53 protein-coding genes, 1 pseudogene and 1 riboswitch (1 of these 55 cut by a window edge) are annotated in these 56,275 nt (G+C 72.7%); of the genes and pseudogenes, 23 read left to right on the plus strand and 31 right to left on the minus strand.

From position 1 onward, the window contains the following. On the plus strand, window positions 1–882 hold an 882-nt coding region (locus ACFVJX_RS25730), incomplete at its 5' end, for an amidohydrolase family protein (RefSeq protein ID WP_385745822.1). A 335-nt stretch (window positions 883–1,217) separates the two neighbouring features. Beyond that, window positions 1,218–2,252, plus strand: a complete 1,035-nt coding sequence (locus tag ACFVJX_RS25735) for an SCO1860 family LAETG-anchored protein (protein WP_384130912.1) — start codon at window positions 1,218–1,220, stop codon at window positions 2,250–2,252. Window positions 2,253–2,523: 271 nt separating this feature from the next. Here the strand turns inward: ACFVJX_RS25735 and cobC are convergent. The 5 genes and pseudogenes from cobC to cobM all read right to left on the minus strand — a co-directional run. Next, window positions 2,524–3,627 (minus strand): annotated as a pseudogene (gene cobC / locus ACFVJX_RS25740) (Rv2231c family pyridoxal phosphate-dependent protein CobC); the annotation flags it as partial. Then, window positions 3,596–4,513 (minus strand): sirohydrochlorin chelatase, encoded by a 918-nt coding sequence (locus ACFVJX_RS25745; RefSeq protein ID WP_384130909.1) that lies wholly within the window; start codon window positions 4,511–4,513, stop codon window positions 3,596–3,598. The gene ACFVJX_RS25745 and the pseudogene cobC, both read right to left, overlap by 32 nt. Window positions 4,514–4,583: 70 nt before the next feature. Further along, entirely contained in the window at window positions 4,584–6,308 is a 1,725-nt protein-coding gene (cobJ, locus tag ACFVJX_RS25750) for a precorrin-3B C(17)-methyltransferase (protein WP_384130907.1), read from the minus strand. Further along, entirely contained in the window at window positions 6,305–7,561 is a 1,257-nt protein-coding gene (gene cbiE, locus ACFVJX_RS25755) for a precorrin-6y C5,15-methyltransferase (decarboxylating) subunit CbiE (RefSeq protein ID WP_384130905.1), read from the minus strand. Before cbiE ends, cobJ begins: the two co-directional genes overlap by 4 nt. Continuing rightward, window positions 7,558–8,406 carry a precorrin-4 C(11)-methyltransferase gene (gene cobM / locus ACFVJX_RS25760; protein ID WP_384130903.1) on the minus strand — a complete coding sequence of 283 codons (849 nt, stop codon included), beginning with the start codon at window positions 8,404–8,406 and terminating at the stop codon, window positions 7,558–7,560. Before cobM ends, cbiE begins: the two co-directional genes overlap by 4 nt. Window positions 8,407–8,496: 90 nt before the next feature. Here cobM and ACFVJX_RS25765 point away from each other — a divergent pair, with 90 nt between their 5' ends. After that, window positions 8,497–9,219: a ZIP family metal transporter gene (locus ACFVJX_RS25765; RefSeq protein WP_384130900.1), complete on the plus strand. Its 723-nt coding sequence runs from the start codon at window positions 8,497–8,499 to the stop codon at window positions 9,217–9,219. Window positions 9,220–9,224: 5 nt separating this feature from the next. On the opposite strand, the gene cobI is transcribed toward ACFVJX_RS25765, so the two are convergent. The 9 genes from cobI to ACFVJX_RS25810 form a co-directional block, all read right to left on the minus strand. Next, window positions 9,225–9,953: a precorrin-2 C(20)-methyltransferase gene (gene cobI, locus ACFVJX_RS25770; RefSeq protein WP_384130897.1), complete on the minus strand. Its 729-nt coding sequence runs from the start codon at window positions 9,951–9,953 to the stop codon at window positions 9,225–9,227. After that, window positions 9,950–11,305, minus strand: coding sequence for a cobyrinate a,c-diamide synthase (locus ACFVJX_RS25775; RefSeq protein ID WP_384130894.1), 1,356 nt, complete (start codon window positions 11,303–11,305; stop codon window positions 9,950–9,952). Before ACFVJX_RS25775 ends, cobI begins: the two co-directional genes overlap by 4 nt. Next, window positions 11,299–11,898: a cob(I)yrinic acid a,c-diamide adenosyltransferase gene (gene cobO / locus ACFVJX_RS25780; protein ID WP_384130891.1), complete on the minus strand. Its 600-nt coding sequence runs from the start codon at window positions 11,896–11,898 to the stop codon at window positions 11,299–11,301. Before cobO ends, ACFVJX_RS25775 begins: the two co-directional genes overlap by 7 nt. Then, window positions 11,898–13,934, minus strand: a complete 2,037-nt coding sequence (locus tag ACFVJX_RS25785; RefSeq protein ID WP_384130888.1) for a putative cobaltochelatase — start codon at window positions 13,932–13,934, stop codon at window positions 11,898–11,900. Before ACFVJX_RS25785 ends, cobO begins: the two co-directional genes overlap by 1 nt. A gap of 163 nt (window positions 13,935–14,097) precedes the next feature. Further along, on the minus strand, window positions 14,098–17,772 hold the full coding sequence (gene cobN / locus ACFVJX_RS25790; RefSeq protein ID WP_384130885.1) for a cobaltochelatase subunit CobN: 3,675 nt from the start codon (window positions 17,770–17,772) through the stop codon (window positions 14,098–14,100). Then, window positions 17,769–19,310, minus strand: a complete 1,542-nt coding sequence (locus tag ACFVJX_RS25795) for a cobyric acid synthase (RefSeq protein ID WP_384130882.1) — start codon at window positions 19,308–19,310, stop codon at window positions 17,769–17,771. Before ACFVJX_RS25795 ends, cobN begins: the two co-directional genes overlap by 4 nt. After that, window positions 19,307–20,305 (minus strand): cobalamin biosynthesis protein, encoded by a 999-nt coding sequence (locus ACFVJX_RS25800; protein ID WP_384130879.1) that lies wholly within the window; start codon window positions 20,303–20,305, stop codon window positions 19,307–19,309. Before ACFVJX_RS25800 ends, ACFVJX_RS25795 begins: the two co-directional genes overlap by 4 nt. A 144-nt stretch (window positions 20,306–20,449) precedes the next feature. Next, window positions 20,450–20,582, minus strand: a riboswitch (cobalamin riboswitch). A gap of 160 nt (window positions 20,583–20,742) precedes the next feature. After that, entirely contained in the window at window positions 20,743–20,976 is a 234-nt protein-coding gene (locus ACFVJX_RS25805) for a hypothetical protein (RefSeq protein ID WP_384130876.1), read from the minus strand. Between the two features lie 13 nt (window positions 20,977–20,989). Continuing rightward, the gene (locus ACFVJX_RS25810) at window positions 20,990–22,255 is read right to left on the minus strand and encodes an anion permease (protein WP_384130873.1); all 1,266 of its coding nucleotides are present in this window, start codon (window positions 22,253–22,255) and stop codon (window positions 20,990–20,992) included. Between the two features lie 236 nt (window positions 22,256–22,491). On the opposite strand from ACFVJX_RS25810, the gene ACFVJX_RS25815 reads away from it, so the two are divergent. The 3 genes from ACFVJX_RS25815 to ACFVJX_RS25825 all read left to right on the plus strand — a co-directional run bounded on the left by ACFVJX_RS25815 (window position 22,492) and on the right by ACFVJX_RS25825 (window position 25,924). Next, window positions 22,492–23,232 carry a class II aldolase/adducin family protein gene (locus ACFVJX_RS25815; protein ID WP_384130870.1) on the plus strand — a complete coding sequence of 247 codons (741 nt, stop codon included), beginning with the start codon at window positions 22,492–22,494 and terminating at the stop codon, window positions 23,230–23,232. Window positions 23,233–23,310: 78 nt separating this feature from the next. Beyond that, window positions 23,311–24,438, plus strand: a complete 1,128-nt coding sequence (locus ACFVJX_RS25820) for an alpha/beta hydrolase (RefSeq protein WP_384130867.1) — start codon at window positions 23,311–23,313, stop codon at window positions 24,436–24,438. Window positions 24,439–24,622: 184 nt separating this feature from the next. Beyond that, the gene (locus tag ACFVJX_RS25825) at window positions 24,623–25,924 is read left to right on the plus strand and encodes a hypothetical protein (RefSeq protein ID WP_384130997.1); all 1,302 of its coding nucleotides are present in this window, start codon (window positions 24,623–24,625) and stop codon (window positions 25,922–25,924) included. A 53-nt stretch (window positions 25,925–25,977) separates the two neighbouring features. On the opposite strand, the gene ACFVJX_RS25830 is transcribed toward ACFVJX_RS25825, so the two are convergent. Further along, the gene (locus ACFVJX_RS25830) at window positions 25,978–26,391 is read right to left on the minus strand and encodes a VOC family protein (protein ID WP_384130864.1); all 414 of its coding nucleotides are present in this window, start codon (window positions 26,389–26,391) and stop codon (window positions 25,978–25,980) included. A 125-nt stretch (window positions 26,392–26,516) separates the two neighbouring features. Next, window positions 26,517–27,407, minus strand: a complete 891-nt coding sequence (locus ACFVJX_RS25835) for a neutral zinc metallopeptidase (protein WP_384130861.1) — start codon at window positions 27,405–27,407, stop codon at window positions 26,517–26,519. 279 nt (window positions 27,408–27,686) lie between these two features. Here ACFVJX_RS25835 and ACFVJX_RS25840 point away from each other — a divergent pair, with 279 nt between their 5' ends. The 3 genes from ACFVJX_RS25840 to ACFVJX_RS25850 all read left to right on the plus strand — a co-directional run bounded on the left by ACFVJX_RS25840 (window position 27,687) and on the right by ACFVJX_RS25850 (window position 30,825). Further along, window positions 27,687–29,285 carry an ABC-F family ATP-binding cassette domain-containing protein gene (locus ACFVJX_RS25840; RefSeq protein WP_384130859.1) on the plus strand — a complete coding sequence of 533 codons (1,599 nt, stop codon included), beginning with the start codon at window positions 27,687–27,689 and terminating at the stop codon, window positions 29,283–29,285. 374 nt (window positions 29,286–29,659) lie between these two features. Next, window positions 29,660–29,881: a helix-turn-helix domain-containing protein gene (locus ACFVJX_RS25845; protein WP_007263382.1), complete on the plus strand. Its 222-nt coding sequence runs from the start codon at window positions 29,660–29,662 to the stop codon at window positions 29,879–29,881. Between the two features lie 152 nt (window positions 29,882–30,033). After that, on the plus strand, window positions 30,034–30,825 hold the full coding sequence (locus tag ACFVJX_RS25850; RefSeq protein ID WP_384130856.1) for an enoyl-CoA hydratase/isomerase family protein: 792 nt from the start codon (window positions 30,034–30,036) through the stop codon (window positions 30,823–30,825). Between the two features lie 53 nt (window positions 30,826–30,878). Here the strand turns inward: ACFVJX_RS25850 and ACFVJX_RS25855 are convergent, their stop codons facing one another. Then, entirely contained in the window at window positions 30,879–31,622 is a 744-nt protein-coding gene (locus ACFVJX_RS25855) for a hypothetical protein (RefSeq protein ID WP_384130852.1), read from the minus strand. 93 nt (window positions 31,623–31,715) lie between these two features. Here ACFVJX_RS25855 and ACFVJX_RS25860 point away from each other — a divergent pair, with 93 nt between their 5' ends. From ACFVJX_RS25860 to amaP, 5 genes are read left to right on the plus strand one after another with little or no spacing between them, the layout of a single operon-like run. Further along, window positions 31,716–32,210, plus strand: a complete 495-nt coding sequence (locus ACFVJX_RS25860; protein ID WP_384130850.1) for an Asp23/Gls24 family envelope stress response protein — start codon at window positions 31,716–31,718, stop codon at window positions 32,208–32,210. 32 nt (window positions 32,211–32,242) lie between these two features. Continuing rightward, entirely contained in the window at window positions 32,243–32,434 is a 192-nt protein-coding gene (locus ACFVJX_RS25865; protein WP_136330255.1) for a hypothetical protein, read from the plus strand. After that, the gene (locus ACFVJX_RS25870) at window positions 32,431–32,793 is read left to right on the plus strand and encodes an Asp23/Gls24 family envelope stress response protein (RefSeq protein ID WP_384130848.1); all 363 of its coding nucleotides are present in this window, start codon (window positions 32,431–32,433) and stop codon (window positions 32,791–32,793) included. The genes ACFVJX_RS25865 and ACFVJX_RS25870 overlap by 4 nt, the downstream gene beginning before the upstream one ends. Further along, window positions 32,790–33,476, plus strand: a complete 687-nt coding sequence (locus tag ACFVJX_RS25875; protein WP_384130846.1) for a DUF6286 domain-containing protein — start codon at window positions 32,790–32,792, stop codon at window positions 33,474–33,476. The genes ACFVJX_RS25870 and ACFVJX_RS25875 overlap by 4 nt, the downstream gene beginning before the upstream one ends. Beyond that, entirely contained in the window at window positions 33,473–34,060 is a 588-nt protein-coding gene (gene amaP / locus ACFVJX_RS25880; RefSeq protein WP_384130843.1) for an alkaline shock response membrane anchor protein AmaP, read from the plus strand. The genes ACFVJX_RS25875 and amaP overlap by 4 nt, the downstream gene beginning before the upstream one ends. Before the next feature lie 118 nt (window positions 34,061–34,178). Here amaP and ACFVJX_RS25885 read toward each other — a convergent pair whose 3' ends face one another. The 6 genes from ACFVJX_RS25885 to ACFVJX_RS25910 form a co-directional block, all read right to left on the minus strand. Then, window positions 34,179–34,934, minus strand: a complete 756-nt coding sequence (locus tag ACFVJX_RS25885; protein ID WP_384134837.1) for an SDR family oxidoreductase — start codon at window positions 34,932–34,934, stop codon at window positions 34,179–34,181. Window positions 34,935–34,938: 4 nt separating this feature from the next. Beyond that, the gene (locus tag ACFVJX_RS25890; protein ID WP_384134840.1) at window positions 34,939–36,750 is read right to left on the minus strand and encodes a glycoside hydrolase family 15 protein; all 1,812 of its coding nucleotides are present in this window, start codon (window positions 36,748–36,750) and stop codon (window positions 34,939–34,941) included. Between the two features lie 94 nt (window positions 36,751–36,844). Continuing rightward, window positions 36,845–37,657, minus strand: coding sequence for an SURF1 family protein (locus ACFVJX_RS25895; protein WP_384134935.1), 813 nt, complete (start codon window positions 37,655–37,657; stop codon window positions 36,845–36,847). A 71-nt stretch (window positions 37,658–37,728) separates the two neighbouring features. Beyond that, window positions 37,729–37,962, minus strand: a complete 234-nt coding sequence (locus tag ACFVJX_RS25900; protein ID WP_078852816.1) for a hypothetical protein — start codon at window positions 37,960–37,962, stop codon at window positions 37,729–37,731. 63 nt (window positions 37,963–38,025) lie between these two features. Then, the gene (locus ACFVJX_RS25905) at window positions 38,026–39,033 is read right to left on the minus strand and encodes a DEDDh family exonuclease (RefSeq protein ID WP_384134842.1); all 1,008 of its coding nucleotides are present in this window, start codon (window positions 39,031–39,033) and stop codon (window positions 38,026–38,028) included. 41 nt (window positions 39,034–39,074) lie between these two features. Further along, complete coding sequence (locus ACFVJX_RS25910; RefSeq protein ID WP_384134845.1) at window positions 39,075–39,719, minus strand: TetR/AcrR family transcriptional regulator; 645 nt, start codon at window positions 39,717–39,719, stop codon at window positions 39,075–39,077. Window positions 39,720–39,841: 122 nt separating this feature from the next. On the opposite strand from ACFVJX_RS25910, the gene ACFVJX_RS25915 reads away from it, so the two are divergent. Genes ACFVJX_RS25915 through ACFVJX_RS25935 form a run of 5 tightly spaced genes read left to right on the plus strand, consistent with a single transcriptional unit; the run spans window position 39,842 to window position 44,773 of the window. Then, on the plus strand, window positions 39,842–40,642 hold the full coding sequence (locus tag ACFVJX_RS25915; protein ID WP_384134848.1) for an acetoacetate decarboxylase family protein: 801 nt from the start codon (window positions 39,842–39,844) through the stop codon (window positions 40,640–40,642). After that, the gene (locus tag ACFVJX_RS25920) at window positions 40,639–41,523 is read left to right on the plus strand and encodes an SDR family NAD(P)-dependent oxidoreductase (RefSeq protein WP_384134851.1); all 885 of its coding nucleotides are present in this window, start codon (window positions 40,639–40,641) and stop codon (window positions 41,521–41,523) included. Before ACFVJX_RS25915 ends, ACFVJX_RS25920 begins: the two co-directional genes overlap by 4 nt. Before the next feature lie 10 nt (window positions 41,524–41,533). Continuing rightward, the gene (locus tag ACFVJX_RS25925; protein ID WP_384134854.1) at window positions 41,534–42,811 is read left to right on the plus strand and encodes an amidohydrolase family protein; all 1,278 of its coding nucleotides are present in this window, start codon (window positions 41,534–41,536) and stop codon (window positions 42,809–42,811) included. Continuing rightward, complete coding sequence (locus ACFVJX_RS25930) at window positions 42,808–44,034, plus strand: amidohydrolase family protein (RefSeq protein WP_384134857.1); 1,227 nt, start codon at window positions 42,808–42,810, stop codon at window positions 44,032–44,034. The genes ACFVJX_RS25925 and ACFVJX_RS25930 overlap by 4 nt, the downstream gene beginning before the upstream one ends. A 25-nt stretch (window positions 44,035–44,059) precedes the next feature. Next, complete coding sequence (locus tag ACFVJX_RS25935; RefSeq protein ID WP_384134860.1) at window positions 44,060–44,773, plus strand: VIT family protein; 714 nt, start codon at window positions 44,060–44,062, stop codon at window positions 44,771–44,773. Between the two features lie 73 nt (window positions 44,774–44,846). Here the strand turns inward: ACFVJX_RS25935 and ACFVJX_RS25940 are convergent, their stop codons facing one another. The 8 genes from ACFVJX_RS25940 to ACFVJX_RS25975 form a co-directional block, all read right to left on the minus strand. Then, window positions 44,847–45,668, minus strand: coding sequence for a DUF1684 domain-containing protein (locus tag ACFVJX_RS25940; protein ID WP_384134863.1), 822 nt, complete (start codon window positions 45,666–45,668; stop codon window positions 44,847–44,849). Window positions 45,669–45,725: 57 nt separating this feature from the next. Continuing rightward, the gene (locus tag ACFVJX_RS25945; protein ID WP_384134866.1) at window positions 45,726–46,355 is read right to left on the minus strand and encodes a GNAT family N-acetyltransferase; all 630 of its coding nucleotides are present in this window, start codon (window positions 46,353–46,355) and stop codon (window positions 45,726–45,728) included. Then, complete coding sequence (locus tag ACFVJX_RS25950; RefSeq protein WP_384134868.1) at window positions 46,352–47,392, minus strand: PLP-dependent cysteine synthase family protein; 1,041 nt, start codon at window positions 47,390–47,392, stop codon at window positions 46,352–46,354. Before ACFVJX_RS25950 ends, ACFVJX_RS25945 begins: the two co-directional genes overlap by 4 nt. Beyond that, window positions 47,371–49,128, minus strand: coding sequence for a dipeptide ABC transporter ATP-binding protein (locus tag ACFVJX_RS25955; protein WP_384134871.1), 1,758 nt, complete (start codon window positions 49,126–49,128; stop codon window positions 47,371–47,373). Before ACFVJX_RS25955 ends, ACFVJX_RS25950 begins: the two co-directional genes overlap by 22 nt. After that, complete coding sequence (locus tag ACFVJX_RS25960; protein WP_384134874.1) at window positions 49,125–50,048, minus strand: ABC transporter permease; 924 nt, start codon at window positions 50,046–50,048, stop codon at window positions 49,125–49,127. The genes ACFVJX_RS25955 and ACFVJX_RS25960 overlap by 4 nt, the downstream gene beginning before the upstream one ends. Beyond that, on the minus strand, window positions 50,045–50,995 hold the full coding sequence (locus ACFVJX_RS25965; RefSeq protein WP_384134877.1) for an ABC transporter permease: 951 nt from the start codon (window positions 50,993–50,995) through the stop codon (window positions 50,045–50,047). Before ACFVJX_RS25965 ends, ACFVJX_RS25960 begins: the two co-directional genes overlap by 4 nt. After that, window positions 50,992–52,608: an ABC transporter substrate-binding protein gene (locus ACFVJX_RS25970; RefSeq protein ID WP_384134879.1), complete on the minus strand. Its 1,617-nt coding sequence runs from the start codon at window positions 52,606–52,608 to the stop codon at window positions 50,992–50,994. The genes ACFVJX_RS25965 and ACFVJX_RS25970 overlap by 4 nt, the downstream gene beginning before the upstream one ends. A 115-nt stretch (window positions 52,609–52,723) precedes the next feature. Continuing rightward, entirely contained in the window at window positions 52,724–52,891 is a 168-nt protein-coding gene (locus ACFVJX_RS25975; protein WP_384134882.1) for a putative leader peptide, read from the minus strand. Between the two features lie 189 nt (window positions 52,892–53,080). Between ACFVJX_RS25975 and ACFVJX_RS25980 the strand changes: the two genes are divergently transcribed. The 4 genes from ACFVJX_RS25980 to ACFVJX_RS25995 all read left to right on the plus strand — a co-directional run. Next, window positions 53,081–53,221: a putative leader peptide gene (locus ACFVJX_RS25980; RefSeq protein WP_384134885.1), complete on the plus strand. Its 141-nt coding sequence runs from the start codon at window positions 53,081–53,083 to the stop codon at window positions 53,219–53,221. A gap of 92 nt (window positions 53,222–53,313) precedes the next feature. Further along, window positions 53,314–54,729, plus strand: a complete 1,416-nt coding sequence (locus tag ACFVJX_RS25985) for an MFS transporter (RefSeq protein WP_384134888.1) — start codon at window positions 53,314–53,316, stop codon at window positions 54,727–54,729. Further along, entirely contained in the window at window positions 54,726–55,838 is a 1,113-nt protein-coding gene (locus ACFVJX_RS25990; RefSeq protein WP_384134891.1) for an LLM class flavin-dependent oxidoreductase, read from the plus strand. Before ACFVJX_RS25985 ends, ACFVJX_RS25990 begins: the two co-directional genes overlap by 4 nt. A 10-nt stretch (window positions 55,839–55,848) precedes the next feature. Beyond that, window positions 55,849–56,275, plus strand: partial view of an NtaA/DmoA family FMN-dependent monooxygenase gene (locus ACFVJX_RS25995; protein ID WP_384134894.1) — the start only. 929 nt of this gene lie beyond the right edge of the window; 427 of the gene's 1,356 nt are visible here — the first part of the coding sequence; its start codon is at window positions 55,849–55,851; the stop codon falls past the right edge of the window.

Consider the following 56,275-nt stretch of genomic DNA (forward strand, 5'->3'; position numbering starts at 1 on the left):
GCGACCACCGAGAGGCAGGCCGTCCAGGACCGGGAGGCCGGCGCGCTGCTCCTGCGGGACGCGGGATCACCCGCCGACACCCGGTGGATCGACGACCGCGAGGATCTGCCGAAGATCATCAGGGCCGGCCGGCACATCGCCAGGACCCGGCGCTACACGAGGAACTACGCGTACGAGATCGAGCCGGACGAACTGGTGGCGTACGTGGCGCAGGAGGCGCGCCGCGGCGACGGCTGGGTGAAGCTCGTCGGCGACTGGATCGACCGTGAGGTGGGCGACCTGAGCGCGTGCTGGCCACGCGAGGAGGTGGGTGCGGCCATCGCCGAGGCGCACCGGCTGGGTGCCCGGGTCACCGCGCACTGCTTCGCGGAGGACTCACTGCGCGATCTCGTCGAGGCCGGGATCGACTGCGTCGAACACGCCACGGGGCTGACGGAGGAGACGATCCCGCTCTTCGCGGAGCGCGGGGTCGCGATCGTGCCCACGCTGGTCAACATCGCCACCTTCCCCGCGCTGGCGCAGGGCGGGGAGGCCAAGTACCCGCGCTGGTCGGCCCATATGCGCCGGCTGCACGAGCGGCGCCACCGTACGGTCGGCGCCGCGTACGACGCGGGGATCCCCGTCTTCGTCGGCACCGACGCGGGCGGTGTGCTGGCCCACGGGCTGGTGGCCGACGAGGTCGCCGAGCTGGTGAAGTCGGGCATTCCGGCCCCGGAGGCACTGTCCGCGGCGACCTGGGGTGCCCGGGAGTGGCTCGGCAGGCCGGGTCTCGAGGAGGGTGCCCCGGCCGACCTGGTGGTCTACGACGAGGACCCGCGGGCGGACGTACGGGTGCTGGCCGCGCCGCGTCGCGTCGTACTGAACGGGCGTGTGATCGGCTGACGGGCGGGCCCCGGGCCCGGAACGGCCCGGGGTTGCACCGTGTTGACCGGCAGTTACCACGAGTCGGCCCGCTCGTTGAATCACTTCTGTGTACGCTCCCGCGCGGCCGGCTCCGAGCCGTCCACGCTCAGTGAAACGGGTGAACTCGAGGAACGCACGTGCCGAGATATTCGAATACAGGCTCGGAAACCCCCCTTTGGGGTGAACTCACCTCAGGTGTCTGTACGTTCACCCTCTGTGCGTAAAGATTCACGGAGTCGAGGCCACCGGTGCCCGCGATGTCCCCCATTGGACGGCGCCGGTGGCTCCATGTCTCTTGTGGGGGTTCCACCATCTTGAACAGCAACACCTTCCGCCTCGCCGCCCTGGCGGTCGCCGCAGCTCCCGTCGCACTGCTTGTCGCCGTCCCCGCGCAGGCCGCCACCGCGACCACCGACACGACCACCGGTGACGGGAAGGCGAGCGCGGTCGTGCTCCGTACCGCGCTCGACGTCTCGCTCCTGAACAAGACGATCAACGTGCCGCTCAAGGCCGCGCTCAACGAGGTGCACGCCCCGGCAAGCGCCAAGGAGACCGCGCTCAGCGTGCGGCTCGACGGCGTGGACCACGGAAAGCCGTTCAGCGTGCTCCGTGCGGATGCCGCCACGGCGGACGCCACGGTCGACAAGCACCGTGCCGAGGGCCACAGCAATATCGTCAAGGCCCGGCTGCACCTGCCCGGTCTGCCGCTGCTGTCGTTGATCGAGGTCGAGCAGATCACCTCCAAGGCGGTCTGCGAGGCGGGCCACAAGCCGGTAGCCGAGTCGAACGTGCTGGGCCATGTGAAGGTCCTCGGCAAGCGCGTCACGCTCACCGCGGGAGGCGCCACGCAGGTCAAGGTGCCGGGCGTCGGGGAGGTGGAGCTCGATCTGTCGAAGACGCTCACCACCTCACGCACCGCGGCGGCCGCCGCACTTCAGCTGACGGTCTCGGTGAACCCGCTCGACCTCAATGTCGCCGAAGTGAAGGGCGAGGTCACGCTCGCCGAGGCCACCTGCGAGACCCCGAAGGCACCCCGCCCGGGCGGCTCCACCGGCGGTGGCTCGACCGACGGCGGCTCGTCGGACGGCGGGTCCGGTGACGGCGGCTCCACCGACGGCGGCGGTTCCGGCACCGGCGGTTCCGGCGGCTCCACGGCGGGTGAGTCCGGCGGCAGCGGCGGTGATGTGAAGACGCAGACCGGCGCCGAGAAGGCGCCCGCCGCCACTGACGCCGACCTCGCCGAGACGGGCAGCAGCTCCACCACGCCGTACATCGCGGGTGGTGCGGCGCTGCTGCTGGCGGTCGGCGCGGGCGCGATGGTCGTGGCGCGGCGGCGTGCGCAGGACTGACGTGCGGGGGAGGGAGTCAGGGCCCGAGGGGACGGCCGGGGGGCCGTAAAGGGGAAAGGAAGGGGGGCGGCCGGGGGGTCGCAGGGGGAAAAGAGGGCGGCCGGGGGGCCGTGAGGGGGGAGGGGGCGGCCGGGGGGCCGTAAGGGGGGAAACGGGGGAAACGGGGGAGGCGGGGAGTGGTGTTCCGTGGGTGGAACACCGCTCCCCGCCTGTGACGCGTCACAGGCCGGTCCGGGCGGTCGCCGGTCGTGTCACAGGCCGGTCGGGCCCTTCACCGGCTGACGACGGTCATCGCCTGCACCGCCTGGTCGAGCACCTGCAGAAAACGGTTGGTCGTCGTACGGTCGCGCACGGCCAGCCGCAGCCAGTCCTCGCCGAGCCCGGGGAACGTGTCCCCGCGCCGGGCCGCGAAGCCCAGCATCCGCAGCCGCTCGCGTATGTCCGCGGCCCGCTCCAGCCGGATGAGGACGAACGAACCCTCGGCCGGCTCGACCACCTGTACCTCGGTGAACTCGCGGAGCCCCGCGACCAGGTGGCACCGGTCCACCGCGATGCGCTCCGCCGCTGCGGCGGCCTCGGACAGCGCCCGCGGTTCCATGCACGCCTCGGCTGCCGTCAGCGCCGGCGACGACACCGGCCACAGCGGCTGCGCCTGGGCCAGCCTGTGCACGGTCTCCGGGGCCGCCGTGACGTAACCGATCCGCAGCCCGGCGAGCCCCCAGGTCTTGGTGAGGCTGCGCAGGACCACGAGCCCGGGGATGTCCGTGCGGCCGCACAGTGCCTCGCGCTCACCGGGCACCGCGTCCATGAACGCCTCGTCGACCACCAGCGTCCGCCCGGGGCGCGCCAGTTGCTCCAGAACGGCCGCGGGATGCAGTACGGACGTCGGGTTGGTCGGATTGCCGACCACCACCAGATCCGCGTCCGGCGGAACGGCGGCCGGGTCCAGCCGGAAACCGTCCTCGGCCCGCAGCAGCACCCGCCCGACCTCGTGCCCGGCCGCGCGCAGAGCGGCCTCCGGCTCGGTGAACTGCGGATGGACCACGACCGGGCGCCTGGCCGGCAGCGCGCGTGCGATCAGCACGAACGCCTCCGCCGCACCCGCGGTCAACAGGACCTGGTCGGGCGGCAGTCCGTGCCGTGCGGCGACCGCCGCACGCGCCGGACGCCCGTCCGGGTAAGCGGCGAGCGAGCCCAGCGACGCGGCTATCCGCTCCTTCAACCAGGCCGGTGGGGTACCGGCCCGTACGTTGACGGCGAGATCGGTCAGATCCCGTCCCCGTACCTCCGCGTCACCGTGGTGCCGCAGATCGTGCGCGCCCGCGCCTGTGGCGTCGGGGCGTTCAGTGGGAGTGTGCATGACCGCCATGGTGGGGGTGTGTGTGGGGGTGATGGCCGTCGTCGTCAGGGTGGAAGTGCGGCTGTTGCGGCAGTCCCACCTTGTCCTCGAAGCCCGGCAGTGCGATCCGGTACACGCAGGAGTCACAGTTCATCCGCAGATCGCCCTTGACGGCCTCCCGGTAGCGCTCCATGACCAGATCGAGCAGTTCCTCCGCGGCGCCGATCACCTCGGCCGACCGGACGTCCAGCTCCGGATGGGCGGTGGCCCACTCCTCGGTCTGGTGACGTACCCGGTCCGGCAGGATGCCGGTGAAGAGGAAGTACGGCAGAACGACTATGCGCCCCGCACCCAGCTTCACGCAACGGTCCAGACCGGACGGCACATCGGGCGCGGCCAGCGAGACGAACGCCGTCTCCACCCCCGCGTACCCCCGGCCCTCCCAGAACAGCCGCGCCGCCTTGTACACCTCGGCGTTGGCGTCCGGGTCGGTGGAGCCGCGCCCGACCAGCAGCACCGTGACCTCGGAGCGGTCGGTGTCGCCCAGCACCGCGTCCACCCGCCGCTCCAGCACGTTCAGCAGCGCCGGGTGCGGGCCCAGCGGACGGCCGTAGGTGTACGAGATACCGGGGTGGCGCTCCTTCTCCCGGGTCAGCGCCGCCGGGATGTCCCCCTTGGCGTGCCCCGCCGACACCAGCATCAGCGGAACGGCGGCGAAGTGCTTCACGCCCTGCTCGACGAGCTCGGTCACCGCGTCACCGAGCGGCGGCGGAGACAGCTCGATGAAGCCGCCCGCGACTGGCAGCTGCGGGTTGCGGGCGCCCAGTTCGGCCACGAAGTCACGGAAGGCGGCGGCCCCGCCCTCGTCCCGGGTGCCGTGGCCGGCGATCAGCAGTGCGGGCTGGGCGGACGGGGTGTTCACAGGTTCTCCTCGGTGTTCATCGCTCGGTGCTCATGGGGGGTGGGGGTGGGGGAGGGGGTGGCGGGCCGGATCACGGCGCCGTCTCCCGGGCGGGCGCGGCCGTGGCCGACTGCCAGCGGTAGCCGCGCGGGGTGACCATGCGACCCGCGATCTCCCGGGTGGCCGTGTTGCCGACGGTGACGACGGTCATCATGTCGACCTCTGCCGGGTCCAGTTCGGCCAGTGAGGTCACCCGGCTGCTCTCGTCGGGGCGCGAGGCATTGCGTACGACTCCGACCGGAGTGGCCGGCTCCCGGTGCCCGGCCAGGATCGACAGCGCCTTCGGGAGCTGCCAGTCGCGGCCCCGGCTGCGCGGGTTGTAGAACGTCACGATGATGTCGGCCTCGGCCGCGGCCCGAACCCGGCGCTCGATGACCTCCCACGGTGTGTGCAGGTCGGAGAGGCTGATCGAGACGTGGTCGTGGCCCAGCGGGGCGCCCAGGATCGCGGCGGCCGCCAGCGCGGCCGTCACCCCCGGCACCCCCACCACATCGATGTCCGCGCCGGCTTCGGCGAGGGCGGGTGAGGCCATCGCGTACACGCCCGCGTCACCACTGCCGATCAGCGCCACGGCATGTCCCTCGCGGGCCTCGGCGACCGCGGTACGGGCCCGCGCCTCCTCCGCGCCGAGCCTCGACTCCAGGACCGTGGTGCCGGGCCGCAGCAGGTCCCTGATCTGGTCGACGTACTGGTCGAGCCCGACCAGCACCGAGGCCCGCCGCAGCTCCTCGCGAGCGCGCGGCGTCAGCAGGTCTCGGGCACCCGGGCCGAGCCCGACGACGGCCAGGCGCCCGCGCGGGGGCCGCCGGACCACCGCGCAGGTGGCCATCGCGGCGCGCCCCTCGGGCTTCGACTTCCGCTTCGGTACGAGGAGTTCGCCGCCCCCGGCGAGCGCCGCGGCCTCCGCGACCGAGGGCGTTCCGACGGCGGCGAGCGGCGCGTCGGAGGGGTGCGGCACCTCGATCCGGGCCAGTTCGGCGGCCGGGTACGTCCGCAGCGGCACGCCGAGCCCCGCTGCCGCGGCCACGATCCCCGGCTCCTGCGCCTTCGCGTCCACGGTCACCAGCTCCGCGACGCTCAACGGAGTCAGACCCGCCTCCTCCAGGGTCTCGCGGATCAGCCCGAGCACCTCGTCCCCGGGCGCGTCCTTGGAGGCGCCGACGCCGACGGCGAGTGAGGCGGGCCGCAACACGGCCGCCCCCGAACCGAGTTCCACGATCCGGTCGGTGATGTACAGCGCGGCGGGACCCGTGGCCGCGGGGGACACGTTCGGCGGCAGCGCGGGCAGCGGCCACACCGCGTCCGCGCGCAGCGCCACCGGAGTCCCGTCGAGCATCGCCCGCGAGACCCCCGCGACATCGCCCTCCACGGGAAGCCCGAGCACGTCCAGACCGGCGATCCCCACCGCGTCCGTCGCCGTCGTCACGACAGGCGCGGCGCCCAGCACCTCACCGACGGCCACGGACAGGGCGTTCGCCCCGCCACCGTGCCCGCCGAGCAGCGCCACCGCATGGCGCCCCGCCTCGTCGACACAGACGACACCCGGATCGGTTTTCTTGTCCGCCAGCAGGGGCGCGACGAGCCGCACCACCGCCCCCGTGGCCAGGAAGCACACCAGTTGCTCGCACTCGGCGAACGCCCGCCGTACGGCCTCGCCCACCGGGCCGTCGTAGACCACGGCACGACCGGGCCAGGCCGCGGCCAGCCGGTCGCGGGCGACGGCGCCCGCCGCCGTCGCGGAGATGAGGCCGATCACTGGACTGCTCCTTCACTCGCACGAACCGCGGGGCGGGTGCCCCACAGCAGAAAGACCGGATTGGCCGCGGCGAGCCGGGTCACCTCACCGGGCAGCGGCGCCAGCCGGGACGACTGGAGCAGCACCCCCTCCGGTTCGAACCCGGCGGCCGCCAGGGCCGAGCGCACCTGCGGCACCCGGTCCAGGGCGGCCACCGCGACCACCACGGCACGCCGCGCCCGGCGGGCGCACGCGGTCACTATCGCGGGCAGTTCACGCCCGCCGCCCCCGACGAACACCGCGTCCGGGTCCGGCAGTCCGGACAGCACGGCCGGTGCCTCGCCGTGCACCGCCCGCACGTACACCGCGTGCGAGGCCGCGTTCGCCCGGATCCGCTCGACCCCGTCCGCCGTCCGCTCGACGGCGACCGCGGCGGCACCGAGCCGGGCGCACTCCACGGCCACCGACCCCGAGCCGGCACCGATGTCCCAGACCAGGTCACCGGTGCGCGGCCCGAGCCGGGCCAGCGCCAGCGCCCGCACCTCGAACTTGGTGATCATCGAGTCGCGGTGCTCGAACTCCGTCTCGTCCAGCGCCCACCCGGCCGGACCGGCGGCCGGACCCGCCACCGTCCGTACCGGCGACAGGGCCCGCGACTCGTCCAGGCACAGCACCACGCTCACCGGATCGGGCCACGCGCGGTCCGCCGCCTCCCGGGGCGTCAGCCGCTCGACCCGCTCGTGCTCCGGATCCCCGAGCGCCGTCGCGACGACCAGGACGCGCTCCCCGCCCCGGTCCGCCAGCCCGGCCGCCAGCTCGGCAGGCCCGGCACCCGGCCCGGTCAGCACCGCGACCTTGGGGTGCGCGAGGCACACGTTCACCGCCGTACGCGGATCCCGGCCGTGCGCGCTGACCACCACCGCGTCGTCCCACGGGACACCCAGCCGGGCGAACGCGACCGCGACCGAGGGAGCCCCCGGCCGCACATCGAGCGCCGCAGGACCGAACCGCTCGGCCAGCGCCCGTACGATCCCGAAGAACCCCGGATCACCGGAGGCCAGCACCACCACCCGGCCGTCGCCCCCGGCCAGCTCCTTGCCGATCCGGTCGAAGGCCGGGGCCAGCGGCCCCAGGACCAGCCGGCCGGTGCCCGCCGGCAACCGGGCACCGTCCAGATGACGCCGCGCCCCGACCACCAGCGTGGCCCCGGCCAGCGCCGATTCGGCCTCGGCACAGAGCGGTGCCCCCGTCCCCGTACCGAAGACCCGGATCACGAGCCGGACCGCTGGGCGCGCAGCTCGGCACGGGCCGCCTTGTCCGCCTTGCGGTAACCGTGGAAATGACCGGGGTGGTAGAGGTGCGAGCGAGTGCCCGACGCCGACAGGGCGGGGCCGACGAGGAAGAGCGTGTGCTTCCAGAGCTTGTGCTCCTTGACCGTCTCCTCCAGCGTCTCGATCGTGCAGTGCAGGATCAGCTCCTCCGGCCAGGTCGCCTGGTACGCGACCACGACGGGCGTGGACGTGGGATAGCCGCCCTCCAGTAGTTCCTGCGTCAGCTGACCGGACCGGGCAGCCGACAGGAACAGCGCCATCGTGGTGCCGTGCCGGGCGAACTCCCGTACGTCCTCACCCGGTGGCATCGGCGTCTTGCCGCCACCGAGCCGGGTCAGGATCACCGACTGCGCCACCTCCGGAATGGTCAGCTCGCGCTGCGCGATGGCCGCGACCGCCGAGAACGACGAGACACCGGGCACGATCTCGACCGCGACCCCCAGCTCACCGCACCGGTCGACCTGCTCCTGCGTACCGCCCCACAGCGCCGGATCGCCCGAGTGGATACGGGCCACCTTCAGCCCCTCGTCCGCCGCGCGCCGGTACACCTCGACCACTGCTTCGAGGGACATCTGCGCCGAGTCGAGGATCTCCGCGCCCTCCCTGGCGTGATCGAGGACCTCGGCCTGCACGAGACTCGCCGCCCAGATCACGATGTCGGCGTCCGCGATGGCCCGTGCCGCCCGGAAGGTCAGCAGATCGGCGGCGCCGGGCCCGGCACCGACGAACGTCACGGTGCCGCGGGTGGGCGCGGCGACTGCGCCGGCTGCGTCGACTGCTTCGGACATGGAACGGTCCTTTCGGGACAAGAAACAACGGGACAGGACGGTGGGCGCCCAAAGATGCGGGCACCGGGGTCAATCGGCTAGCAAGAGCCCATGGCGGTGTTCGTCGCGCTCGGCGCGTTCCTGATGACCCTGGCCGGTGGCTGGGTCGCCCAGCGCGTCACCGACCGCCGCCACCTGGTACTCGGCTTCGCCGGCGGACTGATGCTCGGTGTGGTCGGCCTGGACCTGCTGCCGGAGGCGATCGAGGCCGCGGGCGGCCTCGTCTTCGGCGTACCGGCCGCCCTGCTGCTCTTCGTCGGCGGCTTCCTCGTCGCCCACCTCGTGGAGCGGCTGCTCGCGGTACGCCAGGCGGCGCACGGCGCGAGCGAGGAACGCGTGCCCCAGGTCGGAATGACAGCGGCTGCGGCGATGGTCGGCCACAGCCTGATGGACGGCGTGGCGCTCGGCGCCGCCTTCCAGGTCGGCGGCGGCATGGGCGCGGCCGTCGCCCTCGCCGTCATCACCCACGACTTCGCGGACGGCTTCAACACGTACACGATCACCAGCCTGTACGGGAACGCCCGCCGCAAGGCCCTCACGATGCTGTACGCGGACGCGGCGGCGCCCGTCGTCGGCGCGGCGACGACGCTCCTGTTCACCCTTCCGGAGGAACTCCTCGGCTGCTATCTCGGCTTCTTCGGCGGCGTACTGCTCTACCTGGCCGCCGCCGAGATCCTGCCCGAGGCACACCATGACCACCCGGCCCGCTCCACCCTGCTCTGCACGGTGGCCGGAGTCTGCTTCATCTGGGTGGTGGTGGGCGTCGCGGGGTGAGCGCCTCACAGCTTCCCGCCCCGCCCACCGTCGCGCGGCGCGGGCGCGATCAGCGTGGAGAGATACGGCAACGGTCCGTCGGCCAGCTCCGCCGCGGGCCGGATCGACTCATCCGGCAGCCCGAGCGACGAACCCCACACCGCGTCCTCGGTCCGTCCCGTCTCGCGCAGCGCCGTCGCGACCTCTGCGGCCAGCCGCCCGAACTTGTACGCCACGACCGTCCCCGGCCCCTCCAGGGCCTCCTTCAGCACGGCCGCCCCGGCGGTCACCGGCACCAGCGTCAACGGCTCGGTGCCCTCGGTCAGCACCGCACCACTGCGCGCGGCCAGCTCCTGCATGGCCGTGATACCCGGCACTGTCACCACGGCCGTCCCGGGCAACAGCTCCCCGATGGTGTGCGCGAGATAGGTGAACGTCGAGTACACATTGGGGTCGCCGATCGTCGCGAACGCCACCGAACCATGGGTACGCAGCAGCTCGGCGACCCGTGCCCCCGCCGCGTCCCACGCCGCCTCCCGGCGCGCCCGGTCCGTCCGCTCGTTGAGCGCGAACACCACGCGTACGACCTTCTCGGCACCGACGTAGTGCAGCACGGTCGCCTCGGCGCGCCCCCGCTCACCGGTGTCCATCACCGGTACCACGACGACGGCGGCCTCCCGCAGCGCGTTGACGCCCTTGACGGTCACCAGCTCCGGATCACCGGGTCCGACCCCGACCCCGACCAGTGTGTTCATCCCTTGCACCTCTCCACGAATCGGCGAGCCGTACCGGGCACCGAAGCCCAATGCGTATGCAGATAACTCGCGTGCACGCCCTGCTGCACGAACCCCTCCACGCGCCGCTCCGGCCGGTGCATGCCCCACGCCGGCGCTTCCCCCGCGCCCGGCTCCAGCACGGTGCGGTGGAACTCGTGTCCCCGCATCCGTGTCCCCGCCACCGCCAGCACACTGTCGGAGAGCGCCACGGCGTCCCGGTACCCGAGCGTCAGCCGCTCGGACATCCGCCCATCGGCCGCCAGCACCCCGCACATCGGCAGCCCGTCCAGCGACCGCGCCAGATACAGCAGCCCCGCACACTCGGCGGCCACCGGCGCCCCCGACGCCACCAGCCCGGCGACGGACCTGCGCAACGGCTCGTTGGCGGACAGCTCCGGCGCGTACACCTCGGGAAACCCGCCTCCGACGACAAGCCCCGCGGCCCCTTCGGGCAACGCCTCGTCCCGCAAGGGATCGAACGGCACGACGGTGGCTCCTGCGGCGGCCAGGAGCTCACTGTGCTCGGCGTAGGAAAAGGTGAACGCGGCCCCGGAGGCGACGGCAACGACAGGCGCCCCGCTCCCGGCACCGCCCCCCGCGGCCTCCGCCGCGTCCCACACCTCACCCGGCGCGGAGGGCGCGGACCTGGCCAGAGCCATCAGGGCCTCCAGATCACACCCCGCCTCCACCAGCGCCCCCATCGCCGCGACAGCGGCCACCGCCTCGGCGCCCCGCTCAGCCACCGGTACCAGCCCCAGATGCCGCGAAGGCACCGCCACATGCCCGGCCCGCCGCAACACCCCCAGCACCGGCACCCCGGACTCGTCCAGCGCATCGCGCAGCAGCGCCTCGTGCCGGTCCGAGCCGACCTTGTTCAGGATCACCCCGCCGATCCGCACCTGCGGATCCCACGACGCGAAGCCGTGCACCAGCGCGGCCACCGACCGCGACTGCGACGACGCGTCGACCACCAGCACCACCGGTGCCCGCAGCAACTTCGCGACCTGAGCGGTCGAAGCGAGCTCCCCCTGCCCCGACGCCCCGTCGTACAGCCCCATCACGCCCTCGACGACCGCCAGGTCACACCCTTGCGCACCGTGCGCGAACAGCGGAGCGACCAGCTCCGGCCCGCACATGTACGCGTCGAGATTGCGCCCCGGCCGCCCGGTGGCGAGGGTGTGGTAGCCCGGATCGATGTAGTCCGGGCCCACCTTGTGACCGGACACGGCGAGCCCCCGCCCGGCGAACGCGGCCATCAGACCCGTCGCGACGGTGGTCTTGCCGCAGCCGGACGAGGGCGCGGCGATGACCAGGCGCGGAACACTCACCACTCGATGCCCCTCTGCCCCTTCTGCCCGGCGTCCATCGGGTGCTTGACCTTCGACATGTCGGTCACCAGATCCGCCGCCTCGACCAGTGCGGCGGGCGCGTTGCGCCCGGTGATCACCACATGCTGGTTGCCCGGCCGCCCGCGCAGCACCTCGACGACCTCATCGGTGTCGACCCATCCCCAGTGCATCGGGTAGGCGAACTCGTCGAGGACATACAGCCGATAGGTCTCGGCGGCCAGATCACGCTTGACCTGCTCCCAGCCCTCCCGCGCCGCCGCCTCGTTGTCCAGCTGCTGATCGCGCTGGACCCAGGACCAGCCCTCGCCCATCTTGTTCCAGACGACGGACCCGCCCTCGTCGCTCGCGCCGAGCACCTTCAGCGCGTTCTCCTCGCCGACCTTCCACTTCGCCGACTTCACGAACTGGAAGACCCCGATCGGCCACCCCTGATTCCAGGCGCGCAGCGCAAGCCCGAAGGCCGCCGTCGACTTCCCCTTGCCGATGCCGGTGTGCACCACCAGCAGCGGCCGGTTACGGCGCTGGCGGGTGGTGAGCCCGTCGTCCGGCACACTGACCGGCTGTCCCTGCGGCATTACGCTGCCCTCCTGCTGCTGCCCTGAACGTCCTTGACCAGCCCGGCGATCGAGTCGGCCCGCAGTTCGTCGAGCGTGACGGCGGTGCCGCCCAGCTCGCCCGCGAGGCTCCCCGCGAGACCGAGCCGTACCGGCCCCGACTCGCAGTCCACGACGACGGACGCCGTGCCCTCGGCCTCGTGCAGCCGGGCCGCCCGCGCGGCCAGCGCCACCGGCTCCGGCCCGCCGGTCGCCCGCCCGTCCGTCACCACGACCAGCAACGGCCGCCGCGACGGATCACGCAGCCGCTCGACCCGCAGCACGTCATGGGCCTTCAACAGCCCTGCGGCCACCGGGGTGCGCCCCCCGGTCGGCAGCGTCTCCAGCCGTGCGGCCGCCGCGTCCACGGACGACGTCGGCGGCAGCACCACCTCCGCGTCCTTGCCCCTGAAGGTGATCAGCCCGACCTTGTCGCGTCGCTGGTAGGCGTCCAGCAGCAGGGAGAGCACCGCACCCTTCACCGCGGTCATGCGCTGCCGCGCGGCCATCGACCCGGACGCGTCCACGACGAACAGCACGAGGTTCCCCTCGCGCCCCTCCCGCGTCGCCTGCCGCAGATCGTCCCGCCGCACCACCAGACCGCGCCCGGACCGCCCCCGCGCCCGCTGATGCGGGGCGGCGGCCTGCACGGTCGCGGCCAGGTGCAGCTTGGTCAGCGCGCCCTGCGGGCGCCGCGCCCCGGTCGTGCGCCCGTGCTCGGTACGCGCCCGGGACCGCCGCCCCGCCGCGCCCTCGCCCAGACCCGGCACGCTCAGCATCTTCGTACGGAACGGCTCACCGGCCCTTACGGGCTGCTGCTCGCCGCCCCCGGAGGACTGCCCGCGCGCGGGCTCCTGCTCCTGCTCCTTCTCCGTGCCCTGCTCGGGCACGGACTGCGCGGGCGTGTCGTCGCCCCCGTCCTCGCCCTGCGGCGGCGTGTCCGGCCCGTCGCCCTCAGGTGGCCGGCCGCCGCCACCGGGGCCGTCCGGGTCCGGATCGTCGTCCTCGCCGCTGTTCTGCTCCAGCGTGTCGTCGAGCTTGTCCTCGTCGAGCCCCGGCGCGTCGAACGGATTGCGCCGGCGCCTGTGGGGGAGCGCGAGCAGGGCGGCCTGCCGCACGTCCTCGGCGAGCACGTCGGTGCGCCCGGCCCAGGCGGCCAGCGCCGTGGCGGTCCTGGCCATCACGATGTCGGCCCGCATCCCGTCGACCTCGAAGGCCGCACACGTCGCGGCGATCTGCCGCAACGCGCCATCACCCAGCCGTACTTGCGGCAGCAGCGCACGCGCGCCCACGATCCGCGCCCGCAACGCGCCCTCCTCGTCGGCCCACCGAGCCGCGAACCCGGCCGGATCGTCGTCGTACGCGAGCCTTCGCCGCACCACCTCGACCCGCAGATCGGTCTCCCGGGAGGCGGCGACCTCGACGGTCAGCCCGAACCGGTCGAGCAACTGCGGCCGCAGCTCGCCCTCTTCGGGGTTCATGGTCCCGACGAGCAGGAAGCGAGCGGCATGCCGTACGGAGACGCCTTCGCGCTCCACGTACGAGGCGCCCATGGCGGCGGCGTCCAGCAGCAGATCGACCAAGTGGTCGTGCAGCAGGTTGACTTCGTCGACGTACAGGATTCCGCGATGGGCGTCCGCGAGCAGCCCCGGCTCGAAGGCCTTCACGCCCTCGGCGAGCGCCCGCTCGATGTCGAGCGCCCCGACGAGCCGGTCCTCGGAGGCGCCGACGGGCAGCTCCACGGTCCGCGCGGCCCGCGACACGCCGGACCCGGCCTCGTGGGGGCCATCGGGACACGCCGGATCGGGGGAGTCGGGAGCGCAGGAGAACCGGCACCCGGGGACGACGGCCACCTCGGGCATCAGCGCGGCCAGGGCGCGTACGGCGGTGGACTTGGCGGTGCCCTTCTCACCACGCACGAGGACGCCGCCCACGGCAGGCGAGACGGCGTTGAGCAGCAGGCCGAGCCTGAGATCGTCCTGGCCGACGATGGCGGTGAAGGGATAAGGCGTACTCACAGAGCCTCCTTGACGAGGGAGCGTTCAAGCCGGTCCGGGGCACAACCCAGCCCCTGCGGCGATTGAGGAGCGGGCGTCCGGGGGCCGAGCCCCCGGTTACGGGAGGGGGCGGGCCGGGGGAGAAGGCCCGCGGAAGGCGCACCGCACACCGCGCGCACCCCGCTCACTCGTCCCCCTCCAGTTCCCCTTCGAGCTCCAGATACGTCGCCCGCAACCGCTCCAGCGTCTCCGCATCCGGCTCCGCCCACAGCCCCCGCTCCGCCGCCTCCAGCAGCCGCTCCGAAATCCCGCGCAGTGCCCACGGGTTGGACTTCTTCATGAAGTCCCGGTTCTCCGGGTCGAAGACGTACTCCGCCGACAACTTCTCGTACATCCAGTCGTCGACGACCCCCGCCGTCGCGTCGTACCCGAAGAGGTAGTCCACGGTCGCCGCCATCTCGAAGGCGCCCTTGTACCCGTGCCGCCGCATGGCCGCCATCCAGCGCGGGTTCACGACCCGCGCACGGAAGACCCGGTGCGTCTCCTCGCCCAGCGTCCGCGTCTTCACCTGATCGGGCGTGGCGCTGTCACCGACGTACGCCTCGGGCGACTCACCGGTCAGATGCCGCACCATGGCGACCATGCCGCCGTGGTACTGGAAGTAGTCGTCGGCGTCGACGAGGTCGTGCTCCCTCGTGTCCACGTTCTTCGCCGCCACCGCGATCCGCCGGAACGCCGTCTCCATGTCGCCGCGGGCCGCCCGCCCTTCGAGCCCGCGCCCGTACGCGTAGCCGCCCCAGACGGCGTACACCTCGGCCAGGTCCGCGTCCGACCGCCAGTTGCGGGCGTCGATCAGCGGCAGCAGCCCCGCCCCGTACGCCCCCGGCTTCGAGCCGAAGATGCGCGCCGTGGCCCGTCGGCGGTCGCCGTGGACCGCCGTGTCCTCGTCGGCGTGCGCCCGTACGTAGTTGGCGTCGGCCGGCTCGTCCAGCTCCGCCACCGCCCGTACCGCGTCGTCGATCAGCCCCACCACGTGCGGGAACGCGTCCCGGAAGAAGCCGGAGATGCGGACCGTCACATCGATGCGCGGCCGGCCGAGCTCGCTCACCGGCACCACCTCGAAGCCGGTCACCCGGCGCGAGGCGTCGTCCCAGACCGGGCGGCAGCCGAGCAGGGCCAGGATCTCCGCGATGTCGTCGCCCTGGGTGCGCATGGCGGAGGTGCCCCACACGGTCAGGCCGACCGACTTCGGGTAGTCGCCCGTGTCGGCGAGGTAGCGGGCGATCAGCGAGTCGGCGAGCGACTGGCCGACCTCCCACGACAGCCGGGACGGAATCGCCTTCGGGTCCACGGAGTAGAAGTTGCGGCCGGTCGGCAGCACGTTGACGAGCCCGCGCGTCGGCGAGCCCGAGGGGCCGGCCGGCACGAAGCCGCCGTTCAGCGCCAGCAGGATGTGATCGATCTCGTCCGTCGTGCGGGCCAGCCGGGGCACGACCTCCTCGCAGGCGAAGCCCAGGACGGCGACGGCGTCCGGGAGTTCGAAGCCCAGCACCTCCCCGACCAGACCGGCCGCGGCACTCACGTCCCAGCCGCGCGCCTCCATGCCCTCCGCGAGGCGGCGGCACAGCTGCTCCAGCAGATCGATCGCGTCCGCGCCCGTCCGCGCCGGACCGTCCACCAGCTCACTCAGCTCGACGGGCACCTTCACGGCCGCGCCCGGCTCGCCCAGCAGCTCCTTCTCGACGAGCCCGAAGTGCTCGGCGATGGCTGCCCGCAGGCCCGGCAGCGCGTTCGCCGTGCCGCCCCACACCTGCGAGGCCCGAAGCACGGCCAGCACCAGGTTGACCCGGGCCTCGTCGACCGGCCCGCCGCCGAGGATGTGCAGTCCGTCGCGGATCTGGACGTCCTTGATCTCGCACAGGTAGCCGTCGATGTGCATGACGAACGAGTCGAACTCGCCGTCGTCCGGCTGCTCGTCGACATGCAGGTCGTGGTGCAGCTCGGCGGCCTTGACCAGCGTCCAGATCTGCGCCCGCACCGAGGGCGCCTTCGTCGGGTCCAGATCGCTGACCAGCGCGTACTCGTCGAGCAGCTGCTCCAGCTTGGCCAGGTCGCCGTAGGTGTCGGCGCGCGCCATCGGCGGGACGAGGTGGTCCACCACGGTGGCGTGGCCGCGGCGCTTGGCCTGGGTGCCCTCGCCGGGGTCGTTGACGATGAACGGGTAGATGAGCGGCAGTTCACCGAGCACCGCGTCAGGTCCGCAGCCGGCCGACAGGCCGAGGCCCTTGCCCGGCAGCCACTCCATCGTGCCGTGCTTGCCCATGTGGACGACGGCGTCCGCGCCGAACGTGTTCTCCAGCCAGCGATACGTCGCCAGGTAGTGGTGCGACGGCGGCATGTCCGGGTCGTGGTAGATCGCGATCGGGTTCTCGCCGAAGCCGCGCGGCGGCTGGATCAGCACCACCACGTTCCCGAACTGGAGCGAGGCGAGCACGATGTCGTCGCCGTCCAGGTACAACTGGCCCGGCGGCTCGCCCCAGTGCTCCAGCATCGAGTCCCGCATCGCCGGGTCCAGCTCGGCGAACCACTGCTGGTAATCGGCCAGCGGCACCCGCGCCGGGGCGGCCGCGAGCTGCTCCTCGGTCAGCCACTCCACGTCGTGGCCACCGGCGTTGATGAGGCGGTGGATGAGTTCGTCACCGTTGTCCGGGTGCCCCTCGACGCCGTAACCGGCATCGCGCAGCGCGTCCAGGACACGGACCGCTGAGGCGGGCGTGTCCAGGCCGACCGCGTTGCCCACACGGGAGTGCTTGGTCGGGTAGGCGGTGAAGACCAGGGCGAGCTTCTTCTCGGCGTTCGTCTTGTGCTTCAGCGCGGCGTGGCGCACGGCGATCCCGGCGACGCGGGCGGCCCGTTCGGGGTCGGCCCGGTACACCGGAACGTCGTCCGGGCCCTGCTCCTTGAAGGAGAACGGGACGGTGATCAGCCGCCCGTCGAACTCCGGGATGGCGACCTGCATCGCGGCGTCCATGGGGGAGAGCGCGGCGTCCGAGGCGTCCCAGGCGGCGCGCGAGGACGTCAGGCACAGCCCCTGGAGCACCGGTACGTTCAGATCGGCGAGCGCGCCGATGTCCCAGGCCTCGTCGTCACCCCCGGCGGAGGCGTCGGACGCGCGGGTGCCGCCGGCCGCGAGGACCGTGGCGACCAGTGCGTCGGTCCGGCCGAGCAGCTCGTACAGGGCGGCGTCCGCGCCGCGCAGCGAACCGCAGTACACGGCCAGCGCGTTGGCGCCGCGCGCCTCGACGGCGTCGCACAGCACATCGACGAACGAGGTGTTCCCGGAGAGCTGGTGCGCCCGGTAGAAGAGCACCCCGACGGTGGGCCGGCCCTCGACGAACTCCCGGTCGCCGTGCACCCCCCACTCGGGCATCTTCTGCGGTTCGGCGAAGCCGTGCCCGGTCAGCAGGACGGTGTCGGAGAGGAAGCGGGCCAGCTCCACGAGGTTGCCCGGGCCGCCCTCCACCAGGTAGCGCAGCGCCTCGGCGACCACACCGGCCGGTGCGGACGACTCGGCCATCAGCTCCGCGTCCGGTACGGCCTCACCGCCGAGGAGCACGGTCGGGATGCCGGACGCCTTCAGGGCGGCGAGCCCGTCCTCCCAGGCGCGCTTGCCGCCCAGCAGACGGACGACGGCGACGGAGGCTCCCTCGATCAGCGCGGGGAGCTCCTCCTGGACATCGATACGGGTCGGGTTGCCGATGCGGAAGGGCGCGCCCGATGCGCGGGCGGCGAGCAGGTCGGTGTCGGCGGTCGACAGCAGCAGCACGGGGCTCAGCGGGGCGGTCGGCGGGGCGTTCATGCGAGTGCTCCAGGTGCTCCGGGGGCGATGAAGGGAAGGCCTGCCGGTGCGCCCGACTCGATGAGTCGCCACAGCGCATCGGTGTCCGCGTGTTCTTCGACGAGGTCGCCGAGGCGGTCGAGTTGTTCCTCGCGCAGCTCGGCGAAACAGGTGTCGGGGGCCGGTACGAAGCGCCGGCCGGCGGCGCGCGCGATCTCGGTCAGAAAGCGGCGGCGGAAGGTGTCGCTCTCCAGCGAGCCGTGCCAGTGGGTGCCCCACACGGCGCCGGACCGGCAGCCGTCGAGGCGTCCGCCCCGGCCGTCGGTGAGGAACGGTTCGCCGCCGCGTACATCGGCGACGCCGTGGTGGATCTCGTACCCGTCGACGGGGGCTCCGAGCGCCTCCCCGGCCGGCCGGGCGAGGGTCTTCTCGCGGTCGAACCGGACGCGTACGGGGAGCAGTCCGAGTCCGTCGACGTGTCCGGCGCGCGACTCCACCTCGTCCTCGATGTGTTCGCCGAGGATCTGGTAGCCGCCGCAGATGCCGAGGACGGGGCGCCCTTCGGCGGCGCGCCGCAGCAGTGCGTCGGCGAGCCCGCGTTCGCGCAGCCAGGCGAGCGCCTTCACGGTGCCGCGGGTGCCGGGCACGATGACGAGGTCGGCGTCGTGCAGTTCCTCCGCGCGGTCCACGAACCGCACGACGACGCCCGGTTCGGCGGCCAGCGCGTCCACGTCGGTGAAGTTCGACATCAGGGGCACGGCGCACACGGCGACGCGCAGGATGTCCTCGCCGTGCGGCGGAGCGAGGACCGACTCCCGTACGGTGCCGCGCATCGAGACCCGCAGGCCGTCCTCCTCGTCGATGCCGAGCCCATGGGCGTACGGCAGCACACCGTAGGTCGGCCGTCCGGTGAGACCGAGCAGCATGTCCAGGCCGGGCTCCAGCAGCGACACGTCGCCGCGGAACTTGTTGACCAGGTATCCGGCGATCAGCGCCTGGTCCTCGGCGGCGAGCAGCGCCGTCGTCCCGAAGAAAGAGGCGAAGACCCCGCCTCGGTCGATGTCGCCGACGACCACCACCGGGAAGCGTGCCGCCCGTGCGATGCCCATGTTCACGATGTCCGTGCGCCGAAGGTTGATCTCGGCCGGACTGCCCGCCCCCTCGCAGATCACCGCGTCATACGTGCCCCGAAGCTGCTCCAGGCAGTCCACGACGGTGGACAGCAGCGTCTCCTGCCGGCCGCCGTGGTAGCCGCGCGCACTCATCTCGCCGACCGGACGCCCCATCAGGACGACCTGGCTGGAGCGGTCGCTGCCGGGCTTGAGCAGCACCGGGTTCATCAGCGCGGTCGGCTCCACCCGGGCGGCCTGGGCCTGCATGGCCTGGGCGCGGCCGATCTCGGCGCCCTCGCGGGTGACGAAGGAGTTCAGGGACATGTTCTGCGCCTTGAACGGCGCGACCTTCACGCCCCGGCGCACCAGCCAGCGGCAGATGCCCGCGGTGACGACGCTCTTGCCCGCGTCCGATGTGGTCCCGGCGACCAGCAGTCCGCCGCTCATGTCGCTCTCCGTCCTGAGATGCGGGGCGCCTTTGGGCGCGTGCGGGCGATCCGTCGTGCGGCGAGCCCCGCGCCCAGGCGGGCGGCCACGCTGACCCCGAGGGCCAGCACGCCCACCCGGCGCGACAGCCGTACGGCACGTTCGATGTCCCGGGTCCCGACGGCCCGGCCGGTCTCCCCGTTGAGCACGGGGCGGTGCTCGACCCGGCCGCCGTAGGCGAGGGTCCCGCCGAGACGTACGCCGAGGGCGCCCGCGAAAGAGGCTTCCACGGGACCGGCGTTGGGGCTCGGGTGCTTGTCCGCGTCCGCCCGCCAGGCCCGCAGCGCGCCCCCGGGGCGCCCTCCGGCGGCGACGGCGAGCACGGCCGTCAGCCGGGCGCCGGGCCAGCCCGCGAGGTCGTCGAGGCGGGCCGAGGCCCAGCCGTAGCGCAGGTAGCGGGGCGACCTGTGGCCGACCATGGCGTCAAGGGTGTTGGCGGCCCGGAAGCCGACCAGTCCGGGCACGCCGCCCAGCGCACCCCACACCAGTGCGCCGACCACGGCGTCCGAGGTGTTCTCGGCGACGGACTCCACGACGGCGCGGGCGATCCCCGGCCCGTCCAGGGACTGCGGGTCGCGGCCGCACAGATGCGGCAGCCGCTCCCGGGCCAGTTCGACGTCCCCGGCGGCGAGCGCCCCGCCGATGGCGCGCGCCTCGCGCCCCAGCGACGTACCGCCGACCACGGACCAGGTGGCGGCGGCGGTCAGGGCGACGGACGCGGCGGGACGGCCGCGCAGCGCGCGGGCGGCCAGGGCGGCACCCCCCGCGGCGCCTCCGGCGCAGACCAGGGTGTGCAGTGCGCCCCACCCGCGGTGGTCGCGCCACAGACGGCGTTCGACGCCTGCCGCGGCCCGCCCGAAAGCGGCGACCGGATGTCCCCGGCGGGGATCACCGAGCAGCAGATCGCCGATCAGACCGGCCGTGGCGCCGTACGCGAAGATGCGATCGGCACGCACGGTTCAGCCGGCCGTTGCGCCTCGAAGGACCTTCGTACAGGCAGTGCGTGGAAGGAGTGGCACGGGAACGGGCGCACGGCGGCCGGGCATGGCGATATGTCCTCACTCAGGGTCCGCGCCCTGGTTCGACGTGACCGGCGACGAGAGTCTCCTGGCTTCCGGATCCGCAGTTCCCCCGGTCTTCCAGTCCGCTTGCGTGGACCGTGACTTCCGGTGGTGGGGGACTGCTCCCCGGTGACAGTGGCGGGACCGCGCCGGATTCGCACCGGCTTCCTCTGCTGTCGCCGTAATTGGCTCCGGCAGTCCACCACGCTCCGCGAACGTCAGTCAACCTGCCGTTGACCTGCGACGGTGCAGTGTGCTGAGACGCACATCGGGCCGGGCGCACCCGAGGTGCGTCCGGCCCGATGCGGTGGATCGTCGAAAGGGCTGTGGTGTCAGGCGACGATCAGGTAGATGCCGTACGCGACCGCCGCCGCGCACAGCCCGAAGCAGACGTACGCGCCCGCGCGGGCCAGCATCAGGGACCCGCCGGCCCGGCCGTCCTGCGCGGCCGGTTCCGGCTGCCTGGAGAGGCCGGCGATGCCGAGGGTGAAGAGGCCCACCAGGGCGACGGTGGCGACGAGAGAGACGCCGAACACGGTGCCGAGGGCTGCCCAGTCGATGTTCATTCGGGTTCTGTCCTTACACCGTGGCGGGTCGGGCGGGGTCGGCCACGGCCGGGGCCGGGATGGTGGCCGTGAGGTCGTGGGCCTGGGCGGCCGCGGTGGGCGGCGGGCTGACGGCCGCGATGGCGGTGGTGACGACGCCCGCGGGCTCGGCGATCGGCGCGTCCTGGCCGGTGGGGCCGACGTCGTCCTGGCCGACGGGCTTGCGGCGCGACAGGATCCAGATCGCTCCGGAGCCCGCGACGAGCAGCGCGGCGACGAGCACGACACCCCAGGTGCCCTGCTTGGTGAGGTACTCCGCCCCCGCGCCGACCAGTCCGGCGGCCGGCAGGGTCAGGCCCCAGGCGACGAACATCCGGGTGGCGGTGGACCAGCGGACCACTCCGCCCCGGCGGCCGAGGCCGGCGCCCATCACCGCGCCGGAGCAGGACTGGGTGGTGGAGAGGGAGAAGCCGAGGTGGGAGGAGGCCAGGATGACCGTGGCCGCACTGGTCTGGGCGGCGAAGCCCTGCGGCGGCTTGAGCTCGGTGAGGCCACTGCCCATGGTGCGGATGATGCGCCAGCCGCCCAGGTAGGTGCCGAGCGCGATGGCCATACCGGCGCTGACGATGACCCAGACGGGCGGGTTGGAACCGGGGGAGAGGACCCCGCCGGTGACCAGGGCCAGCGTGATGATGCCCATGGTCTTCTGCGCGTCGTTCGTGCCGTGGGCGAGGGAGACCAGTCCGGCGGAGGCGATCTGTCCGGCGCGGTAGCCCTTGGCGGTCGCCTTCTGCTGGGCGCCGTCGCGGGCCTGCCCGCCGATCCGGTACGTCAGCTTGGTGGCCAGCAGCGCGGCCAGACCGGCGACGACCGGGGCGGCGACCGCGGGGAGCAGCACCTTGGTGACGACGGTGCCGCCGTTGACCGACGACCAGCCGGCGGACATCACCGCTGCGCCGATCAGACCGCCGAAGAGGGCGTGCGAGGAGCTGGAGGGGAGTCCGACCAGCCAGGTCAGCAGATTCCACAGGATGGCGCCGACGAGCGCCGCGAAGATGACCTCGGTTCTGAGGCCGTTCTCATTGATGATCCCGCCGGAGATCGTCTTGGCGACCTCCACCGACAGGAACGCGCCTACGAGGTTGAGAACGGCGGACATCGCCACCGCTGTCTTGGGTTTGAGTGCGCCGGTCGAGATGGTCGTGGCCATCGCGTTGGCGGTGTCGTGGAAACCGTTCGTGAAATCGAACACTAGAGCTGTCACGATCACAATCGCGAGCAGCAGCGTGATGTGTTCCATTTACCCAGGCAATCGTTCGACGGCAGTGGCACGTGGAACGTAGGCAACCTGAGTGAACGGAAGATGAACTGAGCAGGGCGTTGTGGTGACTCCGGTCGCGGCGGCGGCACGCCGTCCGGCCGGCGCGTGACGACGGGGGGCGGGCGGAGGGCAGTGCGGGCCCCGATTCCGGGGCCGGGACGGACCCTCGGGGGAGGCGGAATCATGGGCTGCTCATCGGTGGAAAGGATCTTCGTATGAGCGAGCGGCGACGCGGCCCGGTCGAACAGGCCGGGGACATCGAACGCGGTGGGGGCACCGGACAGCCCGGGGGCACCGGACGGGCCGGGGACATCCGGGACATCGAACGAGCCTGGGAGGCGGTCGTCTCCACCGCACGCAGGACGGCGGCCGACGGTCTGGTCGTCGGGACCTCGGGCAACGTGTCGGCCCGGGTCGGCGGGATCGTGCTGGTCACCCCGAGCGGAGTGCCGTACGACCGGCTCCGCCCCGAGGACGCCGTCGGGGTCGACCTGGAGGGCAACCGGGTCCTGGGCGAACTGGCCCCGACCAGCGAGCTGCCGCTCCACCTCGCCGTCTACCGGAACACCGGGGCGGCCGCCGTGGTACACACCCACGCGGTGCACGCCACGGCCGTCTCCACGCTGGTGGGCGAGGTTCCGCCGGTCCACTACGCGGCCGCGCTGCTGGGCGGTCCCGTGCGGGTCGCGGCCTACGCCCGCTACGGCACCGACGAGCTGGCCCGGAACATGCTGGCGGCCCTGCGCGACCGCACCGGCTGCCTGCTCGCCAACCACGGGACCGTCACCTACGGATCCACCCTCGACGAGGCGTACGACCGCACCGCCCAGCTCGAATGGCTGTGCCGCCTCTGGCTCGCCGCGAGCTCCGTCCCCGGCCGCTCCCCGGCCCTGCTCACCCCGGACCAGCTGGGCGATGTCGGGGAGGCGCTGAAGGGGTACGGGCAGCCGGGCTGAGCCCGCCGGGGCGCACGGCCGCCACCGGACGGCCCCCGCCCGCTGGCCGAGCGGGGCGGCGCCGACGACACTGAAGCGGTGCGCCCGGCTACAGCGACGGCAGCAGTCGTCACCTCCATCCTCGGCGCCGGTGCGGCAGCGGTCGCGGCCGGCCGGTACGCCGGCGACGTCGCCCTCGGCGCGTCGCCCGGCCGCCCCTTCCCCGCCGACCGCAGACTCACCGTGCACGCGACGGCGGCGGGACAGGTCACCCTGACCCGGTCCTTCGCCGCGCTCAGGCCCGGCACCTACGGGCTGGTGGGTCACGACGTCCACGCCGTCGTCGGCCCGGTGATCGACCAGGCCCACCAGGCGGCCGACACCGTCGTGCGCCGGCTGGAACGCGTCAACCGGGGCACCCTGCTCCCGGGGGCGAAGGTCCGCCTCACGCCCGAGGTGTACACCGGTGACCCCGCCACGGCCCTCGGCCTCGACCACAGCGAGGTCGAGATCCCCGGCGAACTCGGCGCACTGCCCGCCTGGTTCGTGCCCGGCGCCCGCGACACCTGGGTCATCACCGTGCACGGCATCGGCACCACCCGGGAACACCCCCTGAACCTGATGGGCTTCCTGAACCAGCAGCAGCTGCCGGTCCTGGACATCGCCTACCGCGGTGACGCCGGAGCCCCGCGCTCCCCGGACGGCCTCAGCCACCTCGGCGAGTCCGAATGGCGCGACCTGGACGCCGCGATCCGCTTCGCCGTGCGCTACGGCGCGGAGAAGGTCGTGCTGCACGGCTGGTCCACCGGCGCCTCCATGGCCCTGCACGCCTGTGCCAACTCCGCGCTCAGGGACCGGATCAGCGGCCTCGTCCTGGACTCCCCGGTGCTGGACTGGGCCACCACACTGCGGGCGCTGGCCGCCGCCCGCGGGGTCCCGTCCGTCCTGCTGCCCCTCGCCGTCCGCGCCGCCCAGGGGCAGACCGGACTGCAGGGCGCCCGGCTCCTGGACGGCTCACTGCCCCGGACCCTGCACGTGCCGACGCTGATCTTCCACGGGCCCGACGACACCCTGGCCCCCTGGCAGCCGTCCCGCAGGCTCGCCGCCCACCGCCCCGACCTGGTCGAGCTCCACGAGGTGGCGCAGGCTCCGCATGCGGCGATGTGGAACGCCGGCCCGGACCACTACGAAGAGACGCTGCGACGCTTCCTCACGCCCCTGATGTGACCTGATGTGCGGCTTCGGCCGGTTGGTCCCGGGCGGTGCGGACCCCTCGGACTACCGGCAATCAGGGTTCCGTTTGGGCTTTCGGGCTGTCAGAGGCAAGACTGCTCCTGTGACGTCCCGTACCCCGCGCGACTCCAGGCTGCGACTTGTCCGCCCGCGACCCCTCGCCACCGCTCGCAAGGCCGTGATCACCCGGCGCACCAGGCCGGCGCCGCGCCCGCCCGAGGGCACCCCGCCCCGGGCGGAACTGGCCCGGCAGGCCAGGGCGGCCCTCGCCGACGCCGTGCGGATCGCCCGCTGGGCGGCCGGCGGCTCCCGCCCCGGCACGCCGCCGCTGGCCACCCAGGCACTCGAACGGGCCGCTTCCGAGCTCGAGTTGTCCCCGGCCCAGGTGCGCTCCGGCTGGGACCGGGCCCGCCTCGCCGGACTCGTCGAACTGCACGGCGAGACCGCCCGCCCCGGCTGGCGGCTGCGCGCCTGGGACCGCGACGACTCCGCCGTGCTGCGCGGCTGGGTGGCGCTCTTCGACGCCTGGTCGCTCGTGCACGCCGCTCCGCAGGACATCGAGTCCACCGCGGTCGCCGAGGCCGTCGAGGCAGTGCCCCAGGTGCTCTCCCTCCTCCAGCTCTCGGCGGGCCCGGTCACCGTCCCCGCCCTGCTCGACCTCCTCGGCCAGCGCGTCGCCGAACTCCACGAGGAGCGCTGCGAGGTGCCGTACGGGCCGCAGCCGCTGCCTGCCCAGGCGCCCGCCGCCCACTCGGAGGCGCTGGTCGCCCTGCTGCTGGACTGGGCCCTGGAGGGGCTGGCCGCAGTCGGGGCGCTCACCCTCGGATCCGGGCACGCCACCCTCACCCCGCTCGGCAACTGGGCGGTCTGGGTCAAGCTGGAACAGATCTGCGTCGCCGCCCAGAGCCCGGCCGGGAACATCGAGCAGTCCGCCGCCGACATGCTGCTCGGCTGCGCCCGGCTCACCCCAGGGCCGGCCCGTGCCGAATACCGCGCCTGGCTGGCCGCCCGCCCCGTCGGCAGCGCCGTCGCCGAACTCCTCGGGGTGGCCCGGGGCGAGGACGCGCTGCTGCGCGGGCTCGCCTTCGAGGCGCTCCGCGTGGTCGGCGCACCCGCCGAGCCCGAGGTGCGCTCCGTCGTCACCGACCCGTCGCTGCGCCCCTACGCGCTGCTCTGGCTCGCCGAGTACGACGGCGCCGACCCCGAGGACGCCCAGGAGGTCCTCAGCCGCGAGGAAGCCACCTGGCTGTGGGTCGACACCGCGGCGGCCGTGGCCGACCACGGCGAGACGGGGCTGCTGGTCCGCCACCTCGACTCGGCCGTGCAGGGCACCGTCCCGGCCCTGCTCGACGAGGTGCGGGCGGTCGGTCATCCGCGCACCGTCCAGGTACTGGTGGCACTGGCCGCGGCGCACCCCGACCCCGCGCTCGCCAAAGCGGTCCGCAAGGCGGCCTTCCAGGTGCACACCGGCGGAGCCTGACCGGGCGGTCCGGCCGTCCGGGGCGGGCCCCCGGCTGGCCGGCCGCACCGGCCTCAGCCCGCCGCCCCCGGGGCGTACGTCCCGAAGCTCCACACATTGCCCTCGGCGTCCCGCGCCATGTAGTCCCGGGAACCGTAGTCCTGGTCGGTGGGCGGCATCAGGATCTCCACCCCGTACTCCACCGCCCGCGCGTGGTGCGCGTCGATCCCGTCGACCACCACATAGACGCCGACCGGGCCGGACCCCCGCATCGCCCCGGCGAAGATCCCCTCGCGGCCCCTGGAGCCCAGCATCACCCTGCCGTTCCCGCAGGACAGCTCCGCATGCATCACCGTGTCGTCCTCGCCCTCGTACACCGCTTCCTCGGTGAAGCCGAGGCCCTCCGTCAGCGTCTTGATCGCGGCCTTCGCGTCGTCGTAGAGGATCGTCGGAAAGACCGACGGGCCGCCTGCCGTGGCGCCTGCCATCGCGCTCACCCCTTTCGCGTGTCGCCCGGGGACTCGGACCCCATTCGTGTGTGATCTGTGTCTCAGTCTTCCACCGGGCACTGACAATGCCCTGCCGGGCGCGGAGCGGATGGCGTTCCCGCAGGTCAGCCGAAGGTGTCGCAGTCGGCCACATCGCCGCCGCGGAAGCCGGCGGTGAACCACTGCTGCCGCTGTGCCGCCGAACCGTGCGTCCAGGACTCGGGGGTGACCCGCCCCTGGAACTTCTCCTGGATCCGGTCGTCCCCGACCGAGGCGGCCGCGTCGAGCCCGTCCCGGATGTCCGCCCGGTTCAGCTCGGTGATCAGCGGCCGTCCCGTCGACTCGTCCGGTGTGGTCGTCGCGTGGTGCGCCCAGACCCCGGCGTAGCAGTCCGCCTGCAGCTCCACCTTCACCGCGTTGCTGTTCTCGCCCGTCCGCCCGTCCTGCGCACGGCCCAGCGTCCCCATCTGGTTCTGCACGTGGTGTCCGTACTCGTGCGCGACGACGTACGCCTGGGCGAACGGTCCGCCGCTCGAACCGAACTTGGTCCGCAGCTCGTCGAAGAAGCCCAGGTCCAGGTAGACCTGCCGGTCCCCGGGGCAGTAGAACGGCCCCACCGCCGAGGTCGCGGAGCCGCAGGCTGTGTTGACCCGGTCGGTGAACAGGACCGTGCGGGCGTTCCCGTACGTGGCGTCCCGCCGGGTGAACTCCCGCTTCCAGTAGTCCTGCACGCTGTTGACCACCGCGACGACGCGGCAGTCGTCCTTGGTGTCGGCGTCCCGGCCGGTCCGGCAGCTCTGCTCCACCTGGGCGGCCGACGACGCGGTGGCGGTCGTGCCCGAGTCGCCCGATGAGAGGCCGAGCTGATCGGGGCCGACACCGAAGAGCAGCCCCAGGATCAGCGCGATGACCCCGGCGATACCGCCGCCCACGGTGGCCCTGCCGCCCGGGACCCGGCTGCCGCGCACATCCCGGACCTCGGACGTGTCCAGATCGGCGTCGTCGTCGAACTGCATGGCACCACCCTCTGCTCCGGTCGTGGCTGCCGCCCAGCCCTTCGCCGAGTATCGGATAATTCACACAGAAATGCTCCGTTTTGTTCACTCGGTGGAGCCGGCCGACGGCAGCGGGCGAGCCTTCGGCGGCTGCCGAAGGAGCACGCGGAAAAGCAGTTGGACACCGCCAGTAGACTGGTCCTCATGCCAACCCTCCTTGTGCGTGTGCGTGAGTAACGGCGTCGAGTCGTGAACCGCTAGCCGTTCCTCCGCTGTCCATTCCGCCCTGGAGTTTTCCCCGTGATCACCGCTTCCGGCATCGAGCTGCGCGCCGGCGCCCGCATGCTCATCGAATCCGCTTCCTTCCGCATCGCCAAGGGCGACCGCATCGGCCTCGTCGGCCGCAACGGAGCGGGCAAGACCACCCTCACCAAGTGCCTCGCGGGTGAGGGCACCCCCGCCGCCGGCACCATCACCCGCTCCGGCGAGGTCGGCTACCTCCCGCAGGACCCGCGCACCGGCGACCTCGACGTGCTCGCCCGTGACCGCATCCTCTCCGCCCGCGGACTCGACGAGATCCTCCGCAAGATGCGCGAGAACGAGGAGCGGATGGCGAACGGCAAGGGCGCCACCCGCGAGAAGGCGATGAAGAAGTACGAGCGCCTGGAGACGGAGTTCCTCACCAAGGGCGGATACGCCGCCGAGGCCGAGGCCGCCACCATCGCCGCCGCCCTCAGCCTGCCCGACCGGGTGCTCTCCCAGCCGCTCCACACGCTCTCCGGTGGTCAGCGCCGCCGTGTCGAGCTGGCCAGGATCCTCTTCTCGGACGCCGACACCCTGCTCCTCGACGAGCCCACCAACCACCTCGACGCGGACTCGATCGTCTGGCTGCGCGACTACCTCAAGAGCTACCGCGGCGGCTTCATCGTGATCTCCCACGACGTCGAGCTGGTCGAGACCGTCGTCAACAAGGTCTTCTACCTCGACGCCAACCGCTCTCAGATCGACGTCTACAACATGGGCTGGAAGCTCTACCAGCAGCAGCGCGAGGCCGACGAGAAGCGCCGCAAGCGCGAGCGCCAGAACGCCGAGAAGAAGGCCGCGACCCTCAACGCCCAGGCCGACAAGATGCGCGCCAAGGCCACCAAGACCGTGGCCGCGCAGAACATGGCCAAGCGCGCCGACCGGCTGCTCTCCGGCCTGGAGGCCGTACGGGTCTCCGACAAGGTCGCCAAGCTGCGCTTCCCGGACCCCTCGCCCTGCGGCAAGACCCCGCTGATGGCGGAGGGCCTCTCCAAGTCCTACGGGTCGCTGGAGATCTTCACCGACGTCGACCTCGCCATCGACAAGGGCTCCCGGGTGGTCATCCTCGGCCTCAACGGCGCGGGCAAGACCACCCTGCTCCGACTGCTCGGCGGCGCGGAGAAGCCCGACACCGGCGACATCATCGAGGGCCACGGACTCAAGCTCGGCTACTACGCCCAGGAGCACGAGACCCTGGACCCGAACCGCACCGTCCTGGAGAACATGCGCTCGGCCGCGCCCGACCTCGACCTCGTCGCGGTCCGCAAGACGCTCGGCTCGTTCCTCTTCTCCGGGGACGACGTCGACAAGCCCGCCGGAGTGCTCTCCGGCGGTGAGAAGACCCGGCTCGCCCTGGCGACGCTGGTGGTCTCATCCGCCAACGTGCTCCTGCTCGACGAGCCCACCAACAACCTCGACCCGGCCAGCCGCGAGGAGATCCTCGGCGCGCTGCGTACGTACAAGGGCGCCGTCGTCCTCGTCACGCACGACGAGGGTGCGGTCGAGGCCCTCCAGCCCGAGCGGATCATCCTGCTGCCGGACGGTGTCGAGGACCTGTGGGGTGCGGACTACCGGGACCTGGTCTCGCTGGCCTGACCCGGTGCGCGGCCGTCGGCACGGCGGCCGGACTGCGGGCGCCGTGCCCGCTGATCCACTCCCACTGGATCATTCGGCCTATACGTGATCCATCATCTGCGTGAGTACGTCTCGTACCTCGGCGCGGCGCCCGGCAGATAGCTGCCGGGCGCACTCATTCGCGGTCGCAATCCCCGTACGGCCCTGACCTGGACATTCCTCCGCAGGGGATTCCCGCAGCCCCTCCACAGCCCCACGGAATAGGGGATTCCGGTCTGCCCGGCGCGCCCCGGGGGCGCGAACCCGGTTGCACGGACCTTGCCGAATGGGTGGCCAGGAAGCGCGGGAGGGGTGATCATGAGAGTCCAGAGCGCACTTCCCACGAGGAGGCACGGGTGGCCGAGACTCTGAAGAAGGGCAGCCGGGTAACCGGCGCCGCGCGCGACAAGCTCGCGGCAGACCTGAAGAAGAAGTACGACTCCGGTGCGAGCATCCGGGCGCTGGCCGAGGAAACCGGCCGCTCCTATGGATTCGTCCACCGGATGCTCAGTGAGTCCGGAGTGACGCTGCGGGGACGCGGCGGCGCGACACGAGGCAAGAAGGCCGCGGCGGCCTGAGGGTCGTCGATGGATCGGAGCGGGTCGCCGTACCCGCTCCGCGGCTCACCGGTTCCGGTGGTGGCCACCCGGTCGATCGTGCGGTCGACCGGGTGGTTACTGTTCAGTCACTTAGCTTCATGTGCTGACTGCACCCGATCCGGAGGCGCTCCATGACCTCGCTCGACTCCGTGCTCGACAAGGACGGCGTACGACTCACCGTCGATGACGCGATTGCCACGGTGACCCTCACCAATCCGGCCAAGCGCAACGCTCAGTCCCCCGCTCTGTGGCGGGCGTTGACAGAGGCCGGACGGGCTCTGCCCGGCAGTGTGCGGGTCGTCGTTCTGCGGGGCGAGGGCGTGTCCTTCTCCGCGGGTCTCGACCGGCAGGCGTTCACCCCGGAGGGGTTCGACGGTGAGCCGTCCTTCCTCGAGATGGGACGTGGTCCCGAGGCCGAGCTCGACGCGGTCATCGCCGAGTACCAGGAGGCGTTCACCTGGTGGCGCCGCAATGACATCGTGTCGATCGCGGCCGTCCAGGGGCACGCCATCGGTGCGGGCTTCCAGCTCGCCCTCGCCTGCGATCTGCGGATCGTCGCCGAGGACGTGCAGTTCGCCATGCGCGAGACCAGCCTCGGCCTGGTACCCGACCTCACCGGCACGCACCCCCTGGTGCACCTGGTGGGGTACGCCCGCGCGCTCGAAATCTGCGCCACCGGCCGCTTCGTGCACGCCGCCGAGGCCGAGCGCACCGGACTGGCCAACCTCGTGGTGCCCGCCGAGGAGCTCGAAGGAGCCGCCCGTGATCTGGCCGGAGCGCTGCTCGCCGCCCCGCGCGACGCCCTCGTCGAGACGAAGGCCCTGCTGAGCGGCGCCGTCTCCCGTACGTACGAGGACCAGCGCACCGCCGAACGGGCCGCGCAGGGCCGTCGGCTGCGCGACCTCGCGGGCATGTTCGACTGACGTGTCACCCGGCCGGAGGCACAGCGCCTCCGGCCGCACCGCCACGCCCGGGTTCAGCCTTCCGGCGCAACGGGCGTACCCGGCGGCGCCGATGCGTCCGGCGCCGGCGTCACCGCCGTGACGATCACCGCGACCGATGGGCGCCCGTCCACCGCCGCCGTCACCGCCGCCCGCACCGTGCGCGCCACGTCGAGGGCGCGGTGGCCGCCGTCCGTCGCCAGCTCGACCCGTACGTGATCCGTTCCCGTGTGCACCGCGGCGCCCAGCACCCGGGTCAACGTGGCGACGCCCGTCACTCCGACGGCCGCGTGGCCGGCGGCGTCCTCGGGTTCCGCCGCGTGCACCTCGTCCGGTGCCGGATCCGACCGCTCCGGTGCGCTCTCCAACAGCTCCGTGACCCGGAGGTCCACCCCGGCGACCACCAGGCCGAGCCGCTGCGAGGCCGCTGCCAGCAGCGCCGAGCGCAGCGCGGCGGCGGCGGCGGGCAGCGGCTGGTCCGCCATCGCCGACATGGTCGCCTCGATCCGCAGCGGACCGGGCCGCAGCGCGCTCGGGGGTGATGGCACCTGGGGCTCGGGCGCCGCCTGCGGATCCGCCACCGCGATCCGCAGTTCGCCGAGCACCGGCCCGGTCGAGGGACCGCGCACCGCATGGCGCAGTACCGCGGCCGCGGCCCGTTCCGAAATCCAGGCTCCGTCCGCCGGACCGCCCAGAGGGAGTAGTCGCCCCAGGCCGAGTCGTTGCCGAACCGCAGCCGTCCATCCGTCGGCCCTGTGCGGGCTGTCAGCCGTCGTCATGACCCCAGACTGCCGCATCCGCGGCGCGAGTCGGGGCAAGCACACCTAATGTGGGCAATGAAGTCCAACCCTGCCCCGAAGGGAAGAGCGGCGATGACCGAGACCCCACAGCGGAACCGGCCCGAGAACCCCGACAAGGACGCGTCGGGCGGCGACAGCAGGAACGCGCCCCTGAGCAAGCGCGGCGGAGGAGACCCCGCCACCCGCGGCCGTACGACGATCGCCGACGGCGTGGTGGAGAAGATCGCCGGAATGGCGGCACGCGACGTGTTCGGTGTGCACGCGATGGGCAGCGGCCTCTCGCGTACCTTCGGCGCGGTGCGCGACCGGGTGCCCGGCGGCGGCAAGTCCGTCACCCGGGGTGTGAAGGCCGAGGTCGGGGAGTCGCAGGCCGCCCTGGACCTGGAGATCGTCGTCGACTACGGCGTGTCGATCGCCGATGTCGCGCGTGATGTGAGGGAGAACGTTGTCTCCGCGGTCGAGCGGATGACGGGTCTCGAAGTCGTCGAGGTGAACATCGCGGTGAGCGATGTGAAGCTGCCCGACGAGGACGATGACGATGACCAGTCCGAGTCACGTGTCCAGTAGTCCTCTCGTCCGAGGCAGTTGAGGAGCGCACGATGAGCATGGCTGTGGTCGGCATGGTGGCAGGCATGGCACTTGGGTTCGCCGGATATTTCGGCGGATTCGGGGCCTTCCTGCTGGTGGCCGCGCTGGGGGCGATCGGCTTCATCGCCGGTCGCTTCCTCGACGGTGATCTGGAGCCCGGCGACTTCTTCCGGAGTCGCGATCGCGGCGACCGGCGGCGGTGACGGCCGTGTCGGGGGAGAGCGGCCGGGTCGCCGCCGCGGAGCGGGGGGAGACCCGGATCGCCGACCGGGTGGTCGCGAAGATCGCCGCGCAGGCGGCCAAGGAGGCCGTCGAGGAGCCGGCGAAGGACGGCACTTCGCCGCGTGCCACGGTCACGGTGCACCGTGACACCGCACGCGTACGGGTGAGTCTGGAGCTCGGGTATCCCTGTGACATCGGCCGTCAGTGCGGTGCGGTGCGTCATCGGGTCGCCCAGCGGGTAAAGGCGTTGGCGGGGATGGAGGTGCCCGAAGTGGCCGTACAGGTCGAGCGCCTGCACCCCTCAGGAGCGAGCCTCGCGGCGCAGGGGAGGATCCGATGACCGAGCCCCAGAACCCGGAACACAGCACGCAACGCCTGCCCACGGTCGAGCCGGTGGACCACGGTGACGTGCTCGAACTCGACCAGTCCGCCTCGGGCGCGTCGTACGAGCCGGTGCCGGACAAGGGACGGGGCAAGGGCGGTGCCGGCCGGTTCTGGTCCGCGCGCCGCATCCCGGCGGGCATCCTCGCCCTGGTCACCCTCGGCGCCGCCGGACTGCTCCTCTACGACGTGGCGGCGGTCCGCGCCGACCACCCGGCGATGCAGTGGCGCCGCTCACTGGCGAACGAACTCGCGCGGCGGCCGCTGGACGACGTCTGGGTGCTCACCGGCGCGTCGATCGCGGCGGCCATCGGCCTGTGGCTGCTGATCCTCGCGCTCACGCCGGGCCTCCGCGACCTGCTGCCGATGCGCAGGGACCGTCCAGAGGTAAGGGCCGCCCTCGACCGGACCGCGGCGGCGATGGTGCTGCGCGACCGGGCCGTCGAGGTGTCCGGTGTGCAGTCCGTCCGGGTCCGGATGAGCCGGAGGAAGGCCAAGGTGCGGGCCGTCTCGCACTTCCGTGAACTCGACGACGTACGGGCCGATCTGGACTCCGTGCTCTCCACGGGCATCGGCGAACTCGGACTGGCCCGGCCGCCGAGCCTGTCCGTCCATGTCCGCCGTCCGGCGAAGAAGGGGTGAGCGGCGTGCGCAGGACCGTCAACCGGGTACTGCTGGGTCTTGCCGGGCTGGTGCTGGTCTGTGTGGGCGGCGGGGTGCTGGCCGCCGCCCTCGGACTCTCCGTACCGTCCTGGTGGCCCTGGTACGGCAAGCACGATGTGCTGCTCAGCCGGGCCGACCGGTTTCGCTGGCGCTCGGAGGGCTGGTGGTGGCCGACGGTGATCGCGGTCCTCGCCGTGCTCGTCGTGCTCGCGCTGTGGTGGCTGCTGGCCCAGCTGCGCCGGGGCCGCCTCTCCGAGGTCCTGGTGGACAGCGGGGACGGCGAGGGCGCGCTGCTGCGCGGCCGGGCGCTGGAGGGTGTGCTCGCCGGGGAGGCGGAGGGCCTGGACGGAGTGGCCCGAGCCCAGGCCGTCCTGACCGGCAGGCGCAGTACGCCACAGGCCAGGATCCGGATGCTGATGGAGCCGCACGCGGCGCCGGACGCGGCGCTCGGTCGGCTGGCCGACGAGGTACTGGCCCACGGCCGTGACTCCGCCGGGCTGGACCGGCTGCCCGCCGAGGTACGGCTGAAGGCGGTCAAGCACCGTGCGGAGCGGGTGAACTGACGAACTGACGGGCGGTACGGCGGTTCGAGGACGCCGGGCGGGCCGGGACACCCGGCCCGCCCGGCGTCGTACGTGCGGCCACGGGCGTACCGGCCCGCCCGGCGCGCGGGAGGCCGGATCAGAAGCCGTGCCGGGAGCCGCCGTCGACCGGGACCATGATGCCGGTCAGATACGAGGCGGCAGGCGAGAGCAGGAAGGCCGCGGTCCGGCCGAACTCCTCCGGGGTGCCGTAGCGGCGCAGCGGGATGCGCGCCTCGTTGGCCGTGCGGGAGGCCTCCGCGTCGCCCGAGAGCGCGTCCAGTTCGCGTACCCGGTCCGTGTCGATCCGGGCCGGCAGCACACCCACCACCCGGATGCCGCGCGGGCCGACCTCGTCGGCCAGTGACTTGGCGAATCCGGCGAGGCCGGGGCGCAGGCCGTTGGAGATGGTCAGTCCGGCGATCGGCTCGTGGACGGAGCCCGAGAGCACGAAGCCGATGACACCGCCGTCACCGAGCACAGCGGCGGCCGCACGGGCCAGGCGCACCGCGCCCAGGAACACCGAATCGAAGGCCGACCGCCACTGCTCGTCGGTGTTGTCCGCGGCGGAACCGGGCGCCGGTCCGCCGACGCTGATGAGGATGCCGTCGAGCCGGCCGAACCGCTCGTGCGCGGCGTCCACCAGCCGCTGCGCCGAGGCCGGGTCGCCGTTGTCCGCGGCGATGCCCGCCGCGTCCGGCCCCAGTGCGGCGGCGGCCTCCTCGGCACGCTTCGAGTCCCGGCCGGTGACGATCACCTTCGCGCCGTCGGCCGCCAGGGCGTGCGCGGTGGCGTTGCCCAGCCCCCGGGTCGCACCGGTGACGATGTACACGCGGTCCTTCAGTCCAAGATCCATGGCTCTATCCTGCCGCCTCGTCCTCGGCCGCGTCCTCCAGGGTCCGTGCCTCGGCCAGCGCGACGGCCGTGCCCACCAGACCGATGTGGCTGAAGGCCTGCGGGAAGTTGCCGAGCTGACGCGCGGCGGCGGTGTCGTACTCCTCGGCGAGCAGCCCCACGTCGTTGCGGAGTGCCAGCAGCCGCTCGAAGAGTTCGGTGGCCTCCTCGGTGCGTCCGATCAGCCGCAGGGCGTCCGCCAGCCAGAACGAGCAGGCCAGGAAGGCGCCCTCGCCGCCCGGCAGCCCGTCGATGGAGGCGCCGTCCGTGCTGTAGCGGCGGACCAGACCGCCGTTGCCCAGCTCGTCCCGGACCGCTTCGACGGTGCCCACGACGCGCGGGTCGTCCGGCGGCAGGAACCCGGTCCGGGCGATCAGGAGCGTCGCCGCGTCCAGGTCCCGTGAGCCGTAGGACTGGGTGAAGGTGTTGCGCACGGGGTCGTACCCCTTCTCGCAGACCTCCCGGTGCACGGCGTCCCGCATCGCCCGCCAGCGGTCGGCGTCGCCGGTCAGCGCCGGGTCCTCCTCCAGGCTCCGCACGGCCCGGTCGGCCGCCACCCAGGCCATCACCTTCGAGTGGACGAAGTGGCGGCGCTGTCCGCGGATCTCCCACAGCCCCTCGTCCGGCTCACGCCAGGTGGACTCCAGGAAGCCGAGCAGGCTGAGCTGGAGGTTCCAGGCGTGCGGCTTGTCGCCCAGACCCGCGTCGCGGGCCAGCCGGAGCGAGTCGATGACCTCGCCGTACACGTCGAGCTGACGCTGACGGACCGCGGCGTTGCCGATCCGGACGGGGGCTGAGTGCTCGTAGCCGCGCAGCCACGGCAGCTCCGACTCGGGCAGTCTGCGCTCGCCCGCGAGCCCGTACATGATCTGCAGATCGGCCGGGTCCCCGGCGACGGCCCGCAGCAGCCAGTCCCGCCAGGCCTCGGCCTCCTCCAGATAGCCGGCCGAGACCAGCGCGCCGAGGGTGAGCGTGGAGTCCCGCAGCCAGCAGAAGCGGTAGTCCCAGTTCCGTACGCCGCCGATCTCCTCGGGCAGCGAGGTGGTGGGAGCGGCCACGATGCCGCCCGTCGGAGCGTAGGTGAGCGCCTTCAGGACGATCAGTGAACGGATCACCGCATCCCGGTAGGGCCCCTGGTACTTGCAGCGGGCGGACCACTCGGCCCAGTCGGTCAGGGTGTTCTCCAGCGCCTCGTACGGGTCGACGAGATCGGGCCTGGGCGAGTGCGAGGGGTGCCAGGTCAGCACGAACGCCACCTTCTCCCCGGCCGAGACGCTGAACGAGGAACAGGTGGAGAACTGCTGGCCCCACGTCTTGACCGGCGGCTCGCTGCGCAGCCAGGCGGAGTCGGGCCCCGCGACCGCGACCCGGTGGCCCTGCGAGCGGCGCATCCACGGCACCACGGAGCCGAAGTCGAAGCGCAGCCGGAGCACGGAGCTCATGTCCACGGTGCCGCTGACGCCCTCGACGATCCGCATCACATCGGGTTCCTGGTCGCGCTGCGGCATGAAGTCGATGACCTTGACCGTGCCGGTGCGCGTCTCCCAGAAGGTCTCCAGGACGAGGGAGTCACCCGCGTAGGCGCGCCGGGTACAGGTGTCCGCGCCCTTCGGGGCGATGCGCCAGTGGCCGTTGTCCTCGTCGCCGAGCAGTGCGGCGAAGCAGGCGCCCGAGTCGAAGCGGGGCAGACAGAGCCAGTCGACAGAACCGTTTTTTCCGACGAGGGCGGCGGTCTGGAGATCGCCGATGATGGCGTAGTCCTCGATGCGTGGGGTCACGTTCTGGCGTGTTCCCGAACACGGCCCTCGCTAAGCAGCCGTCGCGCGACGTGAGGCGGGAGTCACCCCGGCGGGCGACGGTGCCGACGCCCCGTCAGGCCTTGGCGGGCTCGGGCGTCCCGGGCTCGGCCGCATCGGTCCGTGCCGCGGCCTCGGCCGCTGCCGCCACCAGATCGCGCTTCTCGCGGCGGGCCAGCACCACGTAGCCGACCGGGACGCCGGCCGCGAACAGCCACCACTGCACGGCGTACGCCATGTGCGGGCCGATGGAGCTGTCGTCGGGAGCCTCGATCAGCTCGGGGACGTCGTGGGAGGGAACGGGGCCGGTCTGCTCCAGGTAGCCGCCGAGCACCGGCCGGGAGAGCAGCTTGGCCTGCTGGGCGCTGTTGATCAGCATCACCTGGCGGTCCGGCAGGTCCGAGAGGTCCTTGATGCCGCTGCTGCCCGTCGTCTCGTCGGCCTTGAGCCGTCCGGTGACCGTCACTTCGCCCTTCGGTACGGCCGGTACGTCGGGGAAGGCGCGCTGGTCGTCGGCGGTGGGCACCCAGCCGCGGTTGATCATGACCGTGCCGCCGCCCTTGAGATCGAAGGGGACCAGCACATGGAAGCCGATGCTGCCGTCGGTGGAGGTCCTGCGGCGCACCACGACCTGGTGCTTCTCGTCGTACGTCCCGGTGGCCTTCACCGCGCGCCAGTAGTCCGAGCGCGGCACGACGTGGCCGGGGGAGGTGAGCGAGGCGACCGGGACCGGCTTCGCCTTGAGGTTGTGCGAGATCAGGGAGTTCTGCGCGACCTTGTGCTCGTGCCGGTGCAGCTGCCAGAAGCCCAGCTCGATCATCGTGGGGATCATGACGAGGGCGAGGAGGGCGAGGATCAGCCACTGCCGGGTCAACAGGAAGCGGTACACCCCATGACGGTACAACTGCGTCATGGGGTGCATCGCGGAGGGGGTCGGGGAAGGGGTGTGGCGCCCGGTGCTCAGACTTTGTCGATGATGCCCACCTTCCCCTCCGCGCGGGCGCAGTGGCCGCCGCAGAACCAGTGCCCGTCGACCTCGACACCCTGGCCGATGACCTGGACCCGGCAGTGCTCACAGATCGGCGCCATGCGGTGGATGGCGCAGGAGAAGCAGTCGAAGACGTGCACCGCGCCCTGCGCGTGCACCTCGAAGGACATCCCGTAGTCGTTTCCGCAAACCTCACAACGTGCCATGCGCCACAGGGTGTGACGCGAGGCGGCGGCGGGCGAGCGGTGTGCGGGCGAGTCGCCCCCGGTTCACTCCGATGACGGCGCCGCCGCCGGGGCCTTCGCCGCCGGGGCCACGTCGCGCAGCAGATGGGTGAACGCGCTCTCCTCCAGGATCGGGGTGCCGAACGACTTCGCCTTCACCGTCTTCGACGTCGCCGCGTCCGGGTCGTTGGTGACCAGCAGGCTCGTCAGCCGGGAGACGCTGGTCGCCACGTGCAGCCCGGCCTCCACCGCCCGGTCCTCCAGCAGTTCGCGGTCGATCGAGGTGTCCCCGGAGAACGCCACCCGCATGCCCTGCATGAGTGGTTTGTCCTTCTCGTACCGCCCGGGGTTCGGGTACGGGCAGGCCGGACGCTTGCGCGAGGGGCGCCAGCTCGCCTGGCCGCCGCCGTACGAGGCCTGGTAGCCGACGCGCGGGGTGACGGGCGAGTCCGACCACTCGGTCAGCGGCCGGCACTCCAGCAGCGGCAGTCGCACCCCGCCCCGCGCCGCCGCGTGCAGGCTCGGACGGAACGCCTCGGCCAGCACCCGGGCATCGTCCAGCGCGTGGTGCGCGCGCTGCTGCACGACTCCGAAGTGTGCGGCGAGCGACTCCAGCTTGTGGTTGGGCAAGGGCAGCCGCAGCTCCTTGGAGAGCGCGATGGTGCACAGCCGCTGCTGGACCGGGGCGATCACCGCGGCCCGTGCGTACTCCCGGGCGATCATCGACCAGTCGAAGGCCGCGTTGTGCGCGACGAGGACGCGGTCGGTGAGCCGCTCGGACAACTGGGCGGCCACCTCCGGGAAGAGCGGGGCGCCTTCGAGCACATCACTGGTCAGCCCGTGGATCCAGACGGGGCCGGGGTCCCGCTCCGGGTTGACCAGGGTGTACCAGTGGTCCTCGACGTTGCCCTGCGCGTCCAGGCGGTAGACGGCGGCGGAGATTATCCGGTCGTCCCGTGCGAGGCCGGTGGTCTCCACGTCGACGACCGCGTACCCCTGCGGGTAGGCGGTCGGCCACGGTGCTGCGGTCTGGCGGTCGTCGAGCATGGTCACAGAGAATACGGGCCACGACCGACAGTCCCCGCATCCGGCCGTCACCCCCGCTCCCCTCCCGGCGCTCCGGAGCCGGCCAGCAGTCCGTCCACCAGCGCCCGTACGGAGGTGTCGAACAGCCGGTCCGGATCGGCGGGGCGGGCCAGCGCGCGGGCCAGCGCCGGATCGCCGCCGGCCGTCGAGGCGCTCCACAGATCACCCTCGGCGGGTGACTGGACGGGGGACCGCTCCCGGTTGCGCTCCACCAGCAGGAAGCCGACGGTGTGGAACTGCACCGCCCGGACCGCTCCCGCCGCCCGTGCGCCGCGCAGCCCGGCCGCGTGCACCTCGTGGACGAGCGCCTGCTGAGCCGGCAGGAACATCCGTTCCGTCAGCCCGCGTTCGTGGACCATCGCGATCAGATGCGGGCGGGCCCGCAGCTCCCGCCGCAGCCCTCGGGCCACCGAGACGATCCGGGCGGCCGGGGCCCGGCCGGTGGGACGCAGGGTCCCCATCTCCTGGACCGTCCGCTCCACGAGGGCGTCCAGCAGCGACTCGCGGTTGCCGACATGCCAGTAGATCGAGGTGACGGCGGTGCCCAGCTCGGCGGCCAGCCTGCGCATGGTGAGGGTTCCCGGACCGTGCCGGCGCACCAGGGCGGCAGCGGTCGCGAGGACCTCCTCACGGGTCAGCGCCGATCGCGCCACAGCTCCTCCTGGTCCAGAACTCCGTTACACGCACGGCTATTTACCCTTCATCGTCCCCGGTGTAACTGTGTTACAGGCCCGGGGAGAGCCGGGTCGCGGACGACCGAGAAGGGTGGCACCGCATGGCACGGGTACGGTACGGCGCGCGCACCGAGGCGGAGATCGCGGCATCCCGCGAGGCCCGCTCCAGGCTCCCCGACATCTGGTCCACCGGCGTCACAGCCGTCTGGGAGAGCGACCCCGACGCCGTGGCGGCCGTCCTGCCGCCGCCCCTGAAACCCTCCGGGCGCCCGCTCGTCCGGGCGAGCATCAGCAAGGTCGATCTGCCCGGCTATCCGCTCGGCGCGGGCGCCGTCTCCGTCGCCGCCGTCCACGACGGACACGAGGGCTGGTACCCGCTGGTCATGCCGATGACCCACGAACGGGCGCTGACAGGCGGCCGGGAGGTGTTCGGCGAACCGAAGAAGCTCGGTGAGGTGGGTGTCGAACGCGAGGGCCTCGTCGTCCGCGCCCGGCTCGTCCGCCACGGCATCGCCTTCGTCGAGATCCGGGGCGCGGTCGGCGAACCGCTCCCGCTGCCCGAACCGGCCACGAAGCTCGACTTCTACTTCAAGTTCCTGCCCGCCGTGGACGGCGAGGGCTTCGACTCGGGGCCCGTACTGATCCACTGCACCCGGCACGAGAAGGTCCGCAGGCTGGAGAGGGTCACCGGCGACGTGGTGCTGCGCGAGTCGATGTACGACCCGGTCGCCGACCTCCCCGTCCGCCGGCTGGTCGAACTCACCATCGGCGAGAAGACCAGCGACCAGCGGGGCAGGGCGGTGGAGCGGGTGAGTGCCGCCGCGCTGCTGCCGTACGTCCACCAGCGCTACGACGATCCGCAGCAGATCCACGACGGACCGCCCGAAGGGAGCGTCCGATGAAACTGGAGGAGGGGCGGACCGCCGTCGTCACCGGGGCCGCGAGCGGTATCGGCCTCGCGATGGCCCGCCGGTTCGCGGCCGAGGGACTGAACGTCGTGCTCGCCGACGTCGAGGAGGGCGCACTCGCCACGGCCGCCGCCGAACTGCACGAGGGCGGCGCACGGGTGCTGGCGCGGGCCGTCGACGTCAGCGAACGCGACTCCGTGCAGGAACTCGCCGACGCCGCGTACGACGCCTTCGGCGCCGTCCACGTGCTGTGCAACAACGCCGGGGTCGGGTCGGGCGCCGAGGGCCGGATGTGGGAGCACGAGCCCAACGACTGGAAGTGGGCCTTCGCCGTCAACGTCTGGGGTGTCTTCCACGGCATCCAGGCCTTCGTGCCCCGCATGCTCGAAGGCGGCGCCCCCGGCCACGTCGTCAACACCTCCTCGGGCGACGGCGGCATCGCCCCGCTGCCCACCGCCTCCGTGTACGCGGTCACCAAGTCCGCCGTCGTCACCATGACCGAATCGCTGTACGCGCATCTGCGGGCGGAGGAGGCGGCGGTCGGCGCCTCGGTCCTCTTCCCCGGCCCGCACATGCTCCGCACCGGACTGTGGGAGTCCCACCGCAACCGGCCCGAGCGGTACGCCAAGGAGCGCCCGCGCAGGACCCCGTACCGCAGCCTCGACCAGTGGGAGAGCGCGATGCGGTCGGCGGGCCACGAGGTGGAGTTCACCCCCGTCGAGGACGTCGCCGCGACCGTCGTGGACGGCATCCGCGCCGACCGCTTCTGGATGCTGCCGGACAGCGAGCACAGCGACCGGCAGATCCGCGCCAGATCGCGGTCGATGCTCGACCGCGCCAACCCGTCCTACCTGGAGAAGTTCGTACTCGACTGAGGAGTGGGCGATGACCGACGACCCGTACCTGATCATCTCCTCCGACTGCCACGCCGGACTGCCCACCGAGGAGTACCGGCCCTACCTCGACAGCCGCTTCCACCGCGACTTCGACGACTTCCTCGCCGGCCGCGACCGCCGCCGCGAGGAGATGACCCGCCTCGGGGTCCGCAACGAGGCCTTCGCCGACAAGTGGTTCCTGGACAACGAGGAAGGTCTCAGGGGTGGTTGGGACGCCACCCAGCGGCTCAAGGAACTCGACGGCGACGGAGTGGCCGCCGAGGTCGTCTTCCCCGACGCGGACGCCGTCGACAGCCGCACCGCCGCCCCCTTCGGCGTCGGCCTCGGTCTCTCCGGCGACCAGGACCCGGAACTGGGCATGGCCGGTGCGCAGGCCCACAACCGCTGGCTCGCCGAATTCGTCTCCCAGCACCCCGAACGCCACTGCGGGGTCGCCCTGCTGCCCGTCACCGGTGAGACCGGCCGGGTCGTCGCCGAGATCCACCGGGCGAAGGAGTCCGGCCTCGGCGCCCTGATGATCCCCTCCATGTGGGTGGACAAGGCCCCGTACCACGACCGCCGTTACGACCCCGTCTGGGCGGCAGCCGCCGAGACCGGGATGCCGATCGTCACCCACTCCGGGGCGGCCCCGCGCCACGAGTACGGAGACCACCTCGGGATCTACGTCTCCGAGGTCACCTGGTGGCCCTCGCGCCCGCTCTGGTTCCTCCTCTGGTCGGGCGCCTTCGAACGCCATCCCGGGCTGAGGTTCGGCGTCGCCGAGTCCGGCTGCTGGTGGCTGCCGAACCTCCTGTGGTTCATGGACCGGCTCTACCTCGGCGCCCACGGCGGGAAGAAACTCTCCCCGTTCGCCGAACTGAGGCGCCCACCGCACGAGTACCTCGACCGCCAGGTGTTCGTCTGCGCCACCAACACCAAACGCCGCGAGCTAGCCCAGCGGTACGAGATCGGCGTCGACAACATCCTCTGGGGCAGCGACTTCCCGCACCCCGAGGGCACCTGGCCGAACACCGCGAACTGGCTGCGCGACACCTTCCACGACATCCCCGTCACCGAGACCCGCCGGATGCTGGGACTGGCCGCCGCCGAGGTCTTCGGTTTCGACACGGACAGGCTCGCCCCGCTGGCGGCGCGCATCGGCCCCACCCCCGCCGACCTCGGCCAGAGCGCCGACCAGGCAGCCGTCGAAGCCTCCTGGGCCCGCTCGCGCGAGGTCGGCCGCCACTGGCTGACCGACCACGACTTCCCGGTCCTGGGGGCGTCATGACGGACCGCTACACAGTCATCTCCGCCGACTGCCACGCAGGCGCCGACCTCCTCGACTACAGGCCCTACCTGGAGGCGGAGCACCACGACGACTTCGACGCCTGGGCGGCCACCTACGTCAACCCGTACGAGGACCTGGTCGCCGACACCGCCGACCGCAACTGGAACTCGGACCGCCGCCTCGCCGACCTGGAGGCGGACGGCATCGTCGCCGAGGTCGTCTTCCCCAACACCATCCCGCCCTTCTTCCCCTCCGCCTCGCTGATGGCCCCCGCGCCCTCCCGGGCGGAGTACGAACAGCGCTGGGCCGGGCTGCGCGCCCACAACCGCTGGCTCGCCGACTTCTGCGCGGCCGCCCCCGGCCGTCGGGCGGGCGTCGCGCAGATCCTCCTCAACGACCCGGCCGACGCGGTCCGCGAGGTCCGCCGCACCAAGGAGGCCGGACTCACCGGCGGCATCCTGCTGCCCGGCGCCCCACCCGGCTCCGGTGTACCCGAACTGCACTCCCCGGCGTACGACCCGCTCTGGGCGGTCTGCGCGGAGCTGGACGTACCGGTCAACCACCACGGCGGTTCCGCATCACCGCCGTTGGGCGACGAACCCGCGGCCCGCGCCGTCTTCATGGTGGAGACCACCTGGTTCTCGCACCGGGCGCTGTGGCACCTGATCTTCGGCGGGGCGTTCCGCCGCCACCCCGGGCTGAAGCTGGTCCTCACCGAACAGGGCTCCGGCTGGATCCCGGGCGTCGTGGAGATGCTCGACTACTACCACGGCCGCCTGGTCGCGGCGGCCTCCCGGGCGGCCACCGCCGAGTCCAGGTTCGGCGCGGGCCTCGCGGACTCGATGGGCGCCCGCCCCAGCGAGGTCTGGCGCGACAACTGCTTCGTCGGCGCGAGCTTCATGCGCCCGCACGAAGTGCCGCTGCGCGACCGGATCGGCCTCGACAAGATCATGTGGGGCAGCGACTACCCGCACGACGAGGGCACCGCCCCGTACTCGCGCGAGGCACTGCGGATCGCGTACGCCGGACTGCCGCCGGCCGAGATCGCCGCCATGACCGGGGGCAACGCCGCCCGCGTCTACGGATTCGACCTGCCTGCACTGGACCGCGTCGCGGCGGAGGTGGGCCCGACGGTGGACGAGATCGCCGAGCCCCTGAAGGAGGCCCCACCGGACGCCACCAGTCCGGCCTTCGCGCCGGGCGGGTCGGTACGCGTCTGGTGACCGCGGGGGATGAGACCATCCCCGGATGACGGATACCCCGGCGCACGACGAACCGCACGACACCGGTCTGGGCGCCCGGCTCAACTGGCTGCGCGCCGCGGTCCTCGGCGCCAATGACGGCGTGGTCTCCACGGCGGGCCTCGTCGTCGGCGTCGCCGGGGCCACCGACGACCGCGGAACGCTCCTCACGGCCGGCCTGGCCGGGCTGCTGGCCGGGTCCATGTCGATGGCCGCGGGCGAGTACGTATCGGTCTCCACCCAGCGCGATTCGGAGAAGGCCGCGCTGGCGATGGAGAAACGGGAGCTCCAGGAGACCCCGGAGGCGGAACTCGCCGAGCTCACCGGGCTGCTGGAGGGCAAGGGCCTGAGCCGCGAGGTCGCCCGCGAGGCCGCGGTCCAGCTCACCGAACGCGACGCGCTGCGCGCCCACGCGGAGGTCGAGCTCGGCATCGACCCGGACGACCTGACCAACCCCTGGCACGCGGCGGGCGCCAGCTTCCTGGCGTTCACGGCCGGCGCGCTGCTGCCCCTGCTGGCGATCGTGCTGCCCCCGTCGTCGCTGCGGCTTCCGGTGACCGTCCTGTCGGTGCTCGCCGCGCTGGCCGTGACGGGCTGGTGGAGCGCCCGGCTGGGCGACGCGGCGGTGGGCCCGGCGGTGCTGCGGAACATGGGCGGGGGAGCGGTGGCGATGGCGGTGACGTACGCGGCCGGGGAGCTGCTGGGGGCGGCGGGGGTGTAGGAGCAGGGGGCAGGGCGTACGTCCCGGGCCCGGCTCGACCCGGTGGCCGGGACGGGCCGGGCAGCCGTACTGCTCAGGGCTTTCCGCCGCGCTCCAGGGGGATCCTCTCGCCCGTCTCGACAGCGACGGGCAGCCGGTTCTCCGCCGGCGGCAGCGGGCACGTCGCCAGGTCCGTGTAGGCGCAGGGCAGATTCGCGGCACGGTTGAAGTCGAGCGTCACCACACCCTCGGCGTCGGGGGGCGCGATCTGGAGGGAGCGGTTCGCCGCGTAGGTGGTCACCCCCGAGGTCTCGTCGGTGAACAGCACCGTCAGGCTTCCGGCGGCCCTGCCGTTGAACACCGTGAGCCGGTGCACCGTGCCCGCCAGCTCGAACTCGACCTGGCCGGGGGAGTCGTAGACGTGCTCAAGGCCCTCGACCGCCGCGCCGACGGTCACCGCGCGCGGTGCGTCGAACGGAACGAAGCGGCCGGCGCGCACCCAGCGGGGGGACGGGGCGTACGCGGGGGTCCGGGTGAACGCGGTACGCAGCGGGTTGCCGGGGTGACGGGGACGCAGGATGTCGTGTCCGCCGCGCTTGGCGACCTCGATCACCGCGTCGCCGGAGCCGGGGTACAGGCTCTCCCGCTCGCCGATGACACCGAAGTCGTACCGGCCGCTCACCGTCGCGCCGTCGACCGTGAGTTCCTCGCCGTCCGCAAGCTCGACCACCACCCCCTCGGGCGTGCTCGACCAGGCCCCCGGGGCGTCCTCGAAGCGGGTCGGTCCGGAGCTCAGCCAGTGCAGGCTCGTGATGGCGAGGAACCCGTGCGGTCCGGCGAGCACCTCCTCGTGCGCGCGGTGCCACCGCTCCCAGTCCTTGACGAAATCCACCTGGCCGGCTTCCTGGACGGTCATGCTCGCTCCTGCGTGTGGTGTGGTGAGCCGGACCGGCCGCTCGCCGGCCCGGAGGTGTCAGAGGTCCTTGCCGTAGCAGACGCTGAACGGGTCGGTGTCGTAGGGCGGGTAGCAGGGGATACGGCGCCAGCCCTGCCGTTCGTAGAGCCCCATGGCCTCCGGCTGCAGCTTTCCGGTCTGCAGGGAGAGCCGGGTCGCGCCGAGCGCGCGGGCACTGGACTCCACCGCTTCGAGCGCGGCCCTGGCCAGACCGCGACCGCGGTGCTCCTCGTGCACGTAGACGCGCTTGACCTCGTAGCGGCCCCCGCCGTCCGGCTGGGTGAGCAGCCTCAGGGAGGCGGTCGCCAGGGGCCTTCCGCCCTCGTACGCGAGCCAGGTGACGGCGATCTCCCCGGCGGTCGGCGGTCCCGGCCGCCGGCCCGCGCGCTGGGCGTCGAAGGGCGCGTAACGAGGCCGCAGTTCGACGTCCATCCGGTCGCGCAGGGCCAGTGCGTCGGGATGGTCCCAGGTGGTGGCCGCCCACCGCGGGGCGCCGCCACCGGCGGGCGCCGGCCCGGCCTCGGTGGTGAACGGCCGGCCGCCCGTACGGTCCTTCAGCGCCGCGGCGGGGGCTCCGCGCGGTCCCGGGACCCCGGAGGGGCCGCCCGGCGGCAGGACGTGCGTGTCCGACGGCCGGTCCGCGTTCACCGGGCACCGTCCGGGATCCGGCCGCCAGCGGGGAGCGCCGGGCCGGCGGCCACTTCGTCGTCCAGCAGACCGAGCCCGCGGAGCCAGTCGTCGTCGAAGACCTTGGAGAGGTAGTTGCGGCCGGAATCCGGCAGCAGCACCACCATCAGGTCGTCCGGGCCCAGTTCGGCCGCCACCCGCAGGGCGGCGGCGACCGCGGTGCCCGCGGACCCGCCGACCAGCAGCCCCTCCTCCCGGGCCAGCTGCCGGGCGGTCAGCAGGGAGTCGCGGTCGCTGATCCGCTCGAACCGGTCCACCACCGCCGGGTGGTAGGACTGCGGCCAGGTGTCGTCCACCGTCTCGGGGTGGCGGAACCGGCCGATGCTCTCCACGTCGTACGGGCTTCCGTCACCGCCGGAGTAGAGCGAGGCCTCCGGGTCGGCTCCGACGACCGTCACCCGGCCGCCGCTCACCTCCCTGAGGTACTCGCCGGTCCCGGTGATGGTGCCGCCGGTGCCGATCCCGGACACCAGGTGAGTGATGAGCCCGTCGGTCTGCCGCCAGATCTCCGGCCCCGTGGTGCGGTAGTGGGCCCGGGGATTGGCGGGGTTGTCGTACTGGTTCGCGAGCCAGCCGCCCGGCGTCTCCGCGGCCACGCGGTCGGCCACGGAGTGCACATGACCGGGGTGCTCGCGGGGCACGTCGCCGGCGCAGACGATGACCTCGGCACCGTAGGCGCGCAGCACGGCGATCTTCTCCGCGCTGCTCTTCTCCGGGATCGCGAAGACGCAGCGGTAGCCGCGCTGCGCGGCGACCATGGCCAGGCCCACCCCCGTGTTGCCCGAGGTGGCCTCGACGATGGTGCCGCCCGGCAGCAACTGCCCTGCCTCCTCGGCGGCTTCCACCATCGACAGGGCGATGCGGTCCTTCACGCTGCCGCCCGGATTGACGTACTCCAGCTTTACGTAGACGGGTGCGGGGATCGCGCCGGTGACCCGGTTCAGCCGCACCAGCGGTGTGTTGCCGACCACGTCGGTCAGGGATGCGTTGACGTCCAATGCAGTGCTCCTTGCGTCGGGGCCGCGCCCGGGGCACCCGGGGTCCAGGGGGCGGCGGTCGCCTGCCGCCTGCCGGGGATCGCGGCGAGCAGCTCCTTCGTGTACGGATCGGCCGGCGCCGCGAAGATGTCGTCCGTGGTGCCCGTCTCGACCAGACGTCCGTGCCGCATCACACCCACCCGGTCGGCGATCTGGCGCACCACGGCCAGGTCGTGGGAGATGAAGAGGTAGCTCAGGCCCAGGTCACGCTGGAGATCCACGAGCAGCTCCAGTATCTGGGACTGCGCGGACACATCCAGCGCCGACACCGGCTCGTCGCACACGACCAGATCGGGTTCCAGCGCGAGCGCCCGCGCGATGGCCACCCGCTGCCGCTGCCCGCCGGACAGTTCGGACGGCCTGCGACGCAGCACCGAGACCGGCAGCGACACCCGTTCCAGTAGCTCGGACGCCCGTCGCGACCGCTCCCCGCGGCTGCCGACGCCGAACGCCCGCAGCGGCTCGGCGATCACCTCCGCGACGGACTGGCGCGGGTCCAGCGACGCGTACGGGCTCTGGTACACGATCTGCATCCGCCGCCGCAGCCTGCGCAGTGCGCCGCCGCGCAGCCGGGTGATGTCCTGCCCGTCGAAGGTGACGCCGCCCTCCGACGGATCCGCCAGCCGCACCACGAGCCGCGCCGTGGTGGACTTGCCGGAACCCGACTCCCCGACCAGCGCGAACGTCTCACCGCGGCCGATACCGAAACTGACCCCGTCGACGGCCCGCAGGGCCCGTGCCCCGCCCGGTCCCGCCCCGGCGGGCAGCGGGAACGTCTTCACGAGGTCACGTACGACGACGAGGTCCTGGGCCGTGTCGGCGCTGCGCGGGCCGGCCGGCGCCCGGCCCGCCGGGACGCCGGACGGTCCGGAGGCATCCCGGCGCCGGGTCACCAGCCGGCCGCCCGCCAGACTCGGTGCGGCGGCCAGCAGTTGCCGCGTATAGGCATGCCGCGGGGCGTTCAGCACCTGCTCCGTGGAACCCGTCTCCACGACCTCGCCCCCGGCCATGACCACGATCCGCCGCGCCCGGTCCGCCGCGACCCCGAGGTCGTGGGTGATCAGCAGGACGGCTGTGCCCGACTCCCGGGTGAGGCTTCCGATGTGGTCCAGGATCTGCCGCTGCACGGTGACGTCCAGGGCGCTGGTCGGCTCGTCGGCGATCACCAGCCGGGGCCGGGCGGCCACCGCTATGGCGATGAGCACCCGCTGCCGCATCCCGCCGGAGAGCTCGTGAGGATACTGCCGGGCCCGCACCTCCGGCTCGGGCAGACCGGCCTGCCCGAGGATCTCCACGGCCTGCGCCGCCGCGGTGTCCCGGTCGGCGAGCCCATGGATCAGGAGCACCTCGGCGACCTGCGCCCCGACGCGCTGCACGGGGTTGAGCGACACCATCGGGTCCTGCGGGATCAGCCCGATGTCCCGGCCGCGCCGGGCCCGGAGTTCCCTGTCCTTCACCAGGGCGAGATCGACACCGCCGAAGAGCACCTGACCGGCGTCCAGCGCGCCACCGGACGGCAGCAGCCCGATGACCGAGTGCGCCGTGGTGCTCTTGCCTGAGCCGGACTCGCCGACCACCGCGACGACTTCGCCCGCCCCGACGGTCAGATCCACCCCGCGCACGGCCGGCACGATGCCCGACCGGGTGCGGTAGGACACCCGCAACCCGCGTATGTCGAGCAGTGGTTCGTCGCTCATCGTGTCTCCCTGCCTTCCCCGTCGAGCGCACGGGAGATCCGGTTGGCGGCCAGTACGGTGGCCGCGATGGTCAGACCGGGCAGGGTGGTCAGCCACCATGCCGTGGCCAGGTAGTCGCGGCCGCCCGAGACGAGTGAGCCCCATTCGGGCGTCGGCGGGACGGCCCCGTAGCCGAGAAAGCTGAGCGTGGACACCTGCAGGATGACGGCGCCGAAGTCGACGGCGGCGTACACCAGCACAGGGCCGGCGGAGTTCGGCAGCACATGCCGGAACAGCACCGAGAGCCGTCGGGCCCCGGCGGAGTGCGCCGCCTCCACGTACACCGCGCCACGCACCCTCAGCACCTCGGAGCGCATGACACGGGCGAAACTCGCCACGCTGGCGATACCCACCGCGACGGCGACCTTGACGGTGCCGAACCCCAGCGCGGTCACCACGGCCAGCGACAGCAGCAGGCTCGGGATGGCCAGCAGGACATCGACGACGCGCATCAGGGCGTCGTCGACACGGCCGCCCAGGTACCCGGCCAGCAGTCCCAGCAGCGATCCCACCACCAGGCCCACGGCCACCGCCACCACGGTCGCCTGGAGCGACAGCGCCGAGCCGTGCACCACCCGGGCGAACAGATCACGGCCCAGCTGGTCGGTGCCGAAGAGGTGATCCGCGCCGGGGCCCCGGAGCCTCTCCCTGGGTACCCCGGACAGCGGGTCCCGCGAGGTGAACACGCCAGGGAGGAAAGCCGATACGGTCACCAGCGCCACCAGCACGACCGACAGCACCAGCCCGGGGGAGCGCAGCAGGAACCGCGCCAGGCGCCGTGTCCGTTGCCACGCCCCCTCGCGGGCGGGGCGGTCCTGCGGCGTCCGGCGCCCGCCCCGTGCCGTACCGGTCAGCGCCTCGGCGGTCGCGAGCTCGGTCATGGTGCCACCGCCCCGGCCGTCGTGATCCGCGGATCGAGCAGCGGGTAGACGAGGTCGACCGCCAGATTCGCCAGCACGAACACCAGCGCCCCGAACACCACCAGACCCTGGACCACCGGAATGTCCTGGGCGCTCACCGCCGTGGCGGTGATCCGCCCCACCCCGGTCCGGGAGAACACCGTCTCCACGACCACCGAGCCCGCCAGCAGATTGCCGGTCAGTATCCCCAGCACCGTCAGCGAGGGAATGGACGCGTTGCGGGTGGCGTGCCGCAGGTGCACGCGTGCCCGGCTCGCGCCCTTGGCCAGCGCCGTCTCCACGTAGGGCTCGGCGAGGGTGGTCCGCAGGCTCTTGGCGAAGACCTGGGCGATGACCGCGCCGGTGGGCAGGGACAGGGTGATCACCGGCAGGACCAGGCCGGCGAAGCCCTCGTTGCCGATGGCGGGCAGCAGCCCCCACCGGAACGAGAAGAGCTGCACCAGCACCAGGCCGACCAGGAACGTCGGCGCGGAGACACCGAGCGCGGGCAGCGACAGCAGTACCTGCCGCAGCCAGCGCCACCGGGTGTACGTACCCAGCAGCGCCACGCCCGCGCCCAGGACGAGCGCCAGCACAAGGGCCGCCGAGGTGAGCTCCAGGGTGGGCGGCAGGTTCGAGGCGATCAGGTGCCCGACCTGGTCGCCGCTCTGCACCGAGGTGCCGAAGTCCCCCTGCACCGCGTGCCAGAGCTGTGTGCCGTACTGCTCGACGACCGGCTTGTCGAGCCCGTACGACCTCCTCAGCTCGGCGAGCTGCTCCGGGTCGATGTCGTTGGTCTCGCCGCCGCCTGCCGCCATGATCGACACCGGGTCGCCCGGCAGCAGGTACAGCACCGCGAAGGACAGGGTGAACGCCGCCCAGAGCACGAACACCGACTGCGCCAGCCGTCGCGCCAGGTACTTCCTCATGACAGCCACGTGTCGTGGAACTGCAGCCTGGACGAGGCCTCGAAGTCCAGGTCGTGGACCTTCTTCGACAGGCCCAGGACGGTGGTCAGTTCGAACGCCGGGATCGAATAGGCCTTGTCCAGCACGATCTTCTGGGCCTGTGCCACGTACGCCGCCCGACGCTTCGGGTCGCTCGCGGAGGCCTGCTTGTCCAGGACGCCGTCCAGCTCGCTGTCGGAGAGATGGCCGAAGTTGAGCAGCCGCCCGGAGAAGCCCGTACGCAGGATGTCGGGGTCCACCCGTGTCGAGTTGCCCCAGGAGAAGTCGTAGTCGCCCTTCTGCCGGAGCGAGACGAAGTCCCCGATGGTGGTGGACTGGAGGGTGATGTCGATGCCGACCTTCTTCAGCTGCTGCTGGATCAGCTCCAGGGCGGTCTGGTTGGGGCCGAAGTTGGACGCCCACACGACCTTGAGGGCGAGCTTCTTCCCGTTCTTCGTACGGATGCCGTCCGAGCCGGTCCGCCACCCCGCCTCGTCGAGCAGCTTCCCGGCTCCCGCGGCGTCATGGCCGAGCGCGTCGCCCAGGTCGGTGTAGTCGGCCGTGGTGCTCGCCAGCGCGCTCGTGGCAGGTTCGTAGCTGCCGCTCAGTACCGTGTCGACGATCTCCTGCCGGTCGACGGCCTTCTGGATCGCCTGCCGGACCCTGACGTCCTTGGTGATGGGCCGCGCCACGTTCGCCGAGAGCGCGAACGGCAGCCCCGGGTTGGCCCGGCTCCGCACCGCGAGACCGGCGCTCTCCAGCCCGGCCTCGTCCTGCGGCGCCACTCCGCCGACCGCGTCGACCTGGCCGGACTGCAGGCTGCCGGTGCGTACCCCGGACTCGGGGATCACCTTGAAGGACAGCTGCTCCAGATAGGCGGGCCCCTTGTGGCTCCACAGGGACGAGCCCCAGGCGTATCCCGGGCGCCGGCGCTCCTCCACGGACTTGTTCGGTGTGTAGTCGACGAGCGTGAACGGTCCGGAACCGACCAGGTTGTCCGTGCACCGCTTGCCGGCCGGCAGCTTCACCGTCGACTCGGCGAGCAACCCGAGCGTGAAGGTCGACGTCGCTTGCAGGAACTGCGCGTTGGGAGTGGAGAAGCGGACCTCGGCGGTGTGCTCGTCGATGACGGTGGTGCTGCGGTAGCCGCCCAGATAGCTGCTGCCGAGTACCGCCTTGGCTCCCAGCCCGACGATGCCGTCGAAGTTGCTCTTCACCGAGGCGGCGTCGACCGGGGTGCCGTCGCTGAAGGTGGCCCCCTCGCGGAGGTGGAAGGTGAACGTCTTCGCGTCCTTGCTCACCTCCCAGGACTTCGCCAGCCAGGGCACGATCTTCCCCGTCTTCGGGTCCTGGTCGGTGAGTGAGTCCACCAGCTGGCGGGCCGGGTAGATCGCGTCGTTGTTGCCTGCCTGCTGCGGGTCGACGCAGATCGGGTCGGATGCCAGGGCGAAGGTCAGCCGGCCCCCCGAGTGCGGTGTCGAGCCGCCCGCGTCGTCCGCGGACGACGAGGAGCAGGCAGTGGCCGAGAGCGACAGGGCGGTGACGGCGGCGAGTGAGGCCAGGGCGGTGCGGCGCTGGGGACGTGGTCCGGACATCAGCGTTTTCTCCAGGGAAAAGGGGGAGATACCCGGCACGGCGAGTGACCTGCCCGGACAGGGGCGCGGGCAGGTACACGAGGGCCGTGAGCGGGCCGGTCAGGCGGTAATGACGTCAGGCCTGACAGATGGCGCTGGAGACGCGGTGCAGATCGATGTGCCGACGGGCCGAGAGGCGGGTCCGGAAGAATCCCGCGCAGCGCGTACCAGCAGCCCGGCTCGGAGGCGTGGCCCCGGCGTCAGTCGGCTGGAACGGCATGGGAGGCGCGGTCCTTTCGCACATGTGGCATCGTCCGCCAGGGACGGTGCCACGCAACGTATCAGCTCGAACACCGGTATGAGAAGGAAGCGTTGGCGGGCCCTCGGGACGCCATTGTTGAACCGTGACCGAACGGCTAACGTGAAGAGATCACACGTATCAGCGGGCTCCCGTCGAGCCGCTGACCGACCCGACGGCTGTGAGGTGACCGGCATGCTGACACGATCCGCCCGCGAGTGCGAGGACCGCGTGCCGCCCCACGCCGGGGTCGTCGGGCTGCTGGTCGCCCGGCGTCATGTCGACCTCCTCCGGGTGAGCAGCGCGCTGTGTCCGAGGACGTCTCCGCGCCGCTGAGCGCGTACGCACTGCTCGCCCCGGTCAGCGCCGCCGTCTGAGCGCGCCCCGCGAAGGCCCGCGTGTGCCGCGCGCCCTCCCTCCCTTCTGCCGTGCCGACGTCCTTCGCGAGCCCGTGCCGGGCCATCGCGGCGTCCGGCGCGCCCGCACACCTGACCGAGAGGACCACGGTGCCCAAGAGCACCGCACGACCGGGCGTGTTCGCCGCGCTGCGGGTGCGTGACTACCGGATCTACTGGAGCACGGGCCTGATCTCCAACACCGGTACCGCGATGCAGGGGGTGGCGCTGGACTGGTTCGTGCTGAACCTGACGCACAGCGGGACCGCCGTCGGCTGGGCGGCGGGGCTGCAGTTCGCCCCGGTCCTGGCGTTCGGCCTGTGGGGAGGGGTGCTGGCCGACCGGTACGACCGGCGCGCCCTGCTCCTGTGGGCACAGTCCCTGTACGCGCTGCAGGCGCTCCTCCTGACGGTCACCGTGCTGTCCGGGAACGCGCCGCTGTGGCTGATCTACCTGTTGTCGTTCGGACTGGGCTGTGTGTTCACGGTGGAGAACCCCGCCCGGCTCTCTTTCGTGACGGAGCTGGTCGGGAGACCGCTGATCACCAACGCGGCGGGGCTGAACATCCTGTCCCTGAACGCGGCCCGGCTCATCGGCCCCGCGATCGCCGGAGTGCTGATCGCCCTGATCGGCACGGGCGGGGTCTTCGCGGTGAACTCCGTCTCCTTCCTGGTGGTCCTCGCCGGCCTGCTGACCATCCGCCCCCAGCCGAGGCCGGCCGCCACGGAGCGGCCCCCATGGGTGGGAGGGGGTGCGGCCGGGCTGCGCTACGTCGCGTCGCGGCCCGAACTGATCGCGGTCTTCGCCGTCTTCGGCCTCGTCTCCACCTTCGCGCTCAACTTCTCCACGACCCTCACGCTGTTCGCCGGCCGGGTCTTCGACGTCGGCTCGCGCGGTCTCGGGTTCATGTCGACCGCCCTGTCCGTCGGCACGATCGCCGGAACGCTCGTGGCCACGCGTCGCGCCTCGCCCCGGGTGCGCACGGTGGTCACCGGCGCGGTGCTGTTCGGGCTGTGTGAGGTGCTGGCCGCCTCGATGCCGACGTACGTCACCTTCCTCGCCCTGCTGCTGCCGGCCGGATTCATGCTGATGACCCTCAACACGGCCGTCAGCGCCTTCGTCCAGTCGGAGGTCAGCGACGCGATGCGCGGGCGGGTGATGGCCGTCTACACCGTGATCTCGATGGGCGGAGCACCGATCGGCGGTCCGGTGATCGGCTGGGTGTCCCAGCACGCCGGGGTGCGCTGGGGGATGGCGTCGGGCGCCGCGGCAGCCGTCCTCGCCGCACTCACGGTGGCGCTGTGGCTGTCCCGGCAGCGGACCGGCGCCCGGCCGCCCCTGCCCGACCCGGCCGCTCCCCGCCCTGCCGCCCCGGCCCGCACCCCCGCTCCAACGCCTGCCAACTCGTACGCCCCCGACTCCACTTCGACCGGAGGTACCACCCCATGACTGACCGCGAATCCGGGTTCGCCGGACTGCGTCTGGCCCTGGAAGCAGACGGCGACGGCGCCCACCCCGCCGCCTGGCGCCATTCCGGGCGTCCACCGGGTGCCGTCCTCGGCCCCCGCGCGCTGCGCGAGGTGGTGGCGGCCGCCGAGGACGCGGGCTTCGGCCTGGTCACCTTCGCCGACTCACCGCTGCCGCCCGGTACGGGCCATGCTGCGGCAGGACGGCTGGAGGCCGGGACCCGTGCCTCGTACGCCGCGCCCCTGACCGACCGGATCGGCCTCGCGCCCACCCTGCACGTCGCCACCACGGAACCGTTCCACCTCGCCACCCAGCTGGCGAGTCTGGACCACGCCTCGCACGGCAGGGCCGGCTGGGTGGTCGGTGCAGCGGCGGGCCGGGACGACCTCGCCACCGTCGGGGGAGCGGCACTCTCCGCCGCCGCGCTCGCCCGTGAGACCGCCGACGTCATCGATACCGCCCGCGCCCTGTGGGACTCGTGGGAGGACGACGCGGTCATCAAGGACCTGGCGAGCGGCCGGTTCCTGGACTCGGATCGGGTGCACCACATCGACTTCGAAGGCGCGTCCTTCACCGTCAAGGGGCCCCTGATCACACCGCGTCCGCCGCAGGGACAGATCGTCGTCCTGGCCCCTGACGCGCTGGGCGCCGACGCACGCGCCGATGTGGTCCTGGTCGGCCGGCCGGATCTCGCCGCGGTCGCGGCCCGAGCGGCCACGGCGAGGGAAGCGGGTGCGCCGCTGGTCTTCGCCGAGGTGGAGGTGGTCCTCGACGCGGCGGTCCCGGCCACGGACCGGCTCGCCGAGCTGGACGCCGCCGCCGGCCGGCCGGAGTCCGGACGGCTGCGCCACGCCGGCTCCGCCGAGTCACTGCTGGACCTGCTGCGTGAGCTGGCCGATTCGGTCGACGGGGTCAGGCTGCATCCGGCCGTGCTCGCCGTCGACCTGCCGGTTCTGGCGGAGCGGGTGCTGCCGACGGTGACCGGGGCGGCGCCGGGGCGTGTTCCCCGGGCCGGTACCACGCTGCGCGAAACGCTGGGCCTCGCCCGTCCCGTCAACCGATACGCCGCCGCCGCGGCCACGAACGCCTGAGATGAGTGCCATGACCGAACGCAATCCCCGACCCCGGCTCCACCTCGGCGTGTTCTTCACCGGCGTCGGCTCCCAGCTGATCTGGACAGATCCGGGAGCCCCCTCGCACACGGAGTTCGAGACGTTCGTCGACATCGCACGGGCCCTGGAACGCGGCCTGTTCGACGCGTTCTTCCTCGGCGAGGGCCTGCGGGTACGCGAGAACCGTGGCAAGGTCTTCGACCTCGACGTGGCGGGCCGGCCCGACGCGATCACGCAGCTCTCCGCGCTCGCCGCCGTGACCGAGCGGATCGGCCTGGTGGCCACCCAGAACACCACGTACAACTATCCGGCCGACCTGGCCCGCAGGCTGGCCAGCCTGGACCTGCTCTCCGATGGCCGGGCCGGCTGGAACATCGTCACCACCGACAACGCCTGGACCGGGGCGAACTTCCGGC

Origin of the sequence: Streptomyces sp. NPDC127177, assembly GCF_042672475.1 — a bacterium.
Taxonomy (GTDB): domain Bacteria; phylum Actinomycetota; class Actinomycetes; order Streptomycetales; family Streptomycetaceae; genus Streptomyces.

What these genes read in the sequence shown, in the direction of transcription:
- cobM (WP_384130903.1), bottom strand. Translation starts at nt 8,406, where the DNA reads ATGTCCGAAGCAGTCGACGCAGCCGGCGCAGTCGCCGCGCCCACCCGC.
- ACFVJX_RS25765 (WP_384130900.1), top strand. Translation starts at nt 8,497, where the DNA reads ATGGCGGTGTTCGTCGCGCTCGGCGCGTTCCTGATGACCCTGGCCGGT.
- cobI (WP_384130897.1), bottom strand. Translation starts at nt 9,953, where the DNA reads ATGAACACACTGGTCGGGGTCGGGGTCGGACCCGGTGATCCGGAGCTG.
- cobO (WP_384130891.1), bottom strand. Translation starts at nt 11,898, where the DNA reads ATGCCGCAGGGACAGCCGGTCAGTGTGCCGGACGACGGGCTCACCACC.
- cobN (WP_384130885.1), bottom strand. Translation starts at nt 17,772, where the DNA reads ATGAACGCCCCGCCGACCGCCCCGCTGAGCCCCGTGCTGCTGCTGTCG.
- ACFVJX_RS25795 (WP_384130882.1), bottom strand. Translation starts at nt 19,310, where the DNA reads ATGAGCGGCGGACTGCTGGTCGCCGGGACCACATCGGACGCGGGCAAG.
- ACFVJX_RS25805 (WP_384130876.1), bottom strand. Translation starts at nt 20,976, where the DNA reads ATGAACATCGACTGGGCAGCCCTCGGCACCGTGTTCGGCGTCTCTCTC.
- ACFVJX_RS25810 (WP_384130873.1), bottom strand. Translation starts at nt 22,255, where the DNA reads ATGGAACACATCACGCTGCTGCTCGCGATTGTGATCGTGACAGCTCTA.
- ACFVJX_RS25815 (WP_384130870.1), top strand. Translation starts at nt 22,492, where the DNA reads ATGAGCGAGCGGCGACGCGGCCCGGTCGAACAGGCCGGGGACATCGAA.
- ACFVJX_RS25830 (WP_384130864.1), bottom strand. Translation starts at nt 26,391, where the DNA reads ATGGCAGGCGCCACGGCAGGCGGCCCGTCGGTCTTTCCGACGATCCTC.
- ACFVJX_RS25835 (WP_384130861.1), bottom strand. Translation starts at nt 27,407, where the DNA reads ATGCAGTTCGACGACGACGCCGATCTGGACACGTCCGAGGTCCGGGAT.
- ACFVJX_RS25850 (WP_384130856.1), top strand. Translation starts at nt 30,034, where the DNA reads ATGACCTCGCTCGACTCCGTGCTCGACAAGGACGGCGTACGACTCACC.
- ACFVJX_RS25855 (WP_384130852.1), bottom strand. Translation starts at nt 31,622, where the DNA reads ATGACGACGGCTGACAGCCCGCACAGGGCCGACGGATGGACGGCTGCG.
- ACFVJX_RS25860 (WP_384130850.1), top strand. Translation starts at nt 31,716, where the DNA reads ATGACCGAGACCCCACAGCGGAACCGGCCCGAGAACCCCGACAAGGAC.
- ACFVJX_RS25865 (WP_136330255.1), top strand. Translation starts at nt 32,243, where the DNA reads ATGAGCATGGCTGTGGTCGGCATGGTGGCAGGCATGGCACTTGGGTTC.
- ACFVJX_RS25875 (WP_384130846.1), top strand. Translation starts at nt 32,790, where the DNA reads ATGACCGAGCCCCAGAACCCGGAACACAGCACGCAACGCCTGCCCACG.
- ACFVJX_RS25885 (WP_384134837.1), bottom strand. Translation starts at nt 34,934, where the DNA reads ATGGATCTTGGACTGAAGGACCGCGTGTACATCGTCACCGGTGCGACC.
- ACFVJX_RS25900 (WP_078852816.1), bottom strand. Translation starts at nt 37,962, where the DNA reads ATGGCACGTTGTGAGGTTTGCGGAAACGACTACGGGATGTCCTTCGAG.
- ACFVJX_RS25915 (WP_384134848.1), top strand. Translation starts at nt 39,842, where the DNA reads ATGGCACGGGTACGGTACGGCGCGCGCACCGAGGCGGAGATCGCGGCA.
- ACFVJX_RS25920 (WP_384134851.1), top strand. Translation starts at nt 40,639, where the DNA reads ATGAAACTGGAGGAGGGGCGGACCGCCGTCGTCACCGGGGCCGCGAGC.
- ACFVJX_RS25925 (WP_384134854.1), top strand. Translation starts at nt 41,534, where the DNA reads ATGACCGACGACCCGTACCTGATCATCTCCTCCGACTGCCACGCCGGA.
- ACFVJX_RS25930 (WP_384134857.1), top strand. Translation starts at nt 42,808, where the DNA reads ATGACGGACCGCTACACAGTCATCTCCGCCGACTGCCACGCAGGCGCC.
- ACFVJX_RS25935 (WP_384134860.1), top strand. Translation starts at nt 44,060, where the DNA reads ATGACGGATACCCCGGCGCACGACGAACCGCACGACACCGGTCTGGGC.
- ACFVJX_RS25940 (WP_384134863.1), bottom strand. Translation starts at nt 45,668, where the DNA reads ATGACCGTCCAGGAAGCCGGCCAGGTGGATTTCGTCAAGGACTGGGAG.
- ACFVJX_RS25955 (WP_384134871.1), bottom strand. Translation starts at nt 49,128, where the DNA reads ATGAGCGACGAACCACTGCTCGACATACGCGGGTTGCGGGTGTCCTAC.
- ACFVJX_RS25960 (WP_384134874.1), bottom strand. Translation starts at nt 50,048, where the DNA reads ATGACCGAGCTCGCGACCGCCGAGGCGCTGACCGGTACGGCACGGGGC.
- ACFVJX_RS25965 (WP_384134877.1), bottom strand. Translation starts at nt 50,995, where the DNA reads ATGAGGAAGTACCTGGCGCGACGGCTGGCGCAGTCGGTGTTCGTGCTC.
- ACFVJX_RS25970 (WP_384134879.1), bottom strand. Translation starts at nt 52,608, where the DNA reads ATGTCCGGACCACGTCCCCAGCGCCGCACCGCCCTGGCCTCACTCGCC.
- ACFVJX_RS25975 (WP_384134882.1), bottom strand. Translation starts at nt 52,891, where the DNA reads ATGTGCGAAAGGACCGCGCCTCCCATGCCGTTCCAGCCGACTGACGCC.
- ACFVJX_RS25980 (WP_384134885.1), top strand. Translation starts at nt 53,081, where the DNA reads ATGCTGACACGATCCGCCCGCGAGTGCGAGGACCGCGTGCCGCCCCAC.
- ACFVJX_RS25990 (WP_384134891.1), top strand. Translation starts at nt 54,726, where the DNA reads ATGACTGACCGCGAATCCGGGTTCGCCGGACTGCGTCTGGCCCTGGAA.